The organism is Ensifer sp. ZNC0028, from assembly GCF_000799055.1.
Classification (GTDB): domain Bacteria; phylum Pseudomonadota; class Alphaproteobacteria; order Rhizobiales; family Rhizobiaceae; genus Ensifer.
This window is the reverse complement of sequence record NZ_JTLA01000085.1, coordinates 1-56,763: the sequence shown is the minus strand read 5'-3', so window position 1 is coordinate 56,763 and position 56,763 is coordinate 1. Positions and strand designations below refer to the sequence as shown.

The window sequence follows — 56,763 nt, the reverse complement described above, 5'->3', positions numbered from 1 at the left end:
AAGCGGGCACTCGCCGCATGCAGATCGTCGATCGCCGCAAGCAGCCGCGGCATGCCGCAAGGTTCGAGGATCAGCCGGTGGAAGGCGCGGTTTGCCGCCTCCCAGGAGCGCACGTCGCGCGATGTATCGGCAGCGGCCGTTGCCATCTCGGCCCGATCGAGGATCGCCGGCGTCAAATGCGGGATGGCATGGCGAAGCGCCAGAACCTCCAGCACCGCGCGCATTTCGGCGACCTCCCTCACCTCCTTCAAGTCGAAGGAGGCGACGCGAACGCCGCGGCGCGGTTCGCTGACGGCAAGGCCCTGGGCCTCCAGCCGCCGAAAGGCTTCGCGGACGGGCACATGGCTCGCACCGAATTCCTCGGCGATATGATCCTGCCGCAAGCGCTCCCCCGGCATCAGCATGCCGGAGATGATCCGCTCGGCCAGGGCCTTGCTGATGCGACTTGCGAGCGTATCGTCCTGCTGCTTTTCCATCGCCTACTGATAGAGCCGCGAAACAATGCTGTCGAGCAAGCGCACGGGCGGTTTCGATAATTTCCAATGGTTGAGCTTTGGCCTACCATCGTATAAAAGCTCTGCCGTACGAAAGCCCCGCGCCGCGCGAACATTCCTCCCCCCGCCTGCGGCGCCTCTCCTCCCAGGGAACTGTTCCATATGACCGGTATCGATCTCATCATTTTTGATTGCGACGGCGTTCTCGTCGATTCCGAAATCATCGCATCGGAAGTCGAAGCAGCACTGCTGACAGAAGCGGGTTACCCGATCAGCGTCGAGGAAATGGCGGAGCGTTTTGCCGGCATGACCTGGCACAACACGCTGCTGCAGATCGAGAAGGAAGCAAGCATTCCGCTTTCGGCCCAGCTCATCAGCAAGGTCGACACCATCCTCGACGAGCGCCTGGCCCGCGACCTCAACATCATCGACGGCGTCAAGCCGATGCTGGCGCAACTGACGCTGCCGCACTGCATCTGCTCCAACTCGACCTCGGCGCGGCTTGCCATGATGCTCGGCAAGGTCGGCATCAAGGACCATTTCGGCCGCCACATCTATTCGGCGCGCGACCTCGGCGCCGACCGCGTCAAGCCGAAGCCGGACATCTTCCTGCACGGCGCCAAGCAGATGGGCGTCGACCCGTCGCGGGTGCTGGTAATCGAGGATTCCGTCCACGGCATCCACGGCGCACGCGCCGCCGGCATGCGCGTCGTCGGCTTCACCGGCGGTTCGCACACCCATCCCTCGCATGCCGACCAGCTGACCGAAGCGGGTGCGGAAACGGTAATTTCGCGCATGACGGCGCTGCCGGGCGTGATCGCCGCCCTTTCCGCATGGTCGGAGTCGATGACGGCCTGACTGGCCGCAGGCGGTTGCGCACCGCCATGCCCCTTTCGCTCCGGCTTTCGGCCGGAGCGGGAAAGAAGCCTTCGGCCAACACGGCAGACGTCCAATTAGACGCCGAGGGACATGATGACACATTGCAGTGGCGTCACGTCCCCTAGAAAATCTTCCCGGTTTTCGAGGAGCCGCGCACGAGGGCCGTACCAAGCAAGCCCCATCGGGGTATTTTTAGGAGGAAACACAATGCGTCTTTCAATGTTGACCGGCCTGACCCTGGCGGCCAGCGTCGCCTTCGGCCCGCTCGCCTTCGCCGACATCACCATTGGCGTGATCACGCCGCTTACCGGCCCGGTCGCGGCCTATGGCGAGCAGGTGAAGAACGGCGCGGAAACGGCTGCAGACGAGATCAACAAGGCTGGCGGCATCAATGGCGAGAAGATCGTGCTGAAGATGCTCGACGACGCCGGCGATCCGAAGCAGGCCGTTTCGGTTGCCAACCAGGCTGCCGGTGAAGGCATCCGCTACGTCGTCGGTCCGGTTCTGTCCGGCACCTCGATGGCGGCTTCGGACATCCTTGCCGAAAACGGCATCCTGATGGTGACGCCGACGGCAACAACGCCTGACCTCACCACCCGCGGTCTCTGGAACGTGCTGCGCACCTGCGGCCGCGACGACCAGCAGGCCGAGGTTGCGGCCGCCTATGTGCTCAAGAACCTCAAGGACAAGAAGGTCGCCGTACTGCACGACAAGGCGCCTTACGGCAAGGGCCTCGCTGACGGCTTCAAGAAGGCGATCAACGCTGGCGGCATCACCGAAGTCGTCTACGAAGGCCTGAACCCGGGCGACAAGGACTTCAGCGCCATCGTCACCCGCCTGAAGGCCGAAAACGTCGATGTCGTCTACTTCGGCGGCTACCATCCGGAAGGCGGTCTGCTCGCACGCCAGATGCACGACCAGGGCGTGAAGGCGCAGATCTTCGGCGGCGACGGCCTGTCCAACACCGAGTTCTGGGCAATCGGCGGCGAAGCTGCGACCGGCACGGTCTACACCAATGCCAGCGACGCGACCAGCAACCCGGCCTCGGCTCCGGCTGTCGAAGCGCTGAAGGCGAAGAACATCCCGGCCGAAGCCTTCACGCTGAACGCCTATGCCGCCGTCCAGGTGCTGAAGGCCGGCATCGAGAAGGCGGGCTCCGCTGAGGACGCGACCGCGGTTGCAACCGCGATCAAGTCGGGCGACGCCATCGACACGGTTCTCGGCAAGCTGACCTACAGCGAAGCCGGCGACCTCACCTCGCAGGCTTTCTCGCTCTACAAGTGGGAAGGCGGCAAGAGCGTTCCGGCTGAATAAGCCGCACACAATGGAAATGAAAACGCCGGGGCAAGCCCCGGCGTTTTTTATGCGGCATGGGCCGCTGCTTATTTCTTCTTGCCCTTGGCCGGCGGGCCTTCGTCGAAGCCGACATAGACGGTGACGTTGGATCCGGCACCGGCCGGCAGCGTCACGTTGGCCTTGGTGAAGACGAACTGGCCGGAGCCGGTCGAGGGGATCTCGACGGCATGCTGGGTCAGCTCGGAATAGAGCGTCTTGTCCTCATCGGTCGCCGCAACGCGGATCGGCATCGTGACCTTGCCGGGGCCGCCCGCGGGTCCGCTGACCACGCGTCCCTGAACCACCACGGTCATCGTCAGCGAGTTCTCGCTCTGGACGCACTGGCGCGTGGTGTCGGCAAGAGAGGCCTGGTAGACGACCTTGGTCGGGTCGTTCTTGGCGCCCTTGGCGTAGCTGGTGAAGACCGACGTGCCGTCACGCAGGATGACCTGCGGGCACGCGGCCTGAACGACGGCCGGCGTCGGAGCAGCGGCACTGCCGCCAGCATCGATCGCCCCACCGGATTGAGTCTGATTGCAGCCGGCGAGGACCGCGAGAAAAGATATTGCGAGAACAGGCCGGGATACTTTGCCAAACACGTTGAACAACCTCTGCTGGACCGGTTGAAACTCCTTGACCGAAATCTCGGCCGGAAGACCTTTCATGGCCTTCGGGCATCGTCTATAGCAGCGACAAACTGAAAAATCGATTGGGTCAGTCCGTCCCTTCCGAATTTTCCGAAGCTAGTTTTGCGACCGGAAATTGGGTCGGTGACAAGAATAGATGCAGACTTTGTCAAGGACTGACGCAATAAGACGAGCGTGTCGCGACGACGTTTCCCAAGGTCGCCGCAACCCTTGAGGTGGGACGAAGGACAAAGATGGTGAAGTATATCTCGACGCGCGGCGAAGCCGCTCCTCTCGGCTTCTGCGATGCGCTGCTTGCCGGTCTTGCGCGCGATGGCGGTCTCTATCTCCCCAAGGAATGGCCGACCTTTTCCAAGAAGGAAATCCGCGGCCTGCGCGGCAAATCCTATCAGGACATTGCCTTCACCGTGCTCGAGCCCTTCATCAATGGCGAGATCCCGGCGGCCAAGTTCCGCGAAATGATCGACGAAGCTTACGCCACCTTCCGCCACCCGGCGGTGGCGCCGCTGGTGCAGACCGGACCGAATGCCTTCGTCATGGAGCTCTTCCACGGCTCGACGCTCGCCTTCAAGGACGTGGCGATGCAGCTGCTCGCACGGCTGATGGACTATGTGCTTGCCGAACGCGGCGAGCGGGCCACGATCGTCGGCGCGACCTCGGGCGACACAGGCGGTGCGGCGATCGACGCCTTTGCCGGTCGTGAGCGTACCGACATCTTCATTCTCTTCCCGCACGGCAAGGTCTCGCCGGTGCAACAGCGGCAGATGACGACCTCGAGCGCATCGAACGTTCATGCCATCGCCGTCAACGGCAACTTCGACGACTGCCAGAACCTCGTCAAAGCGATGTTCAACGACGCCGCCTTCCGCGACCGCGTCAAGCTTTCGGGTGTCAACTCGATCAACTGGGCGCGCATCATGGCCCAGATCGTCTATTACTTCACGACGGCGGTCGCGCTCGGCGGGCCGGACCGCAAGATCTCCTTCACGGTCCCGACCGGCAATTTCGGTGACATCTTCGCCGGCTACGTTGCCAAGCGCATGGGCCTGCCGATCGACAAGCTGATCATCGCCACCAACGAAAACGACATTCTCGCCCGCACGCTGAAGACCGGCCGCTACGAGATGCGCGACGTCAAGGCGACCACCGCACCGTCGATGGACATCCAGATTTCGTCGAACTTCGAACGGCTTCTGTTCGAGGCGAACGACCGCGACCCGGGCGAAATCCGCTCGGCGATGGACGGGCTGAAGCAGTCCGGCTCCTTCACCATCCGCGAGAAGGCGCTGAAGGCGATCCGCAAGGAGTTCCGCGCCGGTCGCGCCTCGGAGAAGGACGTCGCCAAGACGATTGCAAAGACGCTTGCCGACACGGGCTATCTGCTCGATCCGCACAGCGCCGTCGGCGTCTTCGTCGCCGCCAAACATGAGAAGGCGTCCGCTCCAATGGTGACGCTTGCGACCGCCCATCCGGCGAAATTCCCGGACGCGGTAAAATCGGCAAGTGGTATTGACCCGGCGCTTCCGACGTGGCTTGCTGACCTGATGAACAGGGAGGAGCGTTTCGATATCCTGGATCCGGACCTGAAAACCGTCGAGACATTTATCGGCGAGCGGACCCGCCTCCGGGGGTAAGAACGAGAAGAAACGTATGATGAAAGTTGAGTGCACCCGGCTCCCTTCCGGGTTGACGGTGGTAACCGAGCAGATGCCGCATCTTGAAAGTGTGGCGCTCGGCGTGTGGATCAAGTCCGGTTCGCGCAATGAAACCCTCGGCGAACATGGCATTGCCCATCTGCTCGAGCACATGGCTTTCAAGGGCACCGCGCGGCGCACCGCCCGTCAGATTGCCGAAGAGATCGAGAATGTCGGTGGCGAGGTCAATGCTGCGACCTCGACCGAGACGACCTCCTATTATGCCCGTGTCCTGAAGGATCACGTGCCGCTCGCGGTCGACATCCTCGCCGACATTCTGACCGAGTCCAGCTTCGACGACGAAGAACTGCGCCGCGAGAAGCAGGTGATCCTGCAGGAGATCGGCGCTGCCGACGACACGCCCGACGATGTCGTCTTCGACCGCTTCGCCGAGACCGCCTATCGCAACCAGACCGTCGGCCGGCCGATCCTCGGCACCCCGGATACGGTCATGTCGTTCTCCGCCGACCAGATCCGCCAGTATCTCGGCCGCAACTATACGACCGACCGCATGTTCGTGGTCGCCGCCGGCGCCGTCGAGCACGATGCCTTCGTTCGCCAGGTCGAGCAGCGCTTCGCTTCTCTTCCGCGCACGCCGATCGCAACGCCTGTGATGGAAGCTGCGCGCTATACCGGCGGCGAGAGCCGCGAAACCCGCGACCTGATGGACGCGCAGGTGCTGCTCGGTTTTGAAGGCAAGGCTTACCACGCCCGCGATTTCTACTGTTCGCAGATCCTCGCCAACATTCTCGGCGGCGGCATGTCCTCCCGCCTGTTCCAGGAAGTGCGCGAGCATCGCGGCCTCTGCTACTCGGTCTATGCCTTCCATTGGGGCTTTTCCGACACCGGCATCTTCGGCGTACATGCCGCGACCGGTGGCGAGAACCTGCCGGAATTGATGCCCGTCATCGTCGACGAGCTGCGCAAATCTTCGATGAACATCGAGCAGCAGGAAATCGAGCGCGCCCGCGCCCAGATCCGCGCACAGCTTTTGATGGGCCAGGAAAGCCCGGCGGCCCGCGCCGGCCAGATCGCCCGACAGATGATGCTCTACGGTCGCCCGATCCCCAACGAGGAACTGATGGAGCGCCTCTCCGGCATCACGATCGAGCGCCTGACCGACCTTGCCGGTCGGCTGTTCTTCGACACGATACCGACGCTTTCGGCGATCGGCCCGCTCGAGCAGCTTGCCCCGATGGACGACATCCTGTCGTCGCTGACCGGCAAGGCCGCCGTCCCGCACGCCGTCGCAAGCTAAGCCGAAGGCTTAACGGCCGGGCTCCGCTTCATCAAAACGGTGAAGCGATCCCGGCCTCCCAAACAGTGAGCAATATCGCACGGGCGGCGCTTTCAAGCGCCGCCCGGAAACTACGTTCGGCCAGCCGGCGCGCCGCGGATGACGACAGCGTGTGCGAATGGTGAAGTCTTTGCACCTTTTCGCAAAATCGGATTCGATTTGCGCGCAAAGTTGTGCAACGTTTCGATTTGTGACGGCGCAAAGGCGTGCCGTCGGGCGGATGGTACAAGGTCCTCGCGCGTAAACGGAACGGCCTCGGAGGCAGCTATGACACGATCGGTTTTTCGGTTCCTGTCGCGGCAGCCGGAGACGATCGAAATCGCCGACCAGAATTACCTGCTCCGCCTCCCCCGCTATTCCGATTACCGCCAGTGGTATCAGCTCAGAAGCGACAGCCGCACCTTCCTGGAGCCGTGGGAGCCGACCTGGCGCACCGACGAAATGACCGAGAGCGCCTTTCGCAGCCGGGTCATCCGCAACGAACAGGAATATGCCTCCGGCCAGGCGGTACCGCTCTTCCTTTTCCACAAGCCAGGCGAGGTCCTGCTCGGCGGATTGACCATCGGCCACATTCGCCGCGGCGCCGGGCAAAACTGCATGATCGGCTACTGGATGGGCGCGCGCCACGCCGGCAAAGGCCACATGTTTGCGGCCCTCAAGCTCGCGATCCCCTACATCTTTTCGACCCTTGAGTTGCACCGTATTGAAGCAGCCTGTATTCCGGACAACTCAAGAAGCATCCGGCTCCTTGAAAAGGCCGGTTTTGAGCGTGAAGGCTATTTAAGACAGTACTTGAGAATCAACGGCCAGTGGCGAGACCATCTGCTCTTTTCTCTCCTGTCCGACGATGCCGTACCGAACAGGAATATGCCCCTTTGATGCCTCTAGCCCGCTCGCCCTTCGCCTGGTCAGCCTCCAAGCTGGCAGCGTTTCTGATAACGCTCACGACGATTTTCTGTGCGCTCGGCGGCGCGGCCCAGGCTTTGGAGCCGGTCAAGATTTCGCGTGAAGACACGGCGCTCGACCTGACGGCGACGACCGAAATCTACAGCGGCCGCAACGAAGCCTTTCAGGTTTCGACAGCACCCGGCACCGACGGCATCGTGCGACGAATCGAAGTGCGCTCCAACAGCGAAGGCCATCAGGGCGACTGGGCGGTGTTCGCGCTCGCCAACGTTTCGGCCGAACAGCTCGAGCGCGTGATCGTGGCGCCGCACTTCCGACTGGTGAATTCCAAGCTCTTCTGGCCGGACCTCGGCTCCAAGCGCATGCTCTCGATCACGCCGAGCGAAGGCTCCGCGCTCACCCGCGAACCGAGCGACGAGGCGGACGTCTTCCGCGTCTCGCTGGCGCCGGGCGTCATCATCACCTTCGTCGCCGAGCTGGCGACACCGGACCTGCCGCAAATCTACCTCTGGGAGCCGGACTCCTACAAGGACACGGTCAACGCCTTCACGCTCTATCGCGGCATCGTGCTTGGCATCGCCGGCCTGCTTGCGGTGTTCCTGACTATCCTCTTTGTCGTCAAGGGCACCTCGATGCTGCCGGCGACGGCGGCACTTGCCTGGGCCGTGCTTGCCTATATCTGCGTCGACTTCGGCTTCCTGTCGAAGCTCATCAGCGTGACGGCGGGCGACGAGCGAATATGGCGAGCGGGCACCGAGGTCTTCCTCGCGGCCGGCCTCGTGATCTTCCTGTTCACCTACCTCAATCTCAACCGCTGGCACCAGCATCTGGGCTATGCCACGCTCGCCTGGATCCTCGGCCTCGGTCTGCTCTTCGGCGTCGCCGTCTACGACCCGGCGATCGCGGCCGGCATCGCCCGTCTTTCCTTTGCGCTGACGGGCACCGTCGGCATCGTGCTGATCGCCTATCTCGGCTTCAACCGCTACGACCGCGCGATCCTGCTCGTTCCCGCCTGGCTGCTGATCCTCGTCTGGCTGTTCGGCGCGTGGCTGACGGTCACCGGCCAACTCGCGAACGACATCGTGCAGCCGGCGCTCGGCGGCGGTCTCGTTCTGATCGTGCTCCTGATCGGCTTCACCGTCATGCAGCATGCCGTTGCCGGCAGCGGCTACCAGCAGGGCCTGTTCTCCGATCTCGAGCGCCAGTCGCTGGCCCTCACCGGATCCGGCGACACCGTCTGGGACTGGGACGTCGCGCGCGACCGTGTGGTGACCATGCCCGATATCTCGACCCAGCTCGGCCTGTCGCTCGGTAGCATGCACGGCCCCTTGCGCAACTGGCTGCCGCGGCTGCATCCCGACGATCGCGACCGCTTCCGCGCCACGCTCGACGTGCTCCTCGAGCGCCGCCGCGGCAAGCTCAATCATGAATTCCGCGTGCGCGCCGAGGACGGTCACTATCACTGGCTCTCGATCCGCGCGCGGCCGGTGCTTGGCGCCAACGGCGAAATCATCCGCTGCGTCGGCACGATCATCGACATCACCGAACAGCGCAATTCGGTCGAACGGCTGCTCCACAATGCGCTTCTCGACAACCTGACCGGCCTTCCGAACCGTCAGGTCTTCCTCGACCGGCTGCAGGCGATGCTCTTGATGGCCGACGGCAGCAATTCCGTTCGCCCGACGGTGCTTGCGATCGACATCGACCGCTACAAGCAGGTCAACGATCTCTTGGGCATTGCCGCCGGCGACAACATCCTGATCGCACTGACGCGGCGCCTGCGCCGGCTGCTGCGCCCGCAGGACACGCTGGCTCGTCTCGGTGGCGACCAGTTCGGCCTGATCCTGATGTCCGAGCGCGATCCCGCCAAGGTTGCCGACTTCGCCGACGCGGTGAGCAAGGCAATCATGGTGCCGCTCAACTACGGCAACCGCGAAATCAACCTCACCGCATCCATCGGGCTCGTCTCGTGGCTCGACCAAGAACAGAGTGCTGCCGGGCTTCTCGATGATGCCGAGCTCGCCATGTTCCGGGCCAAGAAGGAAGGCGGCAACCGCGTCGAGCCGTTCCGCCCGGCCTTCCGCACCTCCGGTTCGGACCGCATGCAGCTCGAAGCCGATCTGAAGAAGGCAATCGAGCGCAAGGAACTCTCGCTCGTCTACCAGCCGATCGTGCGGCTGAACGATGCCGAGATCGCCGGCTTCGAGGCCCTCATGCGCTGGGACCACCCCAAGCGCGGCAACATCTCGCCGACGGAGTTCATCCCGATCGCCGAGAATTCCGACCTCATCAACCAGCTCGGCATGTTCGCCTTCGACCGGGCGACGAGCGACCTGACGGAATGGCAGCTGCAGACCGGCGACCTGCCGATCTTCGTCTCGATCAACCTTTCGAGCGCGCAGCTGCTCAACAACGAGCTTTATGACGACGTCCGCGCCATCCTCACCAAGAACCGCTGCGATCCGGGCAAGGTGAAGATGGAGCTGACGGAATCGCTCGTGATGGAAAATCCGGAGCAGGCCCGCCTCGTCCTCGAAAAGCTGAAGGAAGCGGGTCTCAAGCTCGCGCTCGACGACTTCGGCACGGGCCACTCGTCGCTCTCCTACCTCACCCGCTTCCCCTTCGACACGATCAAGATCGACAAGGCGCTGGTGCGTGACCCGAGCGACAAGCGCGGCATCCTCCTGCGCTCCGTCATCACCATGGCGCGCGAGCTCGACATGCAGGTGGTGGCCGAAGGCATCGAATCCGAGGATGACGCGATCCAGTTGTCGCAGATGGGCTGCGACTACGGACAGAGCTTCCTCTTCGGTCCGCCGATCGGCTCGGAATCGATCCAGCGACTGCTCAAGGAACGCTTTCCGCTGATGAAGCGGGCGTAATCGCCAAGGCGACGCCACTCAGCGCGCAGACCAACGCCTTAAGGCCCGTCGGTAACAATCCGGCGGGCTTTTCGTTTCTGCGTCAAGGATCTGGAAGAGAGCGGTCGCGCCGCCAATCAGGCGTGGCCGGCATCCATGGAGAGCATCGCGGCTGAAACACCCATCAGCGCCAGCGCCCGATCGTATTTGTCGTCGAGCGCCTTGTCGAAGATCAGCTCGTCGCGCGCCGGGCATGTGAGCCAGCCGTTCTGGGTGATTTCCGCTTCCAGCTGCCCCGGTCCCCACCCGGCGTAGCCGAGCATCATTGTTGCGCGCACGGGCCCCTGCCCACGCGAAATGGCACGGACGATGTCGAGCGTCGCCGTCAGGCAGATATCGTCGCTGACGGGAATGCTGGAGTCGCTCAGATAATCGTCGGAATGCAGCACGAAGCCGCGCCCGGTCTCGACCGGACCGCCCGCCTGGATCTGGAAATCCCGTGTTACCTGGGGAAGCCGGATCGCCTCATCCTCATCGAGAAGATCAAGGTGAAGCAGCACGTCCGGGAAGGTCAGTTGCTGTGGCCGGTTGAGAATGAAGCCCATGGCGCCATCGTCCGAATGGGCGCAGATGAAGATGACCGTGCGGGCGAAATTGGCGTCAAACATCCCGGGCATGGCGATCAGGAACTGACCGTCAAGAAAGCCTCGCTCGCGTCTCTTTTGCGCCATCGGAGTAGCCATCATGCGAACAGCCTATCAATTCGCCGCGAAATGAAAAGCGCCTCAGCGTCGCGGCCCATAATTATTGCACGCACGGCGTTCACTTCGCCGTGTCCGATCAAGCAATTATGATCGTTGCTTCCGTCGCAGCGTCTGGAGCGGTTTTGGCAAAAGCGATATTGCTTGCCGTATGATCCAGTGCTTCACACACCAGAAAATGGCCCAGTTCATCGGCGCGGCAAGCCTGGCTGGCTGTTTTTTTCTCCCCTTCGGCGCCAACGCGGCCACCAGCGAGTGGGTCACCTCCCCCGGCGGCATGATCCGTCTGGTCGCCGCCCAGCCCAAAGAGGACGGCACGATCCCGGCAACACTGGAGGTCAAGCTCAACCCTGGCTGGAAGACCTATTGGCGCGAACCCGGTGCAAGCGGCATTCCCCCGCAGGTGACGCTCGACCCGAAAGGCGGCGTGGAGCTGGAAAAGATCGGCTTCCCAGTGCCGAAGACGTTTGACGACGGCGTCGTGCGCTACATCGGCTATGACAAGCCGGTCGCCTTCCCGCTGACATTGAAGCGCCTCCACGGCAGCGGCGACGTTACCATTCGCGCCTCCGTTTTCCTCGGCATCTGTGAGGACATCTGCATTCCGGTGCAGGGCGAGCTCACGCTCGCAATCAAGCAAGGCGGCTTCGACAATCCGCTCGACGGCGCGCGGATCGACGATGCCGTGGCTGCACTGCCGGAGGCGCCGTCCACGGATTTCGCAGTCACCGCGAGCCGCTACGACGCCGAAAAGGCGATGATGCATCTGTCGGTTCGCCTACCCGCCGACCACAAGGATCCGGAAGTCTTCCTCGCCGGGCCTTCGGGCATTTCGTTCGGCAAGCCCGAGATCCAGCCTGCCGGCGACAGGGCGTTGAACGCAGCCGTTCCGGTGAGGCTCACGGGCAAGGACAGGGAACTCAAAGGCAAGCCGATCGTTTTGACTGTGCGCGCCCAGGGCCGCAGCATGGAGACGACCCTTGCCTTTGATTAGGGCGCATCTATAGTCCGCCGAGTTCTCCGACAAGTGCGGAGAAGCGAGACGCAAGCAACGCAAGGAGAGTGCCGTGACCATTGCCGTCGGAGACAAGCTGCCAGCCGCAACCTTCAAGGAAAAGACCGCCGACGGTCCCGTCGAGGTCACCACCGATCAGCTCTTTGCCGGCAAGCGCGTCGTGCTCTTCGCCGTCCCGGGCGCATTCACGCCCACCTGCTCGCTTAACCACCTGCCCGGCTATCTCGAAAACCGCGACGCGATCCTTGCCCGCGGCGTCGACGACATCGCCGTCGTCTCGGTCAACGACCTGCATGTGATGGGCGCCTGGGCAACCACTTCGGGCGGCATGGGCAAGATCCACTTCCTCTCAGACTGGAACGCCGCCTTCACCAAGGCGCTCGGCATGGATATCGACCTGTCGGCCGGCACGCTCGGTGTGCGCTCCAAGCGCTATTCGATGCTCGTAGAGGACGGCGTGGTAAAGTCGCTCAATCTTGAGGAAAGCCCCGGCCAGGCGACCGTTTCGGGCGCTGCCGCGATGCTCGAGCAGCTCTGAGCACAGAAGCAAGTGCACATGGAAACGGGCCTCGACGGCCCGTTTTTCATTTCACCAGAAGCGAGCCCAAACCACGTTTCTTCTTGTAGGGTTCCATGCCCTTGCGCGCGAGTTCGTCTGCGCGCTCGTTCTCCGGATGGCCGGCATGGCCCTTGACCCAGTGCCAGGTCACCTTGTGCCGCCGGTTGGCCTCGTCCAGCCGCTGCCAGAGCTCGCCGTTCTTCACCGGCTTCTTGTCCGCGGTCTTCCAGCCGTTCTTCTTCCAGCCGTGGATCCACTTGGAGATGCCGTCCATCACATACTTGCTGTCGGTGTAGAGATCGACCTCGCAGGCGCTCTTCAGCGCGTCGAGCGCCGAGATCGCCGCCAGCAGTTCCATGCGGTTGTTGGTGGTTTCGGCCTCACCGCCGGAGAGTTCCTTTTCCACCTCGCCATAGCGCAGCACAGCGCCCCAGCCGCCCGGTCCAGGATTGCCCGAACAGGCGCCGTCGGTGAAGATGTCGATATGTTTCATGCCTGGCCCCCGTCGCGGCGCAGGCCGTATTCGGCGCTGGACGCAATCGCGCGGTGGAAGCGGATCTTCGTCAGATATTCGAGCGGATCCTTCTTGACCACGAGCGCGCCGGCCGGCGTCATCAGCCAGTCGTAGAGCCGCGTCAGGAAAAAGCGCAGCGCCGAGCCGCGGCAAAGCAGCGGCAGGGCGTCGACCTCGGCCGGTGTCAGCTTGCGCACGCTCTCGTAGCCCGAAAGCATCGCCATGCCCTTGGTGATGTTATAGGAGCCGTTCTTCTCGAAGCACCAGGAATTGAGGCATACGGCGACGTCATAGGCGAGATAGTCGTTGCAGGCGAAGTAGAAGTCGATGAGCCCGGACAGCTGGTCGCCGAGGAAGAAGACGTTGTCCGGGAAGAGATCGGCGTGGATGACGCCTTCCGGCAGCGATTTCGGCCACTGGCGCTCCAGATGTTCGAGCTCGGCCGAGATCTCGTCCTTGAGACCGGCCTGAACCTCGTCGGCGCGCGCTTCGGAATTGACCCAGAGCGGCCGCCAGCCGCCGACCGAAAGCGCATTGGTGCGCTTCAGCGCAAAACCCTCGCCGGCGACATGCATGGCCGCCAGCGCCTTGCCCACTTCGTGGCAGTGCCTGGCTTCGGGCTTTCTCAGCCACATGCCTTCAAGGAAGGAGATGACGGCGGCAGGACGACCCGAGAGCTCGCCGAGCAGCTCGCCGTCGGAACGTGGTAGCGGCAGCGGGCAGGACAGACCACGCTCGGCCAGATGATGCATGAGGCCCAGGAAGAACGGCAGGTCGCCGGCATTCACGCGCTTTTCGTAGAGCGTGAGGATGTAGGAGCCCTTGGTCGTGTGCAGCAGGAAATTGGAGTTCTCGACGCCCTCGGCGATCCCCTTGTAGGAGGTCAGCTGGCCGACGTCATAGGCGGTGAGAAAACGGGCGAGATCGTCTTCCGTGATATCGGTGTAAACGGCCAAGGGTGTCCACTCTCAAGAAAATGCGGGCAGGAAATGCGGCTTATTCGCCGTTGACGAAGGCCATGTCGGCAGCCGTCAGCGGCACGTGGCGGATCTCGCGGTTGACGAGGAAGTTCTCGTTTTCCTCGACCGTATCGGCGAGTTCCACGGAAGCTTCGTAGCGTTCGCGAAACGCCTCGATGATCTCGTTGACGATCACTTCCGGCGCAGACGCACCGGCCGACAGGCCCACCGTAGAGATATCGCCGATTTCATCCCAGTCGATTTCCGACGCCCGCTGGACCAACACGGATTTTTTCGCGCCGGCTCTCAGCGCCACTTCTACGAGGCGCTTGGAATTGGACGAGTTGGGCGCACCGACGACGAGGAACAGGTCGCAGCCGGGGGCTGCCTGCTTCACCGCTTCCTGGCGGTTGGTGGTGGCGTAGCAGATCGAATCGGCGGCGGGCGCCGTGAGGTTCGGAAAACGCTCGTGCAGCCGCTTGATGACGCCGGCGGTGTCGTCGACCGACAGCGTCGTCTGGGTGACGAAACCGAGGTTGTCCGGGTCCGGCGGCTGGTAGACGTCGGCATCCTCGACGGTCTCGACCAGCGATACCGTTCCTTCCGGCAATTGGCCCATGGTGCCGATCACTTCGGGATGGCCGGCATGACCGATCAGGACGACGTGGCGACCGAGGCGATTGTGGCGCATGGCCTGCTTGTGGACCTTGGAGACCAGTGGACAGGTGGCGTCGAGATAGAACAGGTTGCGGGCATCCGCGTCGGCGGGCACCGACTTCGGCACACCGTGCGCCGAAAAGACGACCGGCTGCTTGCGGTGTTCCGGCGGGATCTCGTCGAGCTCTTCAACGAAGATCGCACCCTTGGCTTCGAGACCTTCGACGACGTATCGATTGTGGACGATCTCATGGCGGACATAGACCGGCGCGCCGAATTCCTTCAGCGCCAAGACGACGATCTGGATCGCGCGGTCGACGCCGGCGCAGAAGCCGCGCGGGCCGCAAAGGCGGATGGTGATCGGGGATTTTTCTGCCGCTGATGATGCCATGGATCAGGATGCCATTAGGAGGAAAACGAGCGCTGCGATCGCCGGGCCGCCCTGGATGAGGAGGATACGCGGCTTGACCGACCACGCGCCATATATAGCGGCAACGACCACGCACACAAGGAAGAACACCTTCAGCTGGATGGCAAAGGCGGCTTCCGCCTGGACCAACGACCAGAACAGGCCGGCGGCGAGAAAGCCGTTGTAGAGCCCCTGGTTGGCCGCGAGCACCCGTGTCGTCTCGGCCTGCTCGGCCGTCATGCGGAACACGGCCCTTCCCTTCGGCCCGGTCCAAAGGAACATTTCCAGCACCAGGAAACCGATATGCAGCAAGCCGGTCAAAGCAATCAGTGTGTTCGCGATGATCGTCACGTTGCCTCCGCTGCCGTTCGTCACGCACGGTTAGCATGACGGTAAACCCGCGGCTATCGCCCGCGCCGCATTGCATAGATGCCGCTGACCAGCACCAGAGCCGCTGCCAGCCCATACCACGTCAGCGCATATTGCAGGTGGTTGTTGGGCAGGTCGAACTGGGTCACACCGCCAATCGGCAGACCGCCCGGATTGGGCGTCGCATCGGCATCGACGAACAACGGCACGACCTTGTCGGCGGGAAGGCCGACCGAAGACGCCATCGTGTCGAGGTCCTTCCAGTAGAAGATGTTCTTGGCGAGATCGTTGTCCGGAACGAGCGACGACGGCTTTCCGTCAAGCTTCGGCCTTGCAAGACCATGAATGCCGACGAAGGCGGGAAGCTCGCCGGCAAGCCGGGTCGAGGAATCCTTCTGCTCGAAAGGCACGAAACCGCGATTGACGAAGAGAAAGCGGCCGTCGTCCAACCGTAGCGGCGTGAAGACGTAATAGCCGGTGCGGCCATTGAAAGTCGCGAAGAAATGCCGCTCCTTGCTATGGTCGAACCCGCCAGTCACCGTGACGGTGCGGTAGTCGATGTCGCCGCCATCGGCGAGGATCTTCTCGATCTCGGCAAGTGTCGCCGGTGGTGCAGACCTGCGCTCGGCCATGGCCGAAAGCAGGCCTTCCTTCCACTGCAGCCGCTGCATCTGCCAGGTGCCGAGCGAGACGAGAATGGCAAATGTCGCGACGAGCAGCAGCAACGTGCCGATGCGACCGATCAGGCCGCTCTTTTTCCTGGTCGCGATCTCAGCCACGGTCGATCTCGCCCGGACGCGCATTGTTGCGGAATTGCAGGTTGATCAGGATGCCCTTGAGCATCCGCGTCAGGCCGAGGCTGAAGATCACCGCAAGCGGGATCCACAGGATGAAGTGTAGCCAGAGCGGTGGGTTGAAGTTGACCTCAGCCCAAAGCGCCGCGCCGACGACAATGAAGCCGACGATCAGGATCACGAACACGACAGGGCCATCGCCGGCATCGGCGAACTTGTAGTCGAGATCACAGCTCGCACAGGACGGCTTGACCTTCAGAAACCCGTCGAAAAGCTTGCCCTGGCCGCAGCGCGGGCAAAGCCCCTTGATCCCGGTCATTACCGGGTCAACCGGCGGGAAATGTGCCTTGTCTTCACTCACGGCTTGATCTCGATTGGCGTGTTGTTGGGCACCATGGCCCAGATTTCTTCCATTTCGGCATTGGTAACGGCAATGCAGCCATTCGTCCAATCGAAGCGCTGCGTCAAAAAGGCCAGCCAGCCGAAATAATTGGGCTGGCCATGGATCATGATCATGCCGCCGGGATCGACGCCGCTTGCGGCGGCGGCCGAGACATCGGCCGGCGCCGGATAGGAGACGTGAATGGACTTGTAGTAGCCGCTGCCGGGGTTGCGCCAGTCGAGCGAATAGAGCCCTTCCGGCGTCTTCTGGTCCCCCTCCTGGCGCTTGTGGCCAATGGGGTTGCCGCCGAGCGCAACCGTGTATTCACGGATCACCTGGTCCCCTTGGAAGAGCTGCAACAGCCGCCGTTCCTTGTGCACGACCACTTTGTCCGCGTTGTCGGCGGCCGCGGCCGGCAAACAGCCGGATACCAAAAGCGCCGCCGCCACCAAGCCCAACCTCATTTCCGTCACCCCTCGAGCCGTCCTGTGGGCACACCACCAAAAGAACAAGGCGGCTGCATGACTGCAACCGCCTTGTCGAAACGAGCGTAGGCTTTATTCGCTTACATGTGAGCGACAGGCGCGCCCCAACCACCCCAGATGTAGATGGAGAAGAAGAGGAACAGCCAGACGACGTCAACGAAGTGCCAGTACCAGGCGGCCGCCTCGAAACCGAAGTGCTGCTTCGGGGTGAAATCGCCACGCAGCGCACGGATCAGGCAGACGAGCAGGAAGATCGTGCCGACCAGGACGTGGAAGCCGTGGAAGCCGGTCGCCATGAAGAAGGTCGCGCCGTAGATCGAGTCCTTGAAGGCGAACGGAGCGTGAGCATATTCGTAAGCCTGGACGTAGGAGAACAGCACGCCGAGCGCGACCGTCAGCGCCAGACCGTTGACCAGGCCCTTGCGGTCGTTGTGCAGCAGCGCGTGGTGCGCCCAGGTCACCGTCGTGCCGGAAAGAAGCAGGATGACGGTGTTGTAGAGCGGCAGGTGCCAGGGATCGAGAACCTCGATGCCCTTCGGCGGCCAGACGCCGCCGGTGAAGGCGGTGCGGGTTGCCTGGATGGCTTCGCCCGGGAACAGGCTGGCATCGAAATAAGCCCAGAACCAGGCGACGAAGAACATCACTTCCGAAGCGATGAACATGATCATGCCGTAGCGCAGGTGCAAGGCAACGACGCGGGTGTGGTGACCCTCATGCGCTTCCTTCACGGTGTCCGACCACCAGCCGTACATGGTGTAGAGAACGATGATGAGGCCTGCGAGCAGGATCCAGACGTTTGCGAACTCGAGGCCGAAGATCTTCAGCGAGCTGCCCGACAGATAGCGCATGTAGCAGATGCCGCCGAACGCCATGACAAAGGCGCCGATCGAGGCAAGCAGCGGCCAGGGGCTTGGGTCAATGATGTGGTAGTCGTGATTCTTCTGATGCGCACCGGCCATGTCAGTAATCCCCGAAATGTCTCTCTCTCGTCGCCCTTCCGGCATAGCCGAAAAGGACCTCCATTCAAAGTTTGTTCTCTTCCGTCTTCACCTGCGCGACCGGCTTAGACGGTTCGCGCGGATAGAAGGTGTAGGAAAGCGTCAACGTCTTGATGTCCTTGGTCTCCACCGCCTTGACCATGTCCGGATCGACGAAGAATACCACTGGCATCTCCATCTCCTCTCCCGGCTGCAAGGTCGTCTCGGTGAAGCAGAAGCACTGTACCTTGTTGAAGTAGGCGCCCGCCTGCATCGGCGTGACGTTGAACGTCGCCTGACCCGTCGTCGGCTTCGACGACAGGTTCTTCGCCTTGTACATCACCTGCACCGTTTCACCGATGCGGATGTCGATGTCGCGCTGGACCGGCTTGAACTCCCAGGGCAGGCCGCCCGAGGTGTTCGCGTCGAAGGTGACCTTCACCTTCTCGTCCAGGATGACGTCGGACGCCTGCTCGACGCGCTGCGTCGTGCCGTTGTAGCCGGTGACGCGGCAGAACATGTCGTAAAGCGGCACGGCCGCATAGGCCATGCCGACCATGCCGCCAACGAAGGCCAGGCAAGTGCCCACGACGACGCGGTTGGAGCGCTGCGAGCTTGTGGTCTGCGGTGAATTCGTCATGCCATCCCGCCTCAGTTGACCATGCCGTTGCCGAACTTGATCAGCGTGACGATGTAGAACAGGACGACGAGACCGAAGAGGACGAAGCCGAGCGCGATGTTGCGGCCGCGGCGCGATTTCTTCTGGGCATCAGTGAGCTTGACGGTTTCCATCAGGCAATACTCCCGGCATTCAGCCAGATATTGACGATCAGGTGGTCCGCCATCAGGGCGGAGAAGATCACGAAAAGATACATGATCGAGAAGGCAAAGAGTTTCTTGGCCGGCAGCATGCGCTCGTCCGTCTCCGGCATGCGCAAGACGCCGATCGAGTACCACACGAAGCCGAGGCCGAGAGCCGCTGCGACTGCGCCGTAACCGATGCTCGCAAAACCGAGCAAGGTGGGACAGATGCCGATCAGTGCGGTCAGCACGGCGTAGATGACGATCTGCTTCTTGGTGGTCGCCTGGCCGCAGACATTCGGCATCATCGGCACGCCGACGGCGCCGTAGTCGCCCATCTTGAAGAGCGCGAGCGCCCAGAAGTGCGCCGGGGTCCATAGGAAGGTGATGAGGAAGAGAACGATGCTTTCGACCGATACGGCGCCGGTCACGCAGGCCCAGCCGATCATCGGCGGGAAAGCGCCGGCAGCACCGCCGATGACGATGTTCTGCGGCGTCGAACGCTTCAGCCACATCGTGTAGATGACCACGTAGAAGAAAATGGTGAAGGCGAGCAACCCGGCTGCGAGCCAATTGACGGCGAGCCCGAGGATCATCACAGAAAAGGCAGACAGCGTCAGACCGAAAGCCAGCGCTTCCTGCGGCAGGATCTTGCCGGCCGGGATCGGGCGCTTGGCGGTACGGGTCATGACCGCGTCGATGTCGGCGTCATACCACATGTTCAGCGCGCCCGAGGCGCCAGCGCCGACGGCGATGCACAGGATGGCGATGAAACCGATGAAAGGATTGATATGTCCTGGTGCGAGCACCAGCCCGGCGAACGCCGTGAAGACGACCAGGGACATGACACGCGGCTTCAGAAGCTCGAAGTAATCGCGCGCAGAGGCTTCGGACAGGCGCGGTACGCCTTCCATGCCGACTGCTTCGTGATTGTCGATGACCGTCATGTCTTGTCCCTGCAAAAGTCCCGGCCGCAAGGGCCGTGTGTCGCCGGTTTCCCGGCGGGGTGAAGCCGCCGGAAACGGCGGCTTCTGTTCGTTGCCCGTCACTTGATGCGCGGGAGCTGTTCCCACTGGTGGAACGGCGGCGGCGAAGACAGCTGCCATTCCAGAGTGTTCGCACCCTCGCCCCACGGATTGTCGCCAGCGACGCGCTTCTTGGCGAAGGCTTCGAAGACGCCGAAGAGGAAGATCAGGACACCGACGGCTGCGACGTAGGAGCCGTAGGACGAAACCATGTTCCAGCCGGCATAGGCATCCGGATAGTCGATGTAACGGCGCGGCATGCCTGCGAGGCCGAGGAAGTGCTGCGGGAAGAAGATCAGGTTCACGCCGATGAACATGACCCAGAAGTGCAGCTTGCCGACGAACTCGGAGTACATGTAGCCGGTCATCTTCGGGAACCAGTAGTACCAAGCCGCGAAGATTGCGAAGACGGCGCCGAGCGACAGAACGTAGTGGAAGTGAGCAACCACGTAGTAGGTGTCGTGCAGCGAGCGGTCGAGGCCGGCGTTGGCGAGCTGAACGCCCGTAACGCCACCGACGGTGAACAGGAAGATGAAGCCGATCGCCCAGACCATCGGGGTCGTGAAGCGGATCGAACCACCCCACATCGTCGCGATCCACGAGAAGATCTTAACACCGGTCGGAACAGCGATGACCATCGTCGCGAAGACGAAGTAGCGCTGCGTGTCGAGCGACATGCCGACGGTGTACATGTGGTGAGCCCACACGATGAAGCCGACGGCGCCGATCGCGACCATGGCGTAGGCCATGCCGAGGTAGCCGAAGATCGGCTTGCGCGAGAAGGTGGAAACGATGTGGCTGACGATGCCGAAGCCCGGCAGGATCAGGATGTACACTTCCGGGTGACCGAAGAACCAGAACAGGTGCTGGAACAGGATCGGGTCGCCGCCGCCTTCAGGCGCGAAGAAGGCCGTGCCGAAGTTGCGGTCGGTGAGCAGCATGGTGATGCCGCCTGCCAGAACCGGCAGCGAGAGCAGAAGCAGGAACGCGGTGATCAGAACCGACCAGGCAAAGAGCGGCATCTTGTGCAGCGTCATGCCCGGAGCGCGCATGTTCAGGATCGTGGTGATGAAGTTGATCGCACCGAGGATCGAGGACGCGCCGGCAATGTGCAGGCCGAGGATGACGAAGTCCATCGCCGGTCCTGGCATGCCCGATGTCGAGAATGGCGGATAGATCGTCCACCCTCCCCCTGCACCATAGGCACCGGCCGGACCTTCGACGAACATCGAAAGTAGCACGAGCAGGAAGGCCGGAATGATCAGCCAGAAGGAGATGTTGTTCATGCGCGGGAACGCCATGTCCGGCGCACCGATCATGATCGGAACCATCCAGTTGGCGAAGCCGCCGATCAGCGCCGGCATGACCATGAAGAAGATCATGATGAGCGCGTGCGCGGTCGTGAACACGTTGAACATGTGCTTGCCGCCGTCGATGGCAGCATCGCCCTCGAAGCCGTAAACCATCTGCGCCAGACCGTGGAAGATCTGGATGCCCGGCTCCTGCAGCTCGGCGCGCATGAAGATGGACAGCGTGCCACCGATGATGCCCGCGAAGATCGCGAAGATCAGGTAGAGCGTACCGATGTCCTTGTGGTTGGTCGACAGGAACCAGCGCTGGAAGAAGCTCAAAGGCTTGTGCGCATGGTCTGCGTGGCCATGATCGGAGTGATCATGGCGTTGGTCTTGATGAACGGCTGTTCCAGCCATGGGTCGAGCTCCCCTTCCGATTACTGTGCGGCGTTAGCGGCGACGTCGACGGTCTTGGCCGAGTCGATGGACGCCATGAGCGCCTTGTTCGCATCGCCAACATTCGTTGCGGCGGCTGCGAGCCAGGTGTCGTATTTTTCCTGCGAAACCACGCGGATGGCGATCGGCATGTAAGCGTGGTCCTTACCGCAGAGCTCGGAACACTGGCCGTAGTAAAGACCTTCGCGCTCGGCCTTGAACCAGGTTTCGTTCAGGCGGCCGGGAACGGCATCGATCTTCACGCCAAAGGCAGGCATTGCAAATGCATGGATCACGTCAGCAGCGGTGACGAGAACGCGAACCGTCTTGCCGACCGGCACGACGACTTCGTTGTCGACGGCGAGCAGGCGCGGATATTCTTTCTTGTCTTCCTTGCCGAGCGTCGCGCGGTCTTCTTCCTTCATCATGATGCTGTCGAAGGTGAGCGGGCTTTCGCCGACTTCATACTCGTAGGACCAGTACCACTGGTTGCCGGTCGCCTTGAGCGTCAGGTCCGGATTGGCCGGCGGCGTCAGCTGCGCGGTCAGGAGCTGGAAGGACGGGATCGCGAGGAAGAGAAGGATGACGACCGGACCGACGGTCCAGACGACTTCGATCGCGGTGTTGTGGCTGGTCTTGGACGGAACCGGGTTCGCGCTTTCGCGGAACTTGATCACAACGATGATCAATAGGAGGAGAACGAAAAGTGTAATCGGAATGATGAACCACAGGGTATAATGTTCAAACCACGTGATTTCTTCCATGATGCCCGTAGCGGCCGACTGAAAGTTCGTCTGCCATTCGACAGGCTTGTCAGCAAAGGCGCTCGAAGCAAAAAGCAGACAGGCAAGCGCTGCCAGAACTGCATAAGCCTTGTTTTTCACAATGTGTCTCCCCAATGCGCTTGATCAGGATCAAACCGGAACGCAGAATCCCTGCGATACTGCTGCGCTTCAAACCACAGTTTGTCCGATGCCGCAACATCTGACCAATCAACCCCATGCGGCATTTTTGCACAAACGTTGCTTTTCACACAGGCACCCCTCGAAACCCGTGGCGAAACCACCTATAGGGGCTGTTCTGCGCGCTTGGCGATCCGATTGCACAGCGCTTTGACGGCGGCGCGCCGGATAGGGCGCCGAACCCGCCCAATTTCCGCCATATGGCGCTGGAATGTGCCCCGCAGGGCTTTTCATTTATTCCTGCGCACTTCAAGAATAGCCCTGATGATTCGACGTTTTGAGGTTTACATGGGCCTGCCCCTCTTTTCCCGACTGTCGGCCTTCGCCGCCTTCGGCCTTGCCGTTCTCGCTCTCCCGGCCCAGAGCCTGGCCCAGCAGCCCGCCGGAACACCCGGCACGGTCAAGTCCAACCATGGCGCGTGGTCGATCGTCTGCGATCAGCCGCCGGGCGCTTCCGCCGACCAGTGCGCGCTGATGCAAAACGTCATCGCCGAAGACCGGCCGGAAGTCGGCCTTTCGGTGGTCGTTCTGAAGACGGCGGATCGCAAGGCCAAGATCCTGCGCGTGCTCGCTCCGCTCGGCGTGCTTCTGCCGAACGGCCTCGGCCTCAACGTCGACGGCAAGGATATCGGCCGCGCCTATTTCGTGCGCTGCTTCTCCGACGGCTGCTACGCGGAAGTGGTGCTCGAGGACGAACTCCTGAAGACCTTCCGCTCCGGCGCAACCGCGACCTTCATCGTCTTCCAGTCGCCCGAGGAAGGCATCGGCATTCCCGTCGACCTCAAGGGTTTCGGCGAAGGCTACGACGCGCTGCCCTGATCGGCGACATATTCAAAGACAAACAAAGAGCCGCGCTTCGAGCGCGGCTTTTTTGTTGGCGAGTATAAAGACAAAGCCCGGATCGATGATCCGGGCTTGATACATTGCGGAAGCGACGCGTCGTTAGATGATATCGGTCCCGACGATGTTGATACCGAAGCCCTCGAGCCCGACATAGTGGCGTTCGCGCGAAGCGAGCAGCCTGATGGAACTGATGCCGAGATCCTTCAGGATCTGCGCGCCGAGGCCGATTTCCAGCCACTCGTTTTCACGGGCCTGCGCCTCGTCGTGGGCCTCGCGGTCGTGCTTGCCTTTGCGCGCCGTCTGCGACACGCCGACGCCAACCGAGCCTTCGCGCAGATAGACGATGACCCCCCTGCCCTCGTCGGCAATGCGCTTCATGATGCGGTCGATCTGGCAGTCCTTGCCGAAGACGTCGGCGCCGACGTTTTCGAGATGCAGGCGAACCGGGATGTCGACGCCGTCACGGATATCGCCGAAGACGACGGCGAGATGCTGCATCGGATCCCAGGGCAGCGCATAGGAATGCCCCTTGGCCGCACCGTAGGGCGTCTCGATATCGAAGGAACCGCCATGCTCGATCAGGGTTTCCTTGCGCTGGCGGTAGGCGATGAGGTCGGCGACGGAAACCTGCTTCAGGCCATGGGTGTCGGCGAAGCTCGCCACCTGCGGCCCGCGCATGACCGTGCCGTCGTCATTGACGAGTTCGCAGATGACGCCGATCGGCGGCAGGCTGGCAAGCCTGCAGAGGTCGACGGCGGCTTCCGTGTGGCCGGAGCGCATGAGAACGCCGCCTTCGCGCGCGACCAGCGGAAAGATGTGACCGGGGCGAACGAAATCCGTGGGACCGACATTGGGATTGGCGAGGTTGCGAACCGTCAGCGTGCGGTCGTCGGCGGAAATGCCGGTCGTCGTGCCGTGCTTGAAATCCACCGAGACGGTGAAGGCCGTCGTATGGGCGGAATCGTTTTCGGCCACCATGGCGTTGAGGTTCAGGCGCTTGGCCTCCTCGCGCGGCATCGGCGTGCAGACGATGCCCGAGGTGTGGCGCACGATGAAGGCCATCTTTTCCGGCGTGCAGTGCACCGCCGCGACGATCAGGTCGCCCTCGTTCTCGCGGCCGTCGTCATCGGTGACGACGACGATTTCGCCGGCCTCGAAAGCGCGGATGGCATCGACGACACGCTTCTGATCATAGGACATGGTGTTCTTCCCGAATTTGTCTGGGCCGGCTGAAGCCGAATTACTTGAGGCGGCCGGTCTGGCCGCGGTCACGCAGGTAGTGATCCGCGATCGTGCAGGCAAGCATCGCCTCGCCGATCGGCACGGCACGGATGCCGACGCACGGATCGTGGCGCCCCTTGGTGCGCACGTCGACCTCGTTGCCGTCGCTGTCGACCGAGCGCCGTTCTGTGAGGATCGACGAGGTCGGCTTGATGGCGAAACGCGCGATTACGGGCTCGCCGGTGGCGATGCCACCGAGAATACCGCCAGCATGGTTCGACAGGAAGACCGGCTTGCCATCGGCACCGATGCGCATCTCGTCGGCATTCTCCTCGCCGGTGATTTCGGCCGCACCGAAGCCGTTGCCGATCTCGACGCCCTTGACGGCGTTGATCGACATCAGGTTCGAGGCGATGTCCTGGTCGAGCTTGGCATAGATGGGCGCACCGATGCCGGCGGGCACGCCCTCGGCCACCACTTCGACGACGGCACCGATCGAGGATCCCGACTTGCGGATGCCATCGAGATATTCTTCCCAGACCGGCACGATCTCCGGATCCGGCGCGAAGAAGGGGTTGTTTTCGACCTCGGCCCAGTCCCAGTTGGCGCGGTTGATCTTGTGCTTGCCGATCTGCACGAGTGCACCGCGCACGACGAGCCCCGGCACGACCTTGCGAGCGATACCGCCAGCAGCCACACGTGCCGCCGTTTCGCGCGCCGACGAACGCCCGCCGCCGCGATAGTCGCGGATGCCGTATTTCAGATCATAGGTGTAATCGGCGTGGCCGGGACGGTAGCGCTTGGCGATCTCGGAATAGTCCTTCGAGCGCTGGTCGGTGTTTTCGATCAGCATCGAGATCGGCGTTCCGGTCGAGATCATCGTCTCGCCATCCTCGTCGAACATGACGCCCGAGAGAACCTTGACCAGATCGTCCTCGCGGCGCTGCGTCACGAAACGCGACTGGCCAGGTTTGCGCTTGTCGAGCCAGACCTGGAGCTCGGCGAGGGTGAAACGGATGCCGGGCGGGCAGCCGTCGATGACGCAGCCGAGCGCCGGCCCGTGGCTTTCGCCCCAGGTGGTTACGCGGAAGAGATGACCGAAAGTGTTATGCGACATGAAGGCAACCGACCCTAAGCAAGCAACGGCCGTACGTTTGTACGCGGATGCCCTCTCTTACTGCATAATTCCTCAAATCGATATCGATTTAAGGACAAAATTATGCAGCGCTTCAGAGTGCTACAGCGACCTTAGCGCGTCTTAGAAGACGCGCGGCGCTGTCGTGGAAAGCCGAAGACGGGGAAAGCCGAAGACGGGGAAAGACTTTTGCGACCCAGCGCGACGTCCTCGGTCACGATGCCAGGCGCAGACCCCGCTCGGTTGCGAAGGCGAGAAACTTCTCGGAGCTCAAGGGCCTCGCGAAGGCGTAGCCCTGCAGCACGTCGCAGCCGAGGATGCCGAGCATTTCGGCATGCGCCATCGTCTCGACGCCTTCGGCCACCGTCTCGATGTTGAGCGAGCGTGCGATCTCGATGATCGAGCGAACCAGCGCCTGTTCGCTGCGTGCGCTCAAGACCGGGACCACGAGCTGGCGGTCGATCTTCAGCCGCTTCGGCTTGATCTTCAACAGGCTGACGATCGAGGTGTGCCCGGTACCGAAATCGTCGACCTCGATGTCGATACCCAGTCGCTTGATACCCTCGATGTTGGTCGCGACGATATCGTCGCTCTCATCGAGGAAGATCGATTCCACCAGCTCGAAGCAGATCTGGCCGGGCGCAATGCTCAGGCCTTCAAGCGAAAGCAGCAGATCGTCGTCCTGAAGCCGCTTGGCCGAGACGTTGACCGAAATCTTGGGAACGCGCACGCCGGCGGCGGCCCAGCGCATCTGGTCCTTGAGGGCTTTCTCCAGAACCAGCCGGTCGAGCGCAGCGGTGACGTTGAGTTCGTCGGCGATCCCGAGGAAACGGTCCGGCGTCAGGATACCCTCGCGCGGATGCTTCCAACGCACCAGCGCCTCCACGCCGCAAAGCGCAAGCGAGGTCGCGTCGAACTGTGGCTGGTACCAGGGCTCGAATTCGTCCCGCTCGATGCCTTCGAGAATTTCATCGGCGATGCGTTTGGCGGTCACCACCTCCGCCTGCAACGTCTCGGTGAAGAACTGATAGCGGTTTCGGCCAGCTTCCTTGGCGCGATAGAGCGCGATGTCGGCGTTGACCAGCAGCTTGCGCGCGTCGATTTCCGGGCCTTCTCCGACCGCGACACCGATGCTGACACCGAAGCGGCAGGGAAACCCGTTATAGTCGACCGGCTGCCGCATTGCGGCGATGATGCGGTCGCAGCGCGGCGCAAGTGCAGCCTCTCCGACAACCCCGGTCACGGCAACCACGAATTCGTCGCCGCCGATGCGCGCGATGATATCGCCGGGCGAGGTGTTCGCTCTGAGGATCTCAGAGGCATGGACCAGCATGGCGTCGCCGGCGGCATGCCCGAGCGTATCGTTGATCTGCTTGAACCTATCGAGGTCGATATGAAGGATGGCGATGTCTTCCCGATCACCGTCGGGCGACGACGTCAGGCGCTCCAGCGCCTTGTCGAGCATGCGGCGGTTGCCAAGCCCGGTTAGCGGGTCGTGCAGCGCATTGTGCTCGATGCGCACGCGCGCCTGCTCCAGTTCGGCGTTTTTCGCGTCCGCCATCGCCTTTGCCGCGCGCAGCTGCTCGGTCATCAACACGTCGTCGGTGACATCGAGCGCCATGCCCACGAACTTGCGCGCACCATCGGGCGATACATGCAGCTTGCCGACCGAGCGGATGTGGCGGACGCCGCCGGTCGGCAGCACCACGCGTGCCTGATGCACATAGGTTTCATCGATCGCGATGGCGCGGTTGACGGCATCGAGCGCAGGCCGGCGGTCATCGGGATGAAGCGCAGTCAGCCACGTCTCCTCGTTGGTGATGCCGTCGGTGTAAACGAGACCGTAAAGCTGGTGCATGCGGTCGTCCCAATAGGTCAGGCCGCTGTCGAGATCGGCCTCCCACATGCCGCAGCGATAGGAATCGAGCGCCAGATCGAGCCGGCGCGACAGCAGTTCCAGATCCTGCTCACGCTCGTAGAGCCCCTTCAGCGCCTGTTCGAGTTCGTGGTTCTGCTGGTCGACCTGCGCCTTTGCGGCGCTCAGCCGCTCGTTTCTCGCCACGTCGTCGCTGACGTCCCAACTGATGCCGGTGACCTTGGCGCGTCCGTCGGCGCCGCGGTAGCTCGATCCGACATTGCGGATATGGCGCATCGTTCCATCGGGCAGGAGGACGCGATATTGCGACCGGTATTCCAGGCCATCGTCCAGGCTGCGGAAGAGCGCGTTGGCGGCAATGCCGATATCATCCGGATGCACCGTCGCCCGCCACTCATCATATGTCGGCTCGTCCACATGGGCCTCCAGCCCGTGCAGGTGAAACATCCGGTCGTCCCAGGAGCGCTGCTGGCTCTCGACGTCGATCTCCCAGATCCCGATCTTCGACGCGTCGAGCGCCAGGTTCAGGCGATGAGACAGCGTCATCACCTCCCCTTCCCGAGCCTTCAGCTTGGCGATGTTGCGCTGTCGCTCGTTGACGAGGCCGCCGGCCAGAAGGATCGGGATGACCACCACCGTGACGGCGGCAACGATCGCCATCTGGATGAAGCTGCTGTTTTCGGGAAGCTGCTTCCATCCGCCGACCGGCATGGCCGCAAGCTCCCACACGCCGCCGGCGAGCTCCAGCCGACGCTTGACCGGCGCGGCTCGAAAGAGAGCGTCGTCGCCGTAGAACGCATCCTGTATGCGCTCCGGCTCGGAAATGTCGCGGATCGCCAGATGAACGTCGATGTGGCGGTGATCCCGGGCCAGTTCCGGCGCTTCGCCGCCCGATTCGAGCAGGCGTGCCGCGCGGTAAAGCGCCTTCTCGTCGAGTATCGCCTCGACATAGCCCCAACGCTCCATGCGGCCCTGGATCTTGGAGAAGACCGGCAGGAACAGTTCGAAACCATTGCGGCCGCTCGGCAGCCGGATCGGGCCGATCATCACCGGCCTGACCGTCGAGGACGCGCGCTCGATGGCGTGTCTTGTCGCGCCGAATCGGTTGAAGTCGCTGCCGACGAACCATTGCTGGCTCTCGCGCGGAAAGGCGATCCGCACCACGCCACCCGGCGCTGCCGAAGCGCGCACCATCTGTGGGTTCTGCAGGAGGAGCTTCGTCGCCATGACAGTGAAGTCGTCTGACGTCATGGCCGGGTGGACGCCGATGCTGTTGGCAAAACCGTTCAGCGCCGCAATGCTGGTATTAACCTCCGATTGCAGCCGGTTGGCAATGAGGTTCAGTTCGTTCTCGACGTCGATCCGAAGGTCGTTCTGAAAATTCTCGCGATTTTGTCGCTCATAGACATGCCCGCCCGTAAAAACGACAAGGCCAGCGATCGCCGCCGGAATGAGCGACGGTTTCGCAAATCTGGCGGCGGCCCGAATGCGCTGGCGCAGAACGTCAATGATCTTCAATCTCTTCCCCTCGGTCCCCAACCAAAGGTAGCGAGCGAGTCTTAAGATTGGCTTTCGTCACGATTCCTTGGCAAACCCTATAATTCATGGGGAAACCACCCCGCCGATATCCGGAGTTCGGCCCCTGCCCGCTTGAAAAATACGGTATCGCCGTCCAGTCTCCAGAGTTCGGATAGACCATCAAAAAAAGCGGGGCGTCCGGCCAAAAGCCACGCCGCAAGGCAATTTTTGCCACAATCGGGGATCAAAGGGAGTGACAAGAATGTTCGCAGAAACGTTGAAGAGGGCAAGAAGAATGCGTTTTGTTATTGCCGCACTCATGGCCACCGCAGGGCTGCTCTCCCCCTTGTCCGCCCTGGCCGAAAGCGCCGACGTTGAAGCTACCATTACGGGTGTTGATACCGATAGGCTGAGCCTGTCGCTTGACGACGGCAAGAACTACCAGGCGCCCGAGGAATTCAATTTCGAAGGCCTGAAGGCCGGCGTAAAAGTTCTCGTCTTCTACACGGAAGTGGACGGCAAAAGGGTCATCAACGACCTCGAAATCGTTCAATAACAAGGCGTGGCCTTTCCTAGCGGCCACTGCACGGTTCGGACGAGCCGATTTTCACATTTCTGGAAGCAGGTTTCTCGGATGCCCCGCGCGCGGGCATCCATGTGAAGCGCATTGCGCGCCACCGCGCCAAACTACGCCCTAGGCTTCAGACCCAGCCGATGGCGTTGCCGGAGATCCGCAGAAGGCGGTCCTGCGGGATCGCCGCGGTCGCGGCCTCCTCAGCTTCCATTTCCCCGAAAAGCTTGAACAGCACACGAATGACGCCGCCATGACTGACGCAGACCGTCGGCTTCGTCACGTCCCTGAGCCAGGCAGCTATGCGCCAGGACAGGATTTCGTAGCTCTCGGCATCCTCACCGGGGGGAATGAAGTCCCACTTCACGGCGCGCCGTTCGGCGATCCGCTGCGGCGCCGAGCGCTTAAGTTCGGGCAGCGTGTGCCCTTCCCAATCGCCGAAGGAAACTTCCTTGAGCCGCTCGTCGGTGCGGTAGGCCTCCGGGTCGAGCCCCATGGCCCGACGGACACGCTCCATGGTCTCGCGGGTGCGGCCGAGCGGACTGGCGACGAAGTCGAAATGCCTGATATCGGCGCCGAGGATGCCTCCAAGCGCGACGCCGTTGCCGGTCGCCTGCTGGCGACCGAAGTCATTGAGAGGGATATCCTTTTGCCCCTGGAGCCGGCTTTCGGCGTTCCAGTCGGTCTGTCCGTGACGGATCACATAGATCAGCACAACATGTCTCCGGGCAGCAGGCTGCCGAATCCGACTTTGCGGTTCGGTCAGTCCTTGATCACGGAGATATCGGGCGCGTCCACTGCCTTCATGCCGACGACATGGTAGCCGCTGTCGGCGTGGTGCACTTCACCGGTGACCGAGCGCGACAGGTCCGAAAGCATGTAGAGGCCGACGTCGCCGACTTCCTCGATGGTGACGGTGCGGCGCAGCGGCGCGTTGTACTCGTTCCACTTGAGGATATAGCGGAAGTCGCCGATGCCTGAGGCAGCCAGCGTCTTGATCGGGCCGGCGGAAATCGCGTTGACGCGGATGTTCTTCGGGCCGAGGTCGACCGCGAGGTACTTGACGCTTGCTTCGAGCGCAGCCTTGGCGACACCCATGACGTTGTAGTTCGGCATGACCTTCTCGGCGCCGTAATAGGTCAGCGTCAGCATCGAGCCGCCGTCCGTCATCAGCTTTTCAGCGCGACGGGCAACCGAGGTGAAGGAGTAGACCGAGATCTGCATCGTCTTGGCGAAGTTGTCGGCCGAGGTATCGACGTAGCGGCCGGTCAGTTCGTCCTTGTCGGAAAAGCCGATCGCGTGCACCACGAAATCGATCTTGCCCCACTGCTTCTCGAGCGTATCGAAGACGGCATCGATGGAGGCTTCGTCGCTGACGTCGCAATGGCCGGCCATGAAGCCGTCGATTTCCGCAAGCAGCGGCTCGACGCGCTTCTTCAGAGCGTCGCCCTGATAGGTCAACGCAACTTCACCACCCTGCGCGTGGATGGCCTTGGCAATGCCCCATGCGATGGAACGGTTGTTTGCAACGCCCATGATGACGCCGCGCTTGCCCTTCATCAGACCGGATGCCTGAGCCATGGTAAGTCCCCAATACTATTCCAGCATCGGCGGGCGCCGGTGCCAAAGATCAAAAATGTCAAAGACGCCCCACGAGAACGGGTGCGGCAAAATGTCGAGAATTGCCTATGGCATAGCCGCAAGGGTGGTTCAAGCGCGGCTGAGATCAGGAACTGTTAGTCCCCGTAATATTGGGTCAATGTGTCAGCGAACTGTCACAAATGGCCTGTCACAGATAGAGGCCGTCGCGTTGCGACTTCATCAAATCGGTGATCTTGTCGTCGGGCGCCTCGGGCAGAACCAGTCGCAATTCGACCAGCAGGTCGCCATGCGTACCGTAAGCGCCGGGCATCCCCCTGCCCGCAAGACGGATGACCTTGTCCGAGCCGGACCAGGCCGGAACGACCACGGTAACCTGCCCGACCGGAGTTTCGAGCACCTGTTCGCAACCGAGCACAGCGCCCTGCAGGTCGACCGGCAAAGTGGTCATGAGATCAAGGCCGCGGGCGCGGAACGTCCCACCCTGGTCAACCCTGAGCGTGACGACGACGTCGCCGCGGGTCATGCCGGTCACCCGATAGCCCTGCTCCGCCAGACGAATGCTCTGACCGTCGACGGCGCCCGGTGGGATCTGCACCTTCAGGCTTTCGCCGTCAGGAAGCTCGACGGAGAGGCGCTGGCGGTTGATCAGGTCGTCGATGCTGACGGCGAGATCGACGGGAAGATCAGGTACTTTCTCGGCCGTCTTTGCCGCGCGCCCCCGGATGCGCCGGACGATCGCCGCTACAAGCTCGGCTGCCGGTGCGGCTGCACGCTGCATCAGCGGCGTCTCGGTCTTGAGAGCGCTTTCCTGCTGGGGCTCGGGCGTTGGTTCCGGCTTGCTTTCGGAAGCCTGGGCCGGGCGCTCCGGCTCCTTCGCCGCCGCAGCCGGCTTGGGCGCTGGCTTGGGTGTGGGCTTTGGGGAGGGCCGGGCCGACTTGGTGCGGGTCTCCGCACCGAAAATCTGTGAAATGGCATCCTCGGCGGTCTCGGCGTCGACGGGTGCCTCTTCCTGAGGCCGCATCTTTGCCTTCATCGCCTCCATGCGACGAAGCTCGGCCTCGCGGCGCGCATAATCGTAGCGGCTTCTGAGCTTCGGGTCGCGCAGGAGTTCATAGGCCTTGCCGGCCTCGGCAAAACGCTCGGCGGCGTTGGGATCGTCCTGGTTGTGGTCCGGATGCACGGCCTTTGCCAGCGAACGCCAGGCGGCCTTGATTTCATCCTGCCCGGCGTTGCGCCGTACCCCGAGGATCACATAGGGATCACGCATGGTTTTACCATCTTCTCTGATCGGCAGCCGCTCCCTGACGCCCGCCTTTGCCCCGATTGCAGGCGCCATCGTCGCCCGTCCGTTGAATGCCGATGATCAGGAGAAGTTGCTAAATAGTGGTTAGCCACGGGTGCTCATGCGGCCATTGGGACGGCATCGTGGGCCGCCATGGGCGCATTTGCCGAAACGTGGTTAACCGCCGATTTCAACGACTTGGGTCGGGTGCCGCTCAGGCACGCGGGCCGAAGCTCGTCAGATACCATGCGCCGTCGCCGCCCTGGCAGGTGCTGCCGTCGAACTTGGCGATGCCCTCGTAAGAATGACGCGTCGTTGTGAAGCGGCGGCAGAGCATGCCGCTGGCGCGGTCTTCCTGGATGCTGCTGATGACGCCGGCGCTGCCGGAGGTCGCATTGGCCCAGGGAATTGGATTGATGGCGCCGCTGTTGAGCTCGGCCGATGTCACGGCGTTGCGAACCATCACTGCGTCGGAAAGGCCATCGGAAGTCTTGGCGACGGGAACGGTGCCCGTCGAAACCGTGCGGTCGACACCGCTGCCGAAAAGGTCGAGGCCAGCCCCCATGCAGCCGGACAGCGCCAGGACCGGCAGGCAAATTGCCGCGCTACGCAGCAAGGCGAAGGAATACCCCTTCTTGGCGTCGATCCACTTTGCTATGTCTTGCACGGCAATCCTGTCAGACTCGCTGGAGCCGCACGTTTCTCGACAAGGTCAACATACAGGCTCCGACATTTTCGATGCGGAAACACCGGTCGGGCTCATCCCGAAGCATTTCCGCGCCAGACATCACGGCATTGGAACGCAATAATGGCGGCGAATGAGTTAACAAGCGGTGACTTCACCGAATCAAATGAACCCTTTTCCCTGTTTGGCACATGGCTGAAGGACGCGGAAGGCAGCGAGATCAACGACCCGAACGCGGTTGCGCTCGCGACCGTCGATGCCGACGGGCTGCCGAATGTCCGCATGGTTCTGCTCAAGGGTTTCGACGAACGCGGCTTCGTTTTCTACACGAATTTCGAAAGCCAGAAGGGTGAGGAGATCCTCGGCGCCCGCAAGGCGGCGATGTGCTTTCACTGGAAATCGCTCCGTCGGCAGGTGCGCGTGCGCGGCCCGGTCGAGATCGTCACCGACGAGGAGGCGGACGAATACTTCAAGAGCCGGCCGCGCGGCAGCCGCATCGGCGCCTGGGCCTCGAAGCAGTCGAGACCGCTCGAAGGCCGCTTCGCGCTGGAGAAGGCCGTTGCCGAGTACACCGCCCGCCACGCCCTCGGCGAAATCCCGCGCCCGAGCTACTGGTCGGGCTTCCGCATCCGCCCGACGTCGATCGAATTCTGGCACGACCGCCCGTTCCGGCTGCATGACCGGATGGAGTTTCGCCGTGAAACGCCCGAAGGCGGCTGGGAAAAGGTACGTATGTACCCTTAGCCTGCCTGTCTCTTGCAAGAGAGACGCCAGATGCAATGACGACGCCCGGCCATGCAGGTGGCCGAGCGGATATTATTCTTTGCCCGGCCCAAGCCGGGCGTTTTCATCGAGTGGCTTTTGATGACGATCGATGTTCGTGACGCGACGCTCGACGATGTCGCCGGCTGTCACCGCTGCCTCGACGAGGTTGCCCAGGAAGGCCGCTGGCTTTCACGGCTGAGCGCTCCACCCTTCGACGGCTTTGCCGCATACATGACCGACCTGCATCGCGGTCGGGCACCCCAGATCGTAGCAGTCGACGATCGCGTGATCGGCTGGTGCGATATCCGGCTGGATGCTTCGCCCGTTCGCGCGCATGTCGGCACCTTAGGCATGGGGCTTCTCGCCACCTATCGCAGCAAGGGAATCGGCGGCCGGCTTCTGCAACTGGCGATGCAGCGTGGTCGCGAGCGGGGGCTGGAACGCATCGAACTCTCCGTTCTTGATGAGAATGCTGCGGCCCGGGCGCTTTATGCGCAGTTTGGCTTCCAAATCGAAGGTCGCCGCGCGCGCGACTGGAAACACGGCGGCGTTTACCAGGACAGCATTCTCATGGCTTTTGCCTTCAATTGACGCCAAAGCGCTCGGCTGTCCAACTCGCCTTTTCTACCCGGCCGTCAGGCGGAACGGGATGCCGGATGCCAGCGCCGAGACGTATCGGGCACGCTGGAAATGGCCGTTCAGCGAAATGCGCGGCAGCGCATAAGGGCTGGATTGCGTCCGCACGGTGAGCGTGCCGGGTTGGGTGGTGACGGCCAAGGTAAGACCCAGATCGGCGACGATGCGATGATCGCGTGCGGATACCGCTGGCGCGTCACCATAGGGATAGGCGAAAGTCTGGGGCGGCCGACCGGTGATCGCCTCGACCCGCCGCAGCGATCCCTCGATCTCTCGCCGCGCCTCGGCATCCGACAGGCGCGCGACCGCGCGGTGGCTGACCGTGTGGGCACCTAGGCTCGCCAGAGGACTTTCGATCAGGCGCCGTAACCCGGCCTCGTCCAGTGTCAGCTTTTCGGTGATCGACAGGGGGTCGATGCCGCGGTCACGGGCGGCAGCGTTCAGGGAAGCGATCGCCTTTGCCTCGTCATGGCCGTGAATGAACGCGGCGAAGCGATTGAAGACGGCCTGTCTTTCGGCCGTTGTCGACGCCTGCAGTGTTTCTACACCGCGGCCGAAGTCAAAGTGTAGCGTCTCGTTCGTTTCGAGCATATCGGCGAGCGTTTCCCACCAAAGCGTATGGGTGCGGTCGACGAAACCGCCGGCAACGAACACCGTGAACGGCGCCTGGTGGCGCTCGAAGACCGGCAAGGCGTGCTGGAGATTGTTCCTGTAACCGTCGTCGAGGGTAAAGCAGGCGACCGGTCCGCCCTCGGCAGCCAAGGCCTGCGGCAAGTGTTCGAGCGGGACAAAGCGATAGCCGTCGCGCTTCAGCGTCCGCAGCGCGACGTCGAGAAATTCCGGCGTAATCTCCAGATGCGCATTGGGATCGAAGGCACGAGCAAGCTTCGGCCGGACATGGTGCAGCGTGAAGATCGCCCCCTGCCCGCGCGCGCTGGCCATCAGGCCGGCGCGGCCCAAGCCCCCGGCGACTTCCAGCCCGCCGGTAATTGCGGCGCGGCGAACAATTGTCCTGATCATGCCCTTGATGGTAGCCCCCAAAATCTGGTCCACGTGCTCCCCGCACGGCCTGCAAGCCTGGAAAGTTAACGGCGAGGGCGTTAAACCTTGTTGAACGGGGAGAGCGTTCATCGGCCATTTACCACAACCCCGAAAACAAGGTCGGCTTGCCACATTCCGCCCTAAAGTTGCAGCAAAGACACGGATCTTGTCACAAAACGAAACAGCTTTGCGCCTGACCGCGGGCGCCTTTCGACGGGGATCGACATGAAAACTTTGCGCTGCCTCCTGCTGGCGACCTTCGCACTGGCGCTCGGGACGGCGACTGCCGTCGCCGGAAGCGCCTCGCTGGTGCTGGATGCGCGCACCGGCAAGGTCCTCTCGTCCGAAAACGCGGATGTCCTCAACCATCCGGCCTCCTTGACCAAGATGATGACGGTCTACATGGCCTTCGAGGCGCTGAAGAGCGGCAAGCTTTCCTGGGACAGCAAGATCAAGGTTTCGAAGGCGGCGGCCGCCAAGCCGCCGATGCGTCTCGGCCTCAAGTCCGGCATGACCATCACGGTGCGCGAGGCGGTCCTCGGCATGATCGTGCGCTCGGGCAACGATGCCGCAGCCGCCATGGCCGAGAAGCTCGGCGGCTCCGAGGCGAATTTCGCCCGGATGATGACCGCCAAGGCGCGGCAGCTCGGCATGAGCAAGACCATTTTCATCAATGCCTCCGGCCTGCCGGCGAGCAAGCAGGTGACGACGGCGCGTGAAATGTCGACGCTTGCCGTGGCGTTGATGCGCGACTTCCCCAGGGAGTATCGGCTGTTTGCGACCGAGAGCTTCAATTTCCGCGGCCGCAAGGTGCGTGGTCACAACAACCTGATGTATCGCTACGACGGCATGGACGGCATCAAGACCGGCTATACCAACGCCTCCGGCTTCAACCTCGTCAGCGCCGTCAAGGACGGCAATCGCCGGGTGGTCGGCGTCGTGCTCGGCGGCAAGACGGCGCGCAGCCGCGACGCCAAGATGGCGGCCCTTCTCGATCGTCACGTTGGCAAGGCGGCCAAGGGTGGACGGCAGCTCGTGGCGTCGACGCGCGGTGGTAAGACGGTCGAAGCCCCCGTCGAAGTGGCCGCGGTCGCAACATCCGAGGTTCCGATGCCCTATGCCGCACCGCAGCGGGCCAAGCAGGATTCGGTTGCTGCTCTGATTGCGGCGACGTCGACGACCGCGATCCCGGCGGAACGCCCGACCGAGGTTGCCGAGATCGAAACGACCGCTGCGGTTCCGGCTGCATCAGGCGGCTGGCAGATCCAGATTTCGGCCGCACCTTCGGCCGAGGCTGCGCGCATGCTGCTGGCGCAGGCGCGCTCCGAGGCCGGTGCGCCGCTCGCAGGCGCCACGCCCTATACGGAAGCCGTCGGTAAGGGTGCCAAGGCGATCTACCGCGCCCGCTTCGTCGGCTTTTCGAGCAAGGATGCGGCCGCGGCCGCCTGCGACGCGCTCAAGCAGCGCTCCTATGACTGCATGATGCTGCCGTCGCGCGGCTGACATCGCGAAATCCGACGTCAATCAGGCGTCGGCGCCGGGTTTGCGGAAGCGGTTTGCAAGCCACCAGTCGCACTGCTCTTCGCTGTAGCCAAGCAGCAGCCCCTCCTCGCGCTCGTCTTCGGCCGTCCACGGGCGCCAATTGTAGAAGAGCCGATGGCAGCGTTGCCTGAAGCGCTCGAAGCGCCAGGTCTCGCCCGGCAGCGCATAGGCGAGATAGCGGACCCGCTCCTCCTTCTCGCTTCCCGTGGTCGTCGGGCACATATTTTCCAGCTCGAACGTGTCCAGCACCAGCACTCCGGCGGCAACATGCGGGGCAAAGAGCGCCTTCGTTTCCTCGAGCCAAGGCGAAGCTGGATCGTCGCCGAAATAGGCAAAGGGCTTGCGCCCTTCCAGCATCAGCGGAAGTTCGTAGCCGGTATGGACGAGGTAGGGCGTTGCATCGATCCGGTGTGGCCGGCGAAGCAGAGCCTCCTCCTCCGTATCCGGCAAGGCAAACCCGAGCGCCGAGGCAAGCGCAGTCAGATCCTTGCGGTCAAGCAGGTAACAGGCATGGTCGGCAATGGCGCCGCCGTCCAGGTCCAGGGCACGCGCGATGTCTCCCGCATCCCCATCGAACCGCAGTTCGTGGCTGGGCGTAGCGGTCTCCGGCGACAGGAACGAAAGCACGAAGACCGCCACCGGAACTTACGCCTGCGTGCCGCCCACCGTGATCTGGTCCATGCGCAGATGCGGCTGGCCGACGCCGACCGGCACCCATTGGCCGGCCTTGCCGCAATTGCCGATGCCGGTATCGAGCTTGGTGTCGTTGCCGACCATGGTCACGCGCTTCATCGCATCCGGGCCGTTGCCGATCAGCATGGCGCCCTTCACCGGTGCGCCGATCTTGCCGTTCTCGATCAGGTAGGCCTCGGTGCAGCCGAAGACGAACTTGCCCGAGGTGATGTCCACCTGGCCGCCGCCGAAGGAGACGGCATAGATCCCCTTCTTGACCGAGGCGATGATTTCCTCCGGCGTCTTGTCGCCGGAGAGCATGTAGGTATTGGTCATGCGCGGCATCGGCACATGGGCATAACCCTGGCGACGGCCGTTGCCGGTGGGCTGCATGCCCATCAGCCGGGCGTTCTGCCGGTCCTGCATGTAGCCGACCAGCTTGCCGTCCTCGATCAGCACGTTGTAGCCGGACGGCGTGCCCTCGTCGTCGATCGAGATCGAGCCGCGGCGCGCCTCGATCGTGCCGTCGTCGACGACGGTGACGCCCTTGGCAGCCACCTGCTCGCCCAAAAGGCCGGCAAAAGCCGAAGTCTTCTTGCGGTTGAAGTCGCCTTCCAGACCATGGCCGACGGCCTCGTGCAGCATGACGCCCGGCCAGCCGGAGGCAAGCACCACGTCCATGGTACCGGCCGGCGCGTCGATCGCTTCGAGATTGACCAACGCCTGCCGCAGCGCCTCGTCGGCGCCCATCTTCCAGTTTTCCTCGGCAACGAAATCGCCGAAGCCGCGACGCCCGCCGGTGCCGAAGGAACCGCTTTCCTGGCGGTCGCCATCGCCGGTCACGACGGAGATGTTGATGCGCGTCATCGGCCTGACGTCATGCACCCGATGGCCGTCGGCCCGCAGGATATCGACGACCTGCCAGCTAGCCGCGATGGTCGCCGTCACCTGACGGACCTTTGGATCCTTGGCGCGCAGATAGGCGTCGATTTCCTGCAGCAGCGCGACCTTTGCCTCGAAGCTGGGCTCGCCGATCGGGTTTTCGTCGCCATAAAGTTTCTTGTTGGTGCGCTGCGGGGCTGCTGCGTAGGAGCCGGCATAGCCACGGGTCACCTGCGCCACCGCGTCCGAGGCGCGGCGCAGTGCCGACAGGGAAAGCTCGCCGGAATGGGCATAACCAACCGCTTCGCCAGCAACGGCGCGAAGGCCGAAGCCCTGGTCGGTGTTGAAGCTGCCGCCCTTGAGCCGGCCGTTGTCGAAGGACAGCACCTCTGCCTGGGCATGTTCGAGGAACAGTTCGCCGTCGTCGGCACCGGCGAGCGTTTCCGAGAGAACCTTGCGGACCGTTGCCTCGTCGGCATCGAAGAGGCTCATCAGATCGGTGTTCATAGTGGCACGCTCCCGCGTCAGGAATTTCTATCGCCTCCATTTAGGAAGGCGGCGGGTTCAAGCCAAGGAAAATATCATGGGCCGCATGTTTCCCTCGATCCGCACCGATCGACGCCAACATGCGGATTCAAGTCGCTACAGCGACATGTTCCAGCCGTCGAGCCGTTCCACGCGCTCGACGCCGGCGAAGCGGGCAACCCGATCGAGCTCGGCATCGATGCGCTCCAGGCGTCCGGCCGAGGCGCGGACACCCTTTTCGAGCCAGAGCCTGCGGACATCGAGGCTGCCGCGCTTGCGGTCCGCCTTCATGTCGATGCGGCCGATCAGCCGGTCGCCCTCGATCAACGGGAAGACGTAATAGCCATATTCGCGCTTGGCCTCGGGGACGAAGATCTCGATGCGATAGAAGAAACCGAAGAGCCGTTCGGTGCGATTGCGATCGCGCAAGAGGGGATCAAAGGGGCTGAGCACGCGCACCCGGCCGGGCGGCTCGGGGATATCCCCGAGTGCTTCCGGAAATCCAGCGAAGGCGTAGGAGACACGCGGACGTCCGCCATCGATCGCTTCGATCTGCACTTCCACGAGTTCGTCGCGATGTTCGGCCACCCAGGTCTTGGCCTCCTCGGGGGATACCAGATCCCAGAAGGCGGCAATCTCACCATGGGTGGCGAAGCCGAGACGCTCCAGTGCGCTGCGGCAGGCCCAGTCGACGAATTCCGGATGGCTGACGTCACCCTCGTTGTGGTGCGATGGGATCACTCTTTCCGTGAGATCGTAGACCTTCTGGAAATTCTCGCGCCGCGCGATCGCCAGCTTGCCTGTGCGCCACAACACTTCCAGCGCCGTCTTCGACGGATGCCAGTTCCACCAGCCACCAGACTGGTGTTCGGCTTCCTTCAGATCGCGGGCAAGCACCGGGCCGCCTTCGGCAATGCGCTGATAGGTGTCGTCGCAGCCTTTCTCGAAACCTTCGCCTCGCCACGCCTTCCAGCGCTCGACGATCGTCTCACCTTCCCATTTGAAGCGATGCTTCCAGTAGCGGAAGAAGCTGCTGGGAATGATCGAGGCATCGTGGGTCCAATGCTCGAAGAGGTCGCGATCGTCCTCCAGCAGCGCCGTCAGATGTTCCCGACGATAGGTCTGGTTGCGGGAAAACAGGATCTGGTGATGGGCGCGCTCCACCGTGGCGATACTGTCGACCTGCACGAAGCCGATGTCGTGGATGAGCTTCAACAGGCCCTCCTTGCCAAGCGCGCGGTTGGGCGCGCCTGAAAGGCCCTGCTTGGCGAGGAAGATGCGACGGGCGTCGCTGTTGGAAAGGCGAATCGTCATGGCGAGAAGAGTAGGCTTATATTCCCATAATTCAAATAGAGCATCGATCCCTGGACCGCATTGCCCTTGTTGTCGCACTTGGCCTATAGAGCAACCCGAAAACGGCGCGGGCCGGAGACAGCGAGGAACGGGATGGACATCCGCTTTACCGATTGCGCGGTCCGCTTCGGCGAGCGGGTGGCCTTGCACCCCCTGACGCTCACACTCAACGAAAAACGCATCGGCATTATCGGCCTCAACGGCTCCGGCAAGACGACCTTCGCGCGCCTGATCAACGGCCTGGTGAAGCCCTCCTCCGGCGGCGTCACGGTCAACGGTCTCGATACAGTCAGGGACGATCGCGCAGTGCTTTCCGAAGCCGGCTTCATCTTCCAGAATCCGCACAACCAGCTGATCATGCCGATCGTTGCCGAGGACATCGCCTTCGGGCTGAAGAACCGCGGGTTTTCGCGTGACGAGATCGACCGCCGCATGCAGGCGGCACTTTCGCGCTTCGGCATCGAACACTTGGCAAGGCGGCGCGTGCATGAGCTTTCGGGCGGGGAAACGCAGCTCGTCGCGATGGCGAGCGTCGTCGTTACCGATCCGAAGATCCTGATCCTCGACGAGCCGACGAACCAGCTCGACCTGAAGAACCGCCGCCGTGTCGCCACGGCGATCGACGACCTGCCGGAGGATACGGTGGTGATCACCCACGATCTCGGGCTCGTCGAGACTGTCGAACGGCTGCTGCTCTTCCATGAGGGCCGGCTTGCCTTCGACGGCAACCCGCAAGAGGCGATCCGCCACTATCACGAGATCGCCGGATGCTGACGAGCCTGCATATCGAGGGCAACAGCCTGCTCCACCGGCTGCCGGTCAGGGTCAAGCTGATTGCACTCGTGGCGTCGAGCATCGGGCTTTTTCTGAGCGCCTCACTCGCGGTTCAGGCGATCGCCTTTGTCGTTGCCGCCGCTCTTTATCTCTCCGTCGGTCTCTCGCCCAAGGAAGCGCTGAAGCGCGTCGGTTTCGTTTTCCTGACGATCTTCTTTCTGGCGGCCGTCAATCTCTTTTACCTCTCGGTTTCCGAGGTCGCGACTTTGACCTTGCGGCTAATGGCGCTGGTTCTTTTTGCTGCCGCCGTCACGGCGACGACGACGATCAGCGCCTTCATGGACGAGATCACCATTCTCCTGAGCCCGCTCGAGCGGCTTGGCTGGCTGAAGGCGGCCGATGTCAGCCTGGCGCTCGGGCTGGTGTTGCGCTTCGTTCCCGATATCTTTGCGCGCTATCAGGCGATCCGCGAAGCCCATCGCGCCCGCGGACTGCCTGTCCGGCCGTTGACGATCATCGGGCCGCTGATCATCCTGACGTTGAAGGATGCCGATACGATTGCCGCAGCGATTGACGCGCGCGGATTTCGCCGTCAATAAATTCGCGAATTCTAAAAGACAGGGAACCGGAACTACATGAATACCAGAGATCTCGTGCTCATCGCCCTCTTCGCCGCGATCGTCGTCGTGCTCGGCCTCATCCCGCCGATCACGCTCGGCTTCATTCCGGTCCCGATCACCGCGCAGTCCATGGGCGTCATGCTCGCCGGCTGCATCCTCGGCGCCAAGCGCGGCGCGCTCGCCTTCCTGCTGTTCCTGCTGCTGGTCGCCATCGGCCTGCCGGTGCTTTCGGGCGGCCGCGGCGGTCTCGCCGTGTTTGCCGGCCCGTCGGGCGGCTTCATCATCGGCTGGGTTATCGCCACCTTCGTCACCGGCCTGATCGCCGAACGCACCGTGCGTGAAGGCCAGGCAGAAACGCGCCAGTTCATCGGCTTCTTCCTCGCCTCCGTCCTCGGCGGCATCGTCGCGCTCTATGCGATCGGCATGCCCTGGGTTTCCGCCGTCACCGGCACCCCGCTCATGACCGTCGCTGCCGGCTCGCTCGCCTTCATTCCGGGCGACCTGTTGAAGGCTGCGATCGCGACGCTTGCCGCACGCGCCGTCTACGCCGGCTATCCGCTGCTGCCGGCCCGCGCCTGAGCCGATGCCGTTTGCCGCCGCGATCCGTCGCCACGCGCAAGACCATCCGCATGCCCCGGCCTTCCAAATCGAAGGCCGGGTTTTCACATTCGGTGACCTCGCACGCATCGCCGGGACGTTTGCCGAAACATTCGACGAACTGGCCGGAAGTGTTGCGCGCCGTAGCGTGCTCGGCGACCGCTCACGGCTGATCGCGCTGGAGGCGGGCAATCATCCGCTCTTCGCCGCGGCCTTGCTTGCCGCCACCAGCGGCGGCAACTGCGTCGCGCTGATCGATCCGCATCTGCCGGAAGCGACGCGCGAGGCCATGCGCGATCGGCTGTCGCCCGATCTCATCATCAGTGCCGATGGCGCCAACCTGTCGCTTCAAGCGCCCGCAAGCGGCGAGACGCGGACCTTTCGCAAGACCGATGGCAAAGAGCGAAAGCCTCTCGCAGCCGGCGACGACGGCGAGCCGTTCCTCATCGTCTTCACCTCAGGCACTACGGGCACGCCGAAAGCGATCATCCGCGATCGCGGCTCGTGGCGCAGGAGCCTGGCCACGGGCGAGCCCTTCTTCGGCATCGATTGCGCCACCAGCACCTTTGCCCCCGGGCCACTCGCGCACGGGCTGACGCTTTATGCGCTTGCAGAAACCCTCGTCGCCGGCGCCGAATTCATCGGGGCCACACATTTCGAGGCATCCCGGGCAATGTCCGTCATCGAGGCGAAAGCGGTCCAGCGACTGGCGCTGGTGCCGACCGTGTTGCGGCGGCTCTGCGCGGCAGCCGCCGGCCGGCCACAAATGTCGGTCAAACAGATCACCGTCGCCGGCGCGAAGCTGACCGAAAACGATCGCGAAATCGCGGCGCTCGCGTTTCCGCAAGCCGATATCATCGAATACTACGGCGCCTCTGAACTGGGCTTCATCAGCGTTGCGACCAAGGGCGACACCGCTTCGGCCACCGCCGTCGGCCGCGCCTTTCCCGGCGTCACGCTCAGCATTCGCGACGACCAGGGGCGCGAAATGCCGAGCGGCGAGACGGGCACGATCTTCGTCGACAGCGCCCTCATCTCCGACGGCTATATCGGCGGCGCCGACGGCGCCGGGTTCCATCGTCTTGGGTCGCTGGCGACGGTCGGCGATCTCGGCTTCCTCGATGAGTACGGCACCCTGCACCTTCTCGGCCGCTCTGGTGGCATGGTGCTTTCGGGCGGCAACAACATCTACCCGCAGGAAGTGGAAGCGGTGCTCGTCGCCGATGCCGGCGTTCACGTAGCACTCGTGCTTGGCCTCGATCACCCGGATCTCGGCAGCGAACTGGTCGCCGTCATCGAGCCGGAAGGTGCTATGTTCGATCGGGAGGCGCTTGAGCGTCATCTCGCTGCACAGCTGCCGCGCTACAAGCATCCGCGCCGCATCTGGCTCTGCGCGAACATGCCTATGACGCAGTCGGGCAAGGTGGCGGCGGGCACCCTCAGGCAATGGATCGCGGATGGAAACGATGCTCTCGACCTCATCGACTGACCCGGCACGCACGCCTGTCATCGTCGCCGCGCTCCGCACGCCGATCGGCCGCGTCAACGGCACGCTTCGCGATATCGAACCGTCGCGGCTGGCGGCACCGCTGATCGCCCGAATTCTCAGCGATACCGGTGTAAACACGAGCGAGATCGACGACGTCATTCTCGGCAATGCCGCCAACAGCGCCGGCAATCTCGCCCGGCTCGCCGCTCTCGAAGCCGGCCTGCCCGTCTCGACACCGGGTGTCACCGTCGACCGGCAATGCGGTTCCGGGCTGGAGGCGATCACCCTTGCGGCGCGGATGATCCAGGCGGGCGCCGGGCGCTTCTATCTGGCCGGCGGCACGGAAAGCGCCAGCCGTGCGCATATCCGCCTGCGGCCGCCGCTGGAGCGCGGCGGCGAGCTCGCGCCGGTCAAGCGCGCCCGCATGGCGCCGGACGAGATCGGCGATCCGGACATGGGCGTGGCCGCCGAAAACGTCGCGACCGCCTGCGGGATTTCCCGTGAACGGCAGGACGCCTTTGCGCTTCAAAGCCATCGACGCGCCGTCGAGGCCGACCTTGCCGGCCGGTTCTCCCGCGAAATCGTGGCGATCGAAACGGTGGCAGGCCCTGTGTCGCGCGACGAGTGCCCGCGCGCCAATGCCTCGATGGAAACACTGCAGAGGCTGAAGCCGGTCTTCGTCGAGGGTGGAACGGTGACGGCCGGCAATGCCTGCCCGATCAACGACGGCGCGGCCGTAGTCCTGGTGACGAGCCTTGCCGAAGCGCAACGCCTCGGCATTCCCTTCGCGCTCGAATTTGTCGATGCGGCGACGGCGGGCGTCGATCCCAACCTGCTCGGCCTCGGCCCGGTTCCGGCGATGCAGAAGCTGAAAGCCCGACAACCGACGCTGGACCCGGCAAAGGTCGATTTTATCGAATTCAACGAGGCCTTCGCCTCGCAGGTGCTCGGCAGCCTCGACCAGCTCGATATCGCCGCGGACAGGGTCAATCTCGACGGCGGCGCCATCGCGCTCGGCCATCCCTATGGCGCCTCGGGGGCGATCCTCACGGTCCGGCTTTTCTCGCAGATGCTGGCATCGCCGGAAGGCACGGAAGGGCTGGCGATGATGGGTGTTGGCGGCGGCATGGGCATCGTCGCGCTGTTTCGTTCGATCCACCCGATTTAGGCAGCGCAATTCCGGACGGAAAACCGCTTCGCACTTTTCCTGGAATTGCTTGGGCTAGACCGAATAGGCCGCCAGCCATTCGCGCGTCGCTGAAGGCAGCGGCAGCGGCGTGTGGCGCTGCGGATCGACCGCGACCCACACGACCTCGACTTCGGCCGCGAGCTGGCCGCGCGCTTCGACCTTGACGACAAAGCTAATCGAGCTGCCGCCGACCTTCGCCACGTTGACGGTAAGACGGGCCGGCTCGTCGTAGCGCAGGCCACGGTGGTAGACGCAGGCCGAGCGGCGCACGAGATAGCTCGGCTCGTTCACCACATGCGGACGGTGGCGCCAGAGGCTGGAAAGTGCTGCCTCCGCATGGGCATAATAGGCGGCATTGTGCATGTGGCCGTGCATGTCTATATCGCGAAACGGAATACGGATTTCCGTGACGTTCTCCAGCTCCCTGCCGTCCATGCGAGGCTCCCTGACGATGCGCTCCACCCTCGTTAGCCAGTTCGGCGATCCCCGGCAAGTGATTGCGCTCGTCGACGCCGAACGCGTGGCGCCTGCGGCGGGCGAAGTCGAAGTGGCGCTGTCGCTCGCCGCCATCAACCCGTCCGATCTCATCCCGGTGACCGGCGCCTATAGCGCCCGCACCACGCTGCCCTTCGTGCCCGGCTTCGAGGGCTTCGGCACGGTGTCGCGCATTGGCCCTGGCGTGACATCGCTGAAAATCGGCGACCGCGTTGTGCCGATCGGCGCCAGCGGTCTGTGGCAGGAGTATCTGATCCGGCCGGCCGAATGGTGTTTCGCCGTGCCCGAGGATATCGGCGAGACCGATGCTGCTACCTGCTACGTCAATCCGCTGACGGCGCTGCAACTGATCGAGGCGCTGCGTACGCATTTCGGCTCGCTCGATGGCCGCCGTATCGGTGTCACCGCGGCAGGCTCGGCGATCGGCGGCATGCTGATGAAGCTGCTGGCCGGCGAAGGCGCAGATACCACCGGCATCGTTCGAAGCGCGCGCAGCGCTGAACGACTGGCAACCGAGGTCCCCGGCCACATCGTGCTTGGCGACGAGAGCCATGTGCCGCAGCTTCGCCTCGACGCAATCATCGACGCGGTCGGCGGTGCGTTTGCCGGCGGTCTCATCCAGCGCACGCTCGACCCCGGCGGCGCCTTCATCCAGTACGGAGCGCTCAGCGGCGTGCCGGTGCCGCACGCAACAATCCAGGCGCGGCCGGACATCCGCTTCTCCTTCCTTTGGCTGCGCACCTGGGTGCATTCGGCCGGGCGACCGGCGATCGAGGCAGCCTTTGCCAGGAGTTTCGAAGGTTTGCGGTTGGGTCTCTTTTCCAGCCGCATCGCGGAAATCTATCCGCTGAGCCGGCTCGACGCGGCGCTTGCGCATCAGGCGGATCCGGGCCGCGACGGCAAGTTGCTGATCGATCCGCGCTGTTGAAAATTCCGCCTTTCCATCGCCTCGCCATGGACCTTGCGGGGTTGGAGCACTAGGTTCCGGACATGACCACGTTCCTCTACGAAAATCCGGTCTTTCTGGAACACGAGGTTCCGGAGGGGCATCCTGAACGGCCGGACCGGCTGAAGGCGCTGAACCTTGCGCTCGAACACCCGAACTTCTCCGATCTCAAGCGGATCGAGGCGAAGAAGGGAAGCGAAGATCTCGTGTTGCTCGTCCATCCGGAAGAGCATCTCGCTGCCGTCAGGCGCGCCATTCCGGAGGAAGGCCTCAACAATTTCGAGGCGGACACCTATGCGAGCCCCTTGAGTCTCGACGCGGCGCTGACCGGGATCGGCGGGGCGACCGCCGCGGTCGACGCCGTCTTTACCGGCGAGACCGACAATGCCTTCGTCGCGGCGCGGCCACCCGGCCACCACGCCGAGAAGAACAAGGCGATGGGCTTCTGCCTGTTCAACACCGTGGCGATCGCCGCCCGCTACGCCCAGAAGGTTCATGGGGCCGAGCGCGTTGCGATCGTCGACTGGGACGTGCACCACGGCAACGGCACGCAGGACATCTTCTGGGACGACCCCTCGGTGCTTTTCTGCTCGACGCACCAGATGCCGCTCTATCCCGGCACCGGCGCCAAGGACGAGACGGGCGTCAAGGGCAACATCGTCAACGCACCGCTGTCGCCGAACATGGGTAGCGAGCATTTCCGCGAGGCGTTCCGTAGCCGGGTGCTTTCAGCCCTCACCAATTTCCGCCCGGACTTCATCCTGATCTCCGCAGGCTTCGACGCCCACCACCGCGATCCGCTGGCGCAGATCAATCTCGTCGCCGAGGATTTCGACTGGGCGACCGGGCGCCTGCACGAGATCGCCGATCGCAGCGCCGGCAACCGCATGGTCAGCCTGCTCGAAGGCGGCTATGACCTTCAGGGACTGGCCGAATCGGCCGGCCTGCACATTTTGCGACTGATGAGAGGCTAGCCATGAACACCACCACGCAACCGGACGTTTCCGCCCTCTCCTTCGAGCAGGCCGTCGAAGAATTGGAGCGGATCGTTTCGGCGCTGGAGCGCGGCGATGTCGCCCTCGACAAGTCGATCGAGATCTACGAGCGCGGCGAAGCGCTGAAGAAGCATTGCGAGGCCCTGCTGAAGGCAGCCGAGGACCGCATCGAAAAGATCCGCCTCGACCGCGCCGGCAAGCCGCAGGGCGTGGAGCCGCTCGACGCCGACTGATCACTCATCGCAATTCCGGACGGAAACCGCTTCACGCGTTTCCCGGAATTGCCGAGATCAGATTGATCGCCGCGCGGAAACACTGCGTCCCGGCTTCGCCCCTACCCGCCTGGTCTCATAGGCGTTAGTACTTGATGCGACAGCAAAAACGGGAGCACGCGCCATGTCCTTCTTTCCAGGCCCCGACCCGCTCGCCGGCGACAAGCCCGCCTGCGACGCCATCGAACATCTGATCGTTCCGCGCACCAGCGACATCGGCGGGCTGCAGGTTCGCCGCGCCCTACCGACGGCGAAGCGCCGCCTGGTCGGCCCCTTCATCTTCTTCGATCGCATGGGACCGGCGCTGCTGCGCGCCGGCGAGGCGATCGACGTGCGCCCGCACCCGCATATCGGCCTTTCGACCGTCACCTACCTCTTCGACGGCGAGATCAAGCACCGCGACAGCCTCGGCACCGAAATGGTGATCCGCCCCGGCGACGTGAACCTGATGACGGCCGGCCGCGGCATCGTGCATTCCGAGCGCTCGCCAGAGAACCAGCGCGGTCATGAGCGCTCGATCTCGGGCCTGCAGACCTGGCTGGCACTGCCCGACCACAAGGAAGAAATCGACCCGATCTTCAGCCACACCGAAGAGCGCATGCTGCCGCATATGAGCGACGACGGCATCAAGGCGCGGGTGGTGATCGGCAATTTCGAAGGCGCGAAGTCGCCGGTCTCGGTCTTCACCGACACGATCTATGTCGACCTCAATATCGCACCCGGCAAGAGCGCCCCCTTTGCGGCGCAGTGGGAAGAGCGCGCGCTCTATATCCTCTCCGGCGAGGCGATCATCGCCGGCGATCATTTCGCCGACAACCAGTTGCTCGTCTTCCGCGCCGGAGACGAGATCACGGTCACGGCCGGACCGCAAGGCTGTCACGTCATGCTTTTCGGCGGCGCAGCGCTCGGATCGTCCCGCCACATCTGGTGGAATTTCGTTTCCTCGTCCAAGGAACGCATCGAGAAAGCCAAGGAAGAGTGGCGCAGCGGACGCTTCGACATCGTGCCCGGAGACGAAGAGGAATTCGTTCCGCTGCCCGAGGGCTGACCGCGACCTAAAGTGGCACAGGCTGGGTGCGGAAAACCGCGCAACATTGCCTCATGGTGCTTGAATCGATTTCGATTCACAGAATCATGCGCTAGTCTCTTGGTCTGTGACGCAGGAATGCCTAGTTTTGCATTCAGCAACGATTGCGTCTAAAGAGCCGCTTCGACGGTACCCACCAACTATCGCGCGCCCGACCTTTGGGGCGCGCATGAGGCATGCAGCGTGACACAACTGCCAACCAATCCGATGCCGGCTACTCCCTTGCTCGACAAGGTGACCTACCCCGACGACCTGAAGAAGGTCGACGACAAGGATCTGCCGCAGCTTGCCGGAGAAGTCCGGGCGGAAATGATCGACGCAGTATCGCGCACCGGCGGCCACCTCGGCGCGGGCCTCGGCGTGGTCGAATTGACGATCGCCATCCACAAGGTGTTCAACACGCCGCATGACCGGCTGATCTTCGACGTCGGCCACCAGTGCTACCCGCACAAGATCCTGACCGGCCGCCGCGACCGTATCCGCACGCTGCGCCAGGAAGGCGGCCTCTCGGGCTTTACCCGCCGCGCCGAGAGCGAGTACGACCCCTTCGGTGCTGCGCATTCCTCGACCTCGATCTCGGCCGGCCTCGGCATGGCGGTCGCGGCCGATCTCGACGGCAAGAACCGTAACGTCATTGCCGTCATCGGCGACGGTGCGCTTTCGGCCGGCATGGCCTATGAGGCGCTCAACAATGCCGGCGCGCTCGATGCGCGGCTGATCGTCATCCTCAACGACAACGACATGTCGATCGCGCCGCCGACCGGCGCGATGAGCGCCTATCTCGCGCGCCTTGCTTCCGGCCGCACCTATATGGGCATCCGCGAAGTCGGCAAGAAACTGACCGCCTATCTCGGCAAGACCGTCGACCGCGCGATCACCCGCGCCGTCGAACACGCCCGTGGCTACGTCACGGGCGGCACGCTGTTCGAAGAGATGGGTTTCTACCATATCGGCCCGATCGACGGGCACTCCTTCGACCATCTGCTGCCGGTGCTGCGCAATGTGCGCGACAACGCCAAGGGTCCGGTGCTGATCCATGTGGTGACGCAGAAGGGCAAGGGCTATCCGCCGGCGGAAGCCGCCGCCGACAAGTACCACGGCGTCAACAAGTTCGACGTCATCACCGGCGCCCAGGCGAAGGCCAAGCCGAACGCACCCGCCTACACCTCTGTCTTTGCCGACGCGCTGACGCAGGAAGCCGGCTTCGACGACAAGATCGTTGCCGTCACCGCCGCCATGCCGTCCGGCACCGGCCTCGACAGGTTCGCCAAGGTGCACCCGTCGCGCTGCTTCGATGTCGGCATTGCCGAACAGCACGCCGTCACCTTTGCCGCGGGCCTTGCCGCCGAAGGCTACAAGCCGTTTGCAGCCCTCTATTCGACCTTCCTTCAGCGTGGCTACGACCAGGTCGTGCACGACGTGGCGATCCAGGGCCTGCCGGTGCGCTTCCCGATCGACCGTGCCGGCTTCGTCGGCGCCGACGGGCCGACCCATGCGGGCTCCTTCGATACGACCTATCTCGCCACGCTTCCGGGTTTCGTGGTGATGGCGGCCGCCGACGAGGCGGAACTGAAGCATATGGTGCGCACGGCCGCCGCCTATGACGCCGGCCCGATCTCGTTCCGCTATCCGCGCGGCGAAGGTGTCGGCGTCGAAATGCCCGAACGCGGAGAAATCCTCGAAATCGGCAAGGGCCGCCTCGTCAAGCAAGGCTCCAAGGTGGCGCTGCTTTCGTTCGGCACCCGCCTTGCCGACTGTCTGGCGGCTGCCGAAGACCTCGACGCCGCCGGCCTTTCGACGACCGTTGCCGACGCCCGCTTCGCCAAGCCGCTCGACCACGACCTCATCCGAGAGCTTGCCCGCAACCACGAGGTGCTGATCACCATCGAGGAAGGTGCCGTCGGCGGCTTTGCCAGCCACGTGCTGCAGTTCCTCGCCGAAGACAGCCTGCTCGACGGCGGCCTCAAGGTGCGCCCGATGGTCATGCCGGATGTCTGGATGGAACAGGCAAAGCCCGAGGCCATGTATGCTGCCGCCGGCCTCGACCGCGCCGGTATCGTCTCGACCGTCTTCAAGGCGCTCGGCCAGAAGCAGGACATCGGCGTCGGCGCCGCCGGCTGAGGTTTTGCGATTCGACGCCAAAAGAAAACCCCGGCTCGTCACCGGGGTTTTTTCGTTGTGTGCAGTATCGATCAGAATTCCTGCCAGTCGTCCTGCGCCACCGCCGCGCTCCCGCGTGACACGGAACGGGCCGGGCTCACCCGCTGCGCCGGTGCGGAGGCTGCCGCCATGGCGCGGGCAGCGGTGCGCAGATCCGCAGTCGTAGCGGCGCGCGCCTGGCCCGGCAGCGTGAAGCCGGTGATCAGTTCGCGCAGCCGACCCGCCTCGTTGGCGAGCTGGGCGCTTGCGGCGTTCGCCTCCTCGACCATGGCCGCGTTCTTCTGGGTCACCTGGTCCATCTGGTTGACGGCCGTGTTGACTTCGCTGAGACCCACCGACTGTTCGCGTGCCGAGACGGCGATGGCACTCATATGCTCGTTGATGGTTGCGACGTGACCACCGATCGCCTGGAGCGCTGCACCCGTGTCGCGTACCAGCCGGACGCCCCCTTCGACCTCTGTGGTCGAGTTGCGGATCAGGTCCTTGATTTCCTTGGCCGCCTGGGCCGAGCGCTGCGCGAGTTCGCGAACCTCCTGGGCAACGACGGCAAAACCCTTGCCGGCCTCACCCGCGCGCGCTGCCTCGACGCCGGCGTTCAGCGCCAGCAGGTTGGTCTGGAAGGCGATCTCGTCGATGACGCCGATGATGTTGGAGATCTGGCCCGAAGAATGCTCGATCCGCCGCATCGCCTCGACCGCATCGGCAACAACATTGCCCGATTTGGCGGCACTGGCATTGGCTTCGGCTGCGACATGGCGGGCTTCCTCGGCCCGCTTCGTCGAGTTGGTGACGTTGGCCGTGATCTCGTCGAGGGCTGCGGCCGTCTGTTCGAGGGCTGCGGCCTGTTGTTCCGTGCGGCGCGACAGGTCATCGGCGCTCTCGCTGATTTCGCGCGAGCCGCCATCGATCGAGCGGCTGGAATCGGCGACCGCCGACATGGCGTCGCCAAGCTGGGCGACGGCCGAGTTCAGGTCGTGGCGAAGCTGCTCGAAGTCGGGTGCGAAGGGTTCGGTGAGCTGGAAGCCGAGATCGCCGGCTGCCAGGCGCTTGAGCCCGCCGGCAAGACCCGAGGTCGCCTGAACGAGACGGGCCTGGGCCGAGGCCTCGGCCTCCTCCTGCAGGCGGATACGCTCGGCTTCGGCGCGCTTACGGCTCTCCCCCGCTTCAGCCTCCAGCCTGCGATTGGCGATCGCCGCCTGGCGGAAGATCTCCACCGCACCGGCCATTTCGCCGATCTCGTCCTTGCGGCCGGCATAGGGGATCGACGATGCGACATCACCGTCGGCAAGGCGGGTCATGGAGCGGGTTGTGGCAACGATCGGCCGCGAGATGGTGCGCCCGACGAGGAAGACGGTCGCTGCAATGACAGCAATCGCCGCGACAACGGCCGCCAGTGCGATCGCCTCGAGCGACTTCTGGGTAGACGCACTTTTGGTCTCGGACTTGACCTTCTCCGTTTCGATGGCGCCCGCCATCTGCTCGAACACCGGCTCGACATCGGCAAAGGCCTTCGACATCGTCGCCCGCAGCGCCGTCTCGTTTTCCGCAAGAGCCGCGTAGTCGTTGAAGGCAGTCGCGTAGTCCTTGAGCGCCGCCTGGACCTTGCCCTGCAGGTCCGCACCGCCGAACAGCTCTGCGGGCGCGCCGATGAAAGCCTTCACTTCCTCGGCGTGCTTCTCCACGTATTTGTGGTCGCGCCGCATGATGAAGTCCTTCTCGTGGCGACGCATTGTCAGCATGCTCGCCTGGAGCCCCTTGTCCTTGATCGGCTTCAACAACTCCTCGACCGCATGGACGGCGGTGCGCATCGCGCCCTCTTTGCCCGCCGCCGGATCGAGACCGAGCGTACGGTTGGCCTCGGCAACGGCCGAGAAGGCCTTCAGATAGCGTTCGTAGCCCTCGGAAATCGTCTGCAGCTCGCTCCGTGTCGACGAGCTGTCGAGCAGCTTGCCGAGCTCGGCCATCGTCGCCTGCGCCTTTGCGGCGGTTTCGTCATGGGCCGCGGCATATCGATCTTCCCTGCGCAGCAGGAAGTCCTTTTCGGCACGGCGGTTCTGCAGGAACTGTATCTCAAGCCTCAGCAAGGCGCGCTCCGCGTCACGATGCACCTGCACCTGCTGTCGATAGTCCTCCTCGATGCCCTTCTCCACGACGAAGATTGCGACGATCGCCAGGATACCGGCGATGGCAATCGGCACGAGCAGACCGATGCGATGGGAGATCCTGAGGTGAAAACGCGGCATGCAGCAACTCCTTGCGCCCGGAGGCGTCAGGTGGGGAAGAACGGATTGTGTCGGGAGGTCCGGCTTGCGGCGGAGGGCCTGCGTCATGCAGGTGCGACATCCCCGCAATGTCGCACCCATCATTTAAGGTTGGGTGAATATTCAGTTATTTTTTAGGGGTTTCTAACTGTGTCCTCCGATCGCCGTGAGCGCGGGGGGCTTGCCAATGCGCCGGCAAGCCGCCATGAGAAGCACATGTCAGAAGATCGCCAGAACGAAGAACACAAGAACCGGGTCCGCCTCGATCAGTTGCTGCTGAACTCGGGGCTCGTCGCAAGCCGCGCGCGCGCCCGTGACGCAATTCAGCGCGGGACCGTCAAGGTCGACGGCCGCACGGTCACCAAGGCAGCGTCCATGTTTGCCGAGACCGTGACGATCACCATCGATGATCCGGCGCAGGACTACGTCTCGCGCGCTGCGCTGAAGCTGGTCGCGGCGCTCGATCATTTCGGGCTCGACCCCTCAGGCGAAAGCTGCGTCGATATCGGCGCCTCGACCGGTGGTTTCACGGAAGTGCTGTTGAAGCGCGGAGCCGAGCACGTGGTCGCAATCGACGTCGGCCATGGCCAGATCCATCCGCGCATCGAGGGCGACGAACGCGTCACCAGCATCGAGGGCCTCAATGCCCGCGCCATGACCGAAGAGGATATCGACGACCGCGACATCACCTTCGTCGTCTCGGACGTCTCGTTCATCTCGCTCAAGCTCGCCCTGCCGCCGGCACTCGACATGGCGTTGCCGGGCGCGCACTGCATCCTGCTCGTAAAGCCACAGTTCGAGGCGGGCCGCGACGCCATCAGCAAGGCGGGCCTGCTCAAGGATCCCGAGAGCGCGCCGGATGTTGCCGCCGAACTCGAGCGCTGGCTTGTCGAAGACATGGGCTGGCAGAGCCTCGGGCTCATCCCCTCGCCGATTGCCGGCGGCGACGGCAATGTCGAATTCCTGCTCGCGGGCAAGAAGCCATGACCACCGAAGCCGTCACCGTCAAACGGCTGGGCGCCCAGGGCGACGGCATTGCCGACGGTCCGGACGGACCGATCTATGCGCCCTTCACGCTGCCCGGCGAAAGCGTCGCGCTCGCCGTCAACAAATCGCACGGCACGCTGATCTCGGTGAGAGAAGCCTCGCCCGAACGCGTCGAGCCGCACTGTCGGCACTTCGGGCCGGATGGCGTCAATGGCACCTGCGGCGGCTGCACGATGCAGCATGCCTCGGATACGCTCTACCACGGCTTCAAGCGCGATCTGGTGATCGCCGCCCTGAAGTCGAAAGGCCTGACGCCCGAGGTGGCGCCGCTCATCACCGCCGAGCCGGGCCAGCGCCGGCGTGCGGTTTTCACGGCGCGCAAGACCGAGAAGGACCTGCTGCTCGGCTTCAACCAAGCCGAAAGCCACCACATCGTCGCGATTTCGGAATGTCCGATCGCGAGCCCGGGCATCGTCTCGAAGCTCGCAACCATCGCCAGGATCGGCACTGCGATGGCGGTCAATGCCGAGCCTTTCCGCATCACCGTGCTCGAAACGCTCTCCGGGCTCGATCTCAACGTCGACGGCATCAAGAAGCTTGACGACAGCGTGCGCCGCCGCACGGTCGAAGCCGTGCTTGGCGAGCGCGGCATCGCGCGCGTCAGCCTCAATGGCGAAATCATCGTCGAGCCGGTGAAGCCGGTCATCGATTTCGGCGGCGTTTCCGTTTCGCCGCCGCCCGGCAGTTTCACCCAGGCGACGGTGCAGGCCGAAGAAGCGATGGCGAAGCTGGTGCTCGACCATCTCGGCAAGTCCAAGCGCGTCGCAGACCTCTTTGCCGGCTGCGGCACCTTCGCGCTGCGCATCGCCCGCAAGGCACGCGTCCATGCGGTCGAAGGCGAGGACAAGGCGCTGAAGGCGCTCGACGTCGCCGCCCGCAATACGCAAGGTCTGAAGCCGGTGACGGTCGAGAAGCGTGACCTCTTCCGCCGCCCGGTCATGGCGCAGGAACTGAAGGTGTTTGATGCCATTGTCTTCGACCCGCCACGGGCCGGCGCGGAAGTGCAGTGTCACGAGATCGCCCGCTCCGGCGTCAAGAAGGTCGTCGCCGTTTCCTGCAATCCGGTCACGCTGGCGCGCGACCTTTCGATCCTGACCGCCGCCGGCTACCGTATCACCTCGGTGACGCCGATCGACCAGTTCCTCTGGTCGTCTCACGTCGAGGCGGTGGTGACACTGGAGAAGTGAACAGGGCCGGTTTCCGGGCCCGCCTGCTGTTCAGCTTCCCCAGACTATTCCGCTCCCTCCGTCATGCTCGGGCTTGACCCGAGCATCCATCTCCGAGCCTCGAATTCCATCGCACTGGATCCTCGCGTCAAGCCCGAGGATGACAGGTGGAGGCGTCGGCGAACGAAGAAGAGGCGTACCGACGACAAAGGCCCGGTTTCCCCGGCCTTTATCATGTCAGGCTTGAAGCGCTTGCCATTTTGATTCACGGCAAGCGCCCTATCACCTTGTTATTGCAGCGTTCTGTCGATCCGCTCGCACTCAGGCCGCGCGACGACGACCACCACCGCCCATCTGAGCGTCACCCAGATTGAACTGGGCAAGCAATGCGTTGAGCGAGGCGGCTTCGGACGCGAGACCATGGCTTGCCGCCGTCTGCTCCTCGACCATTGCCGCGTTCTGCTGGGTACCCTGGTCCATGGTGTTGACCGCCGTATTGATCTCCTGGAGCCCCGTCGACTGCTCACGCGTCGCCGTCACGATCGCGCTCACATGTCTGTTGATCTCCTGCACTTCGGCAACGATCGTCTCCAGCGCCTTGCCGGTTTCGCCGACCAAGCTCACACCGCTCCTCACCTGGTTGCCCGAGGTGGTGATCAGCGCCTTGATCTCCTTGGCGGCCTGTGCCGAGCGCTGGGCAAGCTCACGCACTTCCTGGGCGACGACGGCAAAGCCCTTGCCGGCTTCCCCGGCACGGGCCGCTTCGACGCCGGCGTTCAGAGCCAGCAGGTTCGTCTGGAAGGCGATGTCGTCGATGACGCCGATGATGTTGGAGATCTCGCCCGAGGACTTCTCGATCGCATGCATCGCGTCTACGGCGTTCGCAACGACTTCGCCGGACTTCTCGGCCCCGGCACGGGTGCGGGCGACGAGCGCGCCGACTTCCTCGGCCCGGCGGGCGGAGTCCTTGACGGTCGTGGTGATCTCTTCGAGCGCTGCGGCGGTCT

The 56,763-nt window shown here is 63.4% G+C and carries 54 protein-coding genes and 1 pseudogene (1 of these 55 only partly in view); 25 read left to right on the top strand and 30 right to left on the bottom strand.

Annotated features, from left to right (window positions below):
- Positions 1-476 carry the 5' portion of a GntR family transcriptional regulator gene (locus L981_RS19635; RefSeq protein WP_034801282.1) on the bottom strand. 193 nt of this gene lie to the left of the window's left edge, so the window shows 476 of its 669 coding nt (coding positions 1-476); it begins with the start codon at positions 474-476; its stop codon lies beyond the left edge, outside the window.
- A gap of 180 nt (positions 477-656) precedes the next feature.
- Here L981_RS19635 and L981_RS19630 point away from each other — a divergent pair, with 180 nt between their 5' ends.
- Positions 657-1,352: an HAD family hydrolase gene (locus L981_RS19630; RefSeq protein WP_043619891.1), complete on the top strand. Its 696-nt coding sequence runs from the start codon at positions 657-659 to the stop codon at positions 1,350-1,352.
- Positions 1,353-1,580: 228 nt separating this feature from the next.
- Positions 1,581-2,687, top strand: a complete 1,107-nt coding sequence (locus L981_RS19625; RefSeq protein ID WP_043619889.1) for an ABC transporter substrate-binding protein — start codon at positions 1,581-1,583, stop codon at positions 2,685-2,687.
- 68 nt (positions 2,688-2,755) lie between these two features.
- On the opposite strand, the gene L981_RS19620 is transcribed toward L981_RS19625, so the two are convergent.
- A complete protein-coding gene (locus L981_RS19620) occupies positions 2,756-3,307 on the bottom strand; it encodes a hypothetical protein (protein WP_043619928.1) in 552 nt (183 codons plus the stop codon).
- A gap of 281 nt (positions 3,308-3,588) precedes the next feature.
- On the opposite strand from L981_RS19620, the gene thrC reads away from it, so the two are divergent.
- The 4 genes from thrC (at position 3,589) to L981_RS19600 (ending at position 10,134) form a co-directional block, all read left to right on the top strand.
- Positions 3,589-4,989: a threonine synthase gene (gene thrC, locus L981_RS19615; protein ID WP_043619887.1), complete on the top strand. Its 1,401-nt coding sequence runs from the start codon at positions 3,589-3,591 to the stop codon at positions 4,987-4,989.
- Positions 4,990-5,005: 16 nt separating this feature from the next.
- Positions 5,006-6,307, top strand: coding sequence for a pitrilysin family protein (locus tag L981_RS19610; RefSeq protein WP_043619885.1), 1,302 nt, complete (start codon positions 5,006-5,008; stop codon positions 6,305-6,307).
- 306 nt (positions 6,308-6,613) lie between these two features.
- Complete coding sequence (locus tag L981_RS19605) at positions 6,614-7,225, top strand: GNAT family N-acetyltransferase (RefSeq protein WP_043619883.1); 612 nt, start codon at positions 6,614-6,616, stop codon at positions 7,223-7,225.
- A complete protein-coding gene (locus tag L981_RS19600; RefSeq protein ID WP_043619881.1) occupies positions 7,225-10,134 on the top strand; it encodes an EAL domain-containing protein in 2,910 nt (969 codons plus the stop codon). Before L981_RS19605 ends, L981_RS19600 begins: the two co-directional genes overlap by 1 nt.
- A gap of 116 nt (positions 10,135-10,250) precedes the next feature.
- Here the strand turns inward: L981_RS19600 and L981_RS19595 are convergent, their stop codons facing one another.
- Positions 10,251-10,856 (bottom strand): YqgE/AlgH family protein, encoded by a 606-nt coding sequence (locus L981_RS19595; RefSeq protein ID WP_043619926.1) that lies wholly within the window; start codon positions 10,854-10,856, stop codon positions 10,251-10,253.
- Positions 10,857-11,052: 196 nt separating this feature from the next.
- On the opposite strand from L981_RS19595, the gene L981_RS19590 reads away from it, so the two are divergent.
- Together L981_RS19590 and L981_RS19585 are read left to right on the top strand one after the other, a co-directional pair.
- Positions 11,053-11,868, top strand: coding sequence for a protein-disulfide reductase DsbD domain-containing protein (locus L981_RS19590; RefSeq protein WP_371258897.1), 816 nt, complete (start codon positions 11,053-11,055; stop codon positions 11,866-11,868).
- 73 nt (positions 11,869-11,941) lie between these two features.
- Positions 11,942-12,427: a peroxiredoxin gene (locus L981_RS19585; RefSeq protein ID WP_034801256.1), complete on the top strand. Its 486-nt coding sequence runs from the start codon at positions 11,942-11,944 to the stop codon at positions 12,425-12,427.
- 46 nt (positions 12,428-12,473) lie between these two features.
- Here the strand turns inward: L981_RS19585 and rnhA are convergent, their stop codons facing one another.
- The 13 genes from rnhA to coxB all read right to left on the bottom strand — a co-directional run bounded on the left by rnhA (position 12,474) and on the right by coxB (position 22,431).
- Positions 12,474-12,941, bottom strand: a complete 468-nt coding sequence (rnhA, locus tag L981_RS19580; protein WP_043619877.1) for a ribonuclease HI — start codon at positions 12,939-12,941, stop codon at positions 12,474-12,476.
- Positions 12,938-13,918, bottom strand: coding sequence for a homoserine kinase (locus L981_RS19575; protein ID WP_043619875.1), 981 nt, complete (start codon positions 13,916-13,918; stop codon positions 12,938-12,940). Before L981_RS19575 ends, rnhA begins: the two co-directional genes overlap by 4 nt.
- A gap of 40 nt (positions 13,919-13,958) precedes the next feature.
- A complete protein-coding gene (gene ispH / locus L981_RS19570; protein ID WP_043619873.1) occupies positions 13,959-14,969 on the bottom strand; it encodes a 4-hydroxy-3-methylbut-2-enyl diphosphate reductase in 1,011 nt (336 codons plus the stop codon).
- 3 nt (positions 14,970-14,972) lie between these two features.
- Positions 14,973-15,338 (bottom strand): DUF1304 domain-containing protein, encoded by a 366-nt coding sequence (locus L981_RS19565; RefSeq protein WP_043619925.1) that lies wholly within the window; start codon positions 15,336-15,338, stop codon positions 14,973-14,975.
- Positions 15,339-15,391: 53 nt separating this feature from the next.
- Positions 15,392-16,159, bottom strand: a complete 768-nt coding sequence (locus tag L981_RS19560; protein ID WP_043619871.1) for an SURF1 family protein — start codon at positions 16,157-16,159, stop codon at positions 15,392-15,394.
- The gene (locus L981_RS19555) at positions 16,128-16,511 is read right to left on the bottom strand and encodes a DUF983 domain-containing protein (RefSeq protein WP_043619869.1); all 384 of its coding nucleotides are present in this window, start codon (positions 16,509-16,511) and stop codon (positions 16,128-16,130) included. Before L981_RS19555 ends, L981_RS19560 begins: the two co-directional genes overlap by 32 nt.
- A complete protein-coding gene (locus L981_RS19550) occupies positions 16,508-16,996 on the bottom strand; it encodes a murein L,D-transpeptidase family protein (protein ID WP_043619868.1) in 489 nt (162 codons plus the stop codon). Before L981_RS19550 ends, L981_RS19555 begins: the two co-directional genes overlap by 4 nt.
- A gap of 101 nt (positions 16,997-17,097) precedes the next feature.
- A complete protein-coding gene (locus tag L981_RS19545) occupies positions 17,098-17,976 on the bottom strand; it encodes a cytochrome c oxidase subunit 3 (protein ID WP_043619866.1) in 879 nt (292 codons plus the stop codon).
- Between the two features lie 64 nt (positions 17,977-18,040).
- Entirely contained in the window at positions 18,041-18,634 is a 594-nt protein-coding gene (locus L981_RS19540) for a cytochrome c oxidase assembly protein (RefSeq protein WP_043619864.1), read from the bottom strand.
- An 11-nt stretch (positions 18,635-18,645) separates the two neighbouring features.
- Positions 18,646-18,786 (bottom strand): hypothetical protein, encoded by a 141-nt coding sequence (locus L981_RS34615; RefSeq protein ID WP_043619862.1) that lies wholly within the window; start codon positions 18,784-18,786, stop codon positions 18,646-18,648.
- Positions 18,786-19,742 (bottom strand): heme o synthase, encoded by a 957-nt coding sequence (locus L981_RS19530; protein ID WP_043619860.1) that lies wholly within the window; start codon positions 19,740-19,742, stop codon positions 18,786-18,788. The genes L981_RS34615 and L981_RS19530 overlap by 1 nt, the downstream gene beginning before the upstream one ends.
- A 98-nt stretch (positions 19,743-19,840) precedes the next feature.
- The gene (ctaD, locus tag L981_RS19525; RefSeq protein WP_043619858.1) at positions 19,841-21,529 is read right to left on the bottom strand and encodes a cytochrome c oxidase subunit I; all 1,689 of its coding nucleotides are present in this window, start codon (positions 21,527-21,529) and stop codon (positions 19,841-19,843) included.
- A 20-nt stretch (positions 21,530-21,549) separates the two neighbouring features.
- Positions 21,550-22,431, bottom strand: a complete 882-nt coding sequence (gene coxB, locus L981_RS19520) for a cytochrome c oxidase subunit II (RefSeq protein WP_043619856.1) — start codon at positions 22,429-22,431, stop codon at positions 21,550-21,552.
- A 366-nt stretch (positions 22,432-22,797) separates the two neighbouring features.
- Between coxB and L981_RS19515 the strand changes: the two genes are divergently transcribed.
- Entirely contained in the window at positions 22,798-23,328 is a 531-nt protein-coding gene (locus L981_RS19515; protein ID WP_034801218.1) for an invasion associated locus B family protein, read from the top strand.
- 123 nt (positions 23,329-23,451) lie between these two features.
- On the opposite strand, the gene ribB is transcribed toward L981_RS19515, so the two are convergent.
- From ribB to L981_RS19500, 3 genes are all read right to left on the bottom strand, one after another.
- Positions 23,452-24,552 carry a 3,4-dihydroxy-2-butanone-4-phosphate synthase gene (gene ribB, locus L981_RS19510; protein WP_043619854.1) on the bottom strand — a complete coding sequence of 367 codons (1,101 nt, stop codon included), beginning with the start codon at positions 24,550-24,552 and terminating at the stop codon, positions 23,452-23,454.
- A 40-nt stretch (positions 24,553-24,592) separates the two neighbouring features.
- On the bottom strand, positions 24,593-25,690 hold the full coding sequence (gene aroC / locus L981_RS19505) for a chorismate synthase (protein ID WP_043619852.1): 1,098 nt from the start codon (positions 25,688-25,690) through the stop codon (positions 24,593-24,595).
- Between the two features lie 232 nt (positions 25,691-25,922).
- Positions 25,923-29,102 (bottom strand): EAL domain-containing protein, encoded by a 3,180-nt coding sequence (locus L981_RS19500; protein WP_052201891.1) that lies wholly within the window; start codon positions 29,100-29,102, stop codon positions 25,923-25,925.
- A gap of 295 nt (positions 29,103-29,397) precedes the next feature.
- Here L981_RS19500 and L981_RS19495 point away from each other — a divergent pair, with 295 nt between their 5' ends.
- Entirely contained in the window at positions 29,398-29,658 is a 261-nt protein-coding gene (locus L981_RS19495; RefSeq protein ID WP_043619849.1) for a DUF1344 domain-containing protein, read from the top strand.
- A 145-nt stretch (positions 29,659-29,803) separates the two neighbouring features.
- On the opposite strand, the gene L981_RS19490 is transcribed toward L981_RS19495, so the two are convergent.
- From L981_RS19490 to L981_RS19475, 4 genes are all read right to left on the bottom strand, one after another.
- Positions 29,804-30,388, bottom strand: a complete 585-nt coding sequence (locus L981_RS19490; protein WP_043619847.1) for a histidine phosphatase family protein — start codon at positions 30,386-30,388, stop codon at positions 29,804-29,806.
- A 47-nt stretch (positions 30,389-30,435) separates the two neighbouring features.
- Positions 30,436-31,254: an enoyl-ACP reductase FabI gene (gene fabI, locus L981_RS19485; protein WP_043619845.1), complete on the bottom strand. Its 819-nt coding sequence runs from the start codon at positions 31,252-31,254 to the stop codon at positions 30,436-30,438.
- A 208-nt stretch (positions 31,255-31,462) separates the two neighbouring features.
- Positions 31,463-32,542, bottom strand: a complete 1,080-nt coding sequence (locus L981_RS19480) for a DnaJ C-terminal domain-containing protein (protein ID WP_043619843.1) — start codon at positions 32,540-32,542, stop codon at positions 31,463-31,465.
- A gap of 229 nt (positions 32,543-32,771) precedes the next feature.
- Positions 32,772-33,224, bottom strand: a complete 453-nt coding sequence (locus tag L981_RS19475) for an RT0821/Lpp0805 family surface protein (RefSeq protein WP_034801195.1) — start codon at positions 33,222-33,224, stop codon at positions 32,772-32,774.
- 141 nt (positions 33,225-33,365) lie between these two features.
- On the opposite strand from L981_RS19475, the gene pdxH reads away from it, so the two are divergent.
- Complete coding sequence (gene pdxH / locus L981_RS19470) at positions 33,366-33,986, top strand: pyridoxamine 5'-phosphate oxidase (RefSeq protein WP_043619841.1); 621 nt, start codon at positions 33,366-33,368, stop codon at positions 33,984-33,986.
- A 51-nt stretch (positions 33,987-34,037) separates the two neighbouring features.
- Positions 34,038-34,598: a GNAT family N-acetyltransferase gene (locus L981_RS19465; RefSeq protein WP_052201890.1), complete on the top strand. Its 561-nt coding sequence runs from the start codon at positions 34,038-34,040 to the stop codon at positions 34,596-34,598.
- Between the two features lie 33 nt (positions 34,599-34,631).
- Here L981_RS19465 and L981_RS19460 read toward each other — a convergent pair whose 3' ends face one another.
- Positions 34,632-35,663, bottom strand: coding sequence for a polysaccharide deacetylase family protein (locus L981_RS19460; RefSeq protein ID WP_082006095.1), 1,032 nt, complete (start codon positions 35,661-35,663; stop codon positions 34,632-34,634).
- Between the two features lie 246 nt (positions 35,664-35,909).
- On the opposite strand from L981_RS19460, the gene L981_RS19455 reads away from it, so the two are divergent.
- Positions 35,910-37,187 (top strand): D-alanyl-D-alanine carboxypeptidase family protein, encoded by a 1,278-nt coding sequence (locus L981_RS19455; protein ID WP_082006094.1) that lies wholly within the window; start codon positions 35,910-35,912, stop codon positions 37,185-37,187.
- A gap of 21 nt (positions 37,188-37,208) precedes the next feature.
- On the opposite strand, the gene L981_RS19450 is transcribed toward L981_RS19455, so the two are convergent.
- The 3 genes from L981_RS19450 to L981_RS19440 all read right to left on the bottom strand — a co-directional run bounded on the left by L981_RS19450 (position 37,209) and on the right by L981_RS19440 (position 40,619).
- Positions 37,209-37,865, bottom strand: a complete 657-nt coding sequence (locus tag L981_RS19450) for a hypothetical protein (RefSeq protein ID WP_052201889.1) — start codon at positions 37,863-37,865, stop codon at positions 37,209-37,211.
- A gap of 6 nt (positions 37,866-37,871) precedes the next feature.
- Positions 37,872-39,287, bottom strand: a complete 1,416-nt coding sequence (tldD, locus tag L981_RS19445; protein WP_043619837.1) for a metalloprotease TldD — start codon at positions 39,285-39,287, stop codon at positions 37,872-37,874.
- Positions 39,288-39,422: 135 nt separating this feature from the next.
- The gene (locus L981_RS19440) at positions 39,423-40,619 is read right to left on the bottom strand and encodes a winged helix-turn-helix domain-containing protein (protein WP_043619835.1); all 1,197 of its coding nucleotides are present in this window, start codon (positions 40,617-40,619) and stop codon (positions 39,423-39,425) included.
- A 132-nt stretch (positions 40,620-40,751) separates the two neighbouring features.
- Here L981_RS19440 and L981_RS19435 point away from each other — a divergent pair, with 132 nt between their 5' ends.
- The 5 genes from L981_RS19435 to L981_RS19415 are packed head-to-tail and all read left to right on the top strand — an operon-like array spanning position 40,752 to position 45,306.
- Positions 40,752-41,432 (top strand): energy-coupling factor ABC transporter ATP-binding protein, encoded by a 681-nt coding sequence (locus L981_RS19435; protein ID WP_043619833.1) that lies wholly within the window; start codon positions 40,752-40,754, stop codon positions 41,430-41,432.
- Positions 41,426-42,031, top strand: coding sequence for an energy-coupling factor transporter transmembrane protein EcfT (locus L981_RS19430; protein WP_043619830.1), 606 nt, complete (start codon positions 41,426-41,428; stop codon positions 42,029-42,031). The genes L981_RS19435 and L981_RS19430 overlap by 7 nt, the downstream gene beginning before the upstream one ends.
- A 36-nt stretch (positions 42,032-42,067) precedes the next feature.
- On the top strand, positions 42,068-42,631 hold the full coding sequence (locus L981_RS19425) for a biotin transporter BioY (RefSeq protein WP_043619828.1): 564 nt from the start codon (positions 42,068-42,070) through the stop codon (positions 42,629-42,631).
- Between the two features lie 4 nt (positions 42,632-42,635).
- Positions 42,636-44,138 carry a class I adenylate-forming enzyme family protein gene (locus L981_RS19420; protein ID WP_043619826.1) on the top strand — a complete coding sequence of 501 codons (1,503 nt, stop codon included), beginning with the start codon at positions 42,636-42,638 and terminating at the stop codon, positions 44,136-44,138.
- Positions 44,116-45,306, top strand: a complete 1,191-nt coding sequence (locus tag L981_RS19415) for a thiolase family protein (RefSeq protein ID WP_043619824.1) — start codon at positions 44,116-44,118, stop codon at positions 45,304-45,306. Before L981_RS19420 ends, L981_RS19415 begins: the two co-directional genes overlap by 23 nt.
- A 54-nt stretch (positions 45,307-45,360) precedes the next feature.
- On the opposite strand, the gene L981_RS19410 is transcribed toward L981_RS19415, so the two are convergent.
- Complete coding sequence (locus L981_RS19410; RefSeq protein ID WP_043619822.1) at positions 45,361-45,762, bottom strand: thioesterase family protein; 402 nt, start codon at positions 45,760-45,762, stop codon at positions 45,361-45,363.
- 16 nt (positions 45,763-45,778) lie between these two features.
- On the opposite strand from L981_RS19410, the gene L981_RS19405 reads away from it, so the two are divergent.
- From L981_RS19405 to dxs, 5 genes are all read left to right on the top strand, one after another.
- Entirely contained in the window at positions 45,779-46,750 is a 972-nt protein-coding gene (locus tag L981_RS19405; protein WP_043619820.1) for a zinc-dependent alcohol dehydrogenase family protein, read from the top strand.
- Positions 46,751-46,812: 62 nt separating this feature from the next.
- Positions 46,813-47,742, top strand: coding sequence for a histone deacetylase family protein (locus L981_RS19400; protein WP_043619817.1), 930 nt, complete (start codon positions 46,813-46,815; stop codon positions 47,740-47,742).
- 2 nt (positions 47,743-47,744) lie between these two features.
- Positions 47,745-47,996 (top strand): exodeoxyribonuclease VII small subunit, encoded by a 252-nt coding sequence (locus L981_RS19395; protein ID WP_043619815.1) that lies wholly within the window; start codon positions 47,745-47,747, stop codon positions 47,994-47,996.
- 163 nt (positions 47,997-48,159) lie between these two features.
- On the top strand, positions 48,160-49,083 hold the full coding sequence (locus L981_RS19390) for a pirin family protein (protein ID WP_043619814.1): 924 nt from the start codon (positions 48,160-48,162) through the stop codon (positions 49,081-49,083).
- 246 nt (positions 49,084-49,329) lie between these two features.
- The gene (gene dxs / locus L981_RS19385; protein ID WP_043619811.1) at positions 49,330-51,243 is read left to right on the top strand and encodes a 1-deoxy-D-xylulose-5-phosphate synthase; all 1,914 of its coding nucleotides are present in this window, start codon (positions 49,330-49,332) and stop codon (positions 51,241-51,243) included.
- Positions 51,244-51,314: 71 nt separating this feature from the next.
- Here dxs and L981_RS19380 read toward each other — a convergent pair whose 3' ends face one another.
- Positions 51,315-53,525 carry a methyl-accepting chemotaxis protein gene (locus tag L981_RS19380; RefSeq protein WP_082006093.1) on the bottom strand — a complete coding sequence of 737 codons (2,211 nt, stop codon included), beginning with the start codon at positions 53,523-53,525 and terminating at the stop codon, positions 51,315-51,317.
- A gap of 234 nt (positions 53,526-53,759) precedes the next feature.
- Between L981_RS19380 and L981_RS19375 the strand changes: the two genes are divergently transcribed.
- Complete coding sequence (locus L981_RS19375; RefSeq protein ID WP_043619809.1) at positions 53,760-54,530, top strand: TlyA family RNA methyltransferase; 771 nt, start codon at positions 53,760-53,762, stop codon at positions 54,528-54,530.
- Positions 54,527-55,777: a class I SAM-dependent RNA methyltransferase gene (locus L981_RS19370; RefSeq protein ID WP_043619807.1), complete on the top strand. Its 1,251-nt coding sequence runs from the start codon at positions 54,527-54,529 to the stop codon at positions 55,775-55,777. The genes L981_RS19375 and L981_RS19370 overlap by 4 nt, the downstream gene beginning before the upstream one ends.
- A gap of 300 nt (positions 55,778-56,077) precedes the next feature.
- Here the strand turns inward: L981_RS19370 and mcpU are convergent.
- Positions 56,078-56,763 (bottom strand): annotated as a pseudogene (mcpU, locus tag L981_RS19365) (methyl-accepting chemotaxis protein McpU); the annotation flags it as partial.

Coding starts and splice junctions, on each gene's coding strand:
- L981_RS19530 (WP_043619860.1), bottom strand. CDS start 19,742: ATGACGGTCATCGACAATCACGAAGCAGTCGGCATGGAAGGCGTACCG.
- aroC (WP_043619852.1), bottom strand. CDS start 25,690: ATGTCGCATAACACTTTCGGTCATCTCTTCCGCGTAACCACCTGGGGC.
- ribB (WP_043619854.1), bottom strand. CDS start 24,552: ATGTCCTATGATCAGAAGCGTGTCGTCGATGCCATCCGCGCTTTCGAG.
- L981_RS19440 (WP_043619835.1), bottom strand. CDS start 40,619: ATGACGATTCGCCTTTCCAACAGCGACGCCCGTCGCATCTTCCTCGCC.
- L981_RS19480 (WP_043619843.1), bottom strand. CDS start 32,542: ATGCGTGATCCCTATGTGATCCTCGGGGTACGGCGCAACGCCGGGCAG.
- L981_RS19435 (WP_043619833.1), top strand. CDS start 40,752: ATGGACATCCGCTTTACCGATTGCGCGGTCCGCTTCGGCGAGCGGGTG.
- fabI (WP_043619845.1), bottom strand. CDS start 31,254: ATGGCTCAGGCATCCGGTCTGATGAAGGGCAAGCGCGGCGTCATCATG.
- L981_RS19400 (WP_043619817.1), top strand. CDS start 46,813: ATGACCACGTTCCTCTACGAAAATCCGGTCTTTCTGGAACACGAGGTT.
- L981_RS19455 (WP_082006094.1), top strand. CDS start 35,910: ATGAAAACTTTGCGCTGCCTCCTGCTGGCGACCTTCGCACTGGCGCTC.
- L981_RS19460 (WP_082006095.1), bottom strand. CDS start 35,663: ATGATCAGGACAATTGTTCGCCGCGCCGCAATTACCGGCGGGCTGGAA.
- L981_RS19595 (WP_043619926.1), bottom strand. CDS start 10,856: ATGGCTACTCCGATGGCGCAAAAGAGACGCGAGCGAGGCTTTCTTGAC.
- L981_RS19625 (WP_043619889.1), top strand. CDS start 1,581: ATGCGTCTTTCAATGTTGACCGGCCTGACCCTGGCGGCCAGCGTCGCC.
- L981_RS19630 (WP_043619891.1), top strand. CDS start 657: ATGACCGGTATCGATCTCATCATTTTTGATTGCGACGGCGTTCTCGTC.
- L981_RS19380 (WP_082006093.1), bottom strand. CDS start 53,525: ATGCCGCGTTTTCACCTCAGGATCTCCCATCGCATCGGTCTGCTCGTG.
- L981_RS19395 (WP_043619815.1), top strand. CDS start 47,745: ATGAACACCACCACGCAACCGGACGTTTCCGCCCTCTCCTTCGAGCAG.
- L981_RS19410 (WP_043619822.1), bottom strand. CDS start 45,762: ATGGACGGCAGGGAGCTGGAGAACGTCACGGAAATCCGTATTCCGTTT.
- L981_RS19540 (WP_043619864.1), bottom strand. CDS start 18,634: ATGACGAATTCACCGCAGACCACAAGCTCGCAGCGCTCCAACCGCGTC.
- L981_RS19560 (WP_043619871.1), bottom strand. CDS start 16,159: ATGCGCGTCCGGGCGAGATCGACCGTGGCTGAGATCGCGACCAGGAAA.
- pdxH (WP_043619841.1), top strand. CDS start 33,366: ATGGCGGCGAATGAGTTAACAAGCGGTGACTTCACCGAATCAAATGAA.
- L981_RS19465 (WP_052201890.1), top strand. CDS start 34,038: ATGCAGGTGGCCGAGCGGATATTATTCTTTGCCCGGCCCAAGCCGGGC.
- L981_RS19405 (WP_043619820.1), top strand. CDS start 45,779: ATGCGCTCCACCCTCGTTAGCCAGTTCGGCGATCCCCGGCAAGTGATT.
- L981_RS19430 (WP_043619830.1), top strand. CDS start 41,426: ATGCTGACGAGCCTGCATATCGAGGGCAACAGCCTGCTCCACCGGCTG.
- L981_RS19545 (WP_043619866.1), bottom strand. CDS start 17,976: ATGGCCGGTGCGCATCAGAAGAATCACGACTACCACATCATTGACCCA.
- ispH (WP_043619873.1), bottom strand. CDS start 14,969: ATGGCATCATCAGCGGCAGAAAAATCCCCGATCACCATCCGCCTTTGC.
- L981_RS19420 (WP_043619826.1), top strand. CDS start 42,636: ATGCCGTTTGCCGCCGCGATCCGTCGCCACGCGCAAGACCATCCGCAT.
- tldD (WP_043619837.1), bottom strand. CDS start 39,287: ATGAACACCGATCTGATGAGCCTCTTCGATGCCGACGAGGCAACGGTC.
- thrC (WP_043619887.1), top strand. CDS start 3,589: ATGGTGAAGTATATCTCGACGCGCGGCGAAGCCGCTCCTCTCGGCTTC.
- rnhA (WP_043619877.1), bottom strand. CDS start 12,941: ATGAAACATATCGACATCTTCACCGACGGCGCCTGTTCGGGCAATCCT.
- L981_RS34615 (WP_043619862.1), bottom strand. CDS start 18,786: ATGGAAACCGTCAAGCTCACTGATGCCCAGAAGAAATCGCGCCGCGGC.
- L981_RS19605 (WP_043619883.1), top strand. CDS start 6,614: ATGACACGATCGGTTTTTCGGTTCCTGTCGCGGCAGCCGGAGACGATC.
- L981_RS19415 (WP_043619824.1), top strand. CDS start 44,116: ATGCTCTCGACCTCATCGACTGACCCGGCACGCACGCCTGTCATCGTC.
- L981_RS19610 (WP_043619885.1), top strand. CDS start 5,006: ATGATGAAAGTTGAGTGCACCCGGCTCCCTTCCGGGTTGACGGTGGTA.
- L981_RS19370 (WP_043619807.1), top strand. CDS start 54,527: ATGACCACCGAAGCCGTCACCGTCAAACGGCTGGGCGCCCAGGGCGAC.
- ctaD (WP_043619858.1), bottom strand. CDS start 21,529: ATGGCTGGAACAGCCGTTCATCAAGACCAACGCCATGATCACTCCGAT.
- L981_RS19600 (WP_043619881.1), top strand. CDS start 7,225: ATGCCTCTAGCCCGCTCGCCCTTCGCCTGGTCAGCCTCCAAGCTGGCA.
- L981_RS19375 (WP_043619809.1), top strand. CDS start 53,760: ATGTCAGAAGATCGCCAGAACGAAGAACACAAGAACCGGGTCCGCCTC.
- L981_RS19390 (WP_043619814.1), top strand. CDS start 48,160: ATGTCCTTCTTTCCAGGCCCCGACCCGCTCGCCGGCGACAAGCCCGCC.
- L981_RS19495 (WP_043619849.1), top strand. CDS start 29,398: ATGCGTTTTGTTATTGCCGCACTCATGGCCACCGCAGGGCTGCTCTCC.
- L981_RS19425 (WP_043619828.1), top strand. CDS start 42,068: ATGAATACCAGAGATCTCGTGCTCATCGCCCTCTTCGCCGCGATCGTC.
- dxs (WP_043619811.1), top strand. CDS start 49,330: ATGCCGGCTACTCCCTTGCTCGACAAGGTGACCTACCCCGACGACCTG.
- L981_RS19515 (WP_034801218.1), top strand. CDS start 22,798: ATGGGCCTGCCCCTCTTTTCCCGACTGTCGGCCTTCGCCGCCTTCGGC.
- L981_RS19590 (WP_371258897.1), top strand. CDS start 11,053: ATGGCCCAGTTCATCGGCGCGGCAAGCCTGGCTGGCTGTTTTTTTCTC.
- L981_RS19550 (WP_043619868.1), bottom strand. CDS start 16,996: ATGAGGTTGGGCTTGGTGGCGGCGGCGCTTTTGGTATCCGGCTGTTTG.